Raw genomic sequence first — 54,947 nt, forward strand, 5'->3', positions numbered from 1 at the left:
GAACGGACGCTTCCTTTGTACTCACCCGAGATTCCCTCTCGCGGCTTTCCTCCGGGCGCTTCCCTTCGGTCTTGCGTTTCCGACTCTATCAGATCCTTTCGGCTCCGATTCCCCGTCGGCGGGGTTTGCCTTTCGGCCTCGCGGCCTTTCGACATTCACTACGTTAACCGATTCCCCCACCCGATTCATAATCGGGGCCGGCGGATTCGGATTCAGGCATGCGTACACACCGGAATCGACCCCGCTGAGGGGTGCTCGTTAGATAGTGGGTTGGCCGCTCCGGCTGCTGACGATCGCAGTACCCGGTTCAGCGGCTCGGGCCACATTACGCACCTTCCAGGGGCGCGTCAACTCCGGCGGCGCCTCGGGACGTGTGGCCGATACGGGCTCACCGTCGGGTCGTTGGCGATCCAGTAGCGCCAGGGGTGGACGCCTCCGTCGCCCCCGTCGCCGGCCACGCCCGTGCGAGGGCCGTCGCGTACCTGGTCAGAGGGGACAGAGGTACCGGTCAGTATGCGCAGGGGTGTGTCGCCGGAGGTGCAGGCGTCGGTGCCGTCCAGGGCCCCCTGGGATCTTGAGGACCTGGTGGACCTGGCTGAGTCGACCGGCGTCACGCTTGCCGCCGCACAAACTCAGGGAGTGCTCGACCTGTCCACCCCCTCCGGGCGTCTCGCTGCTCGCATCGGCGCTGTGGTGGCTCGCAACGAGACCGAGATGCGAGTAGTAGAGCGTCAGGTACTCGGACATCAGCGCCGTACGAGAGTCGGGCAGGCCCTTCCGGAGTACTCGCCCCTTCGGCTTCGAGCCCGACGGCAGGCACCGTGAGGCAGAGGCGGAAGCCCTACGGCAGGCGTACCGGGACGTCCTGACCGGTGTCTGCCTCTGGTCCATCGCGAAGGACTGGGACGCCCGTGGACTGTTCTCGCCGCACGGCAAGGAGTGGCGCAGCTCGAACCTTCGAGGTGTCCTCTTGAAGCCAAGGAACGCGGGAATCCAGACGTATTCGCAGTGGGTCGAGAAGCCGGACGGGAAGCGCGTGCGGCTGACCGATGAGACCGGCGCGGGCAACTGGGAGGCGATCGTCTCCGAGGGCATCTTCCGGGCCCTGGTCCGCTACCTGAGCGACCCGGAGCGCAACACGGGCGGCAGCAAGCGCAAGGCCCTGTTGTCCGGTGTCGTCCGCTGCTCGAAGTGTCAGGCCGTCGCCACTCAGGGGAGGCGCAAGGAGAACGCGGCAGGCGAGCGGTACCGCATCTACACCTGTTCAGGTGGCCGGTGCATCACCTGCCCGGCAGACGCTCTTGACTCCTTCGTGGTCCGGAAGGTCATGCCATCGACAAGGCCGAGGAGTGGAACGCGGCACCGGCCGCGGATAACGCAAACGAGGAGCGAGGGGCCGAACTGCTGGCCGAGGAGACTGCCGCATCCGAGAGGTGCACCGCCCTGGCGGAGATGTTCGCTGTGGGGACATCGACGGGTCGACCTTGCGGACGGGCATCGGCAGGTGTGACGCCGACCTGACCAAGATCCGGGCCGAGCTGGCAGACCTGGCGACGAAGCGGGTGCGCGTCGACCTGGGCGACGTCGAGTACCTGTGGGAGGAACTGGTCTACGAGGACCCCGACCGCATCGACTACGTGCGGACCGTCGTCATGCAGGTCTGCGAGCGAGTCGAGCTGATGCCGCGCGGTCGAGGGTCCGAGCCTTCAATGCCGAGCACTGCCGTATTACTTTCCGGAACCCCTGAGATCCGATCGCGGAGAGCCGAGCCGGCTGCCGGCGCGTCACGTCCGTGCATGGACGGCCGCGAGCGGCCCCGGTACACAACGGCTCAGGATCCGGCGGGCGGTTTGGCTCTCGGGCTCAGTCGGTACACCGAGACCGTTGGATCACCGGCGAGATAGAACCGGTGTTGCCAGTCGTGGGCCTTGCTCACGCCTACCCGAGGACCAACCTTGATGAGCGCGGTGGGTACCGGCTCACCCTCGGACAACATGACCGAGGTACCTGTCAGGAGGTCTGCGCCGTTGTGCTCTCCCGTGATACCGAGCGCCTGGCAGAAGTTCCCCGGACCTCGCGCAAGACGCGGGCTCTCGACCCCCTCCCCTCGCCGCTTGCGTGCCAGGTCTTCCCCCTCGATGACCCTGCCTGCCCGGATGAGGACAGCTGAGGCGATGCCATCCGTCCCGGTGACGATGTTGGCGCACCAGTGAAGACCGTGGGACCGGTAGACATACAGGTGTCCTGCGGGTCCGAACATGACGGCGTTACGGGGTGTCCGGCCTCGGTAGGCATGGGAAGCTGGGTCAGCCGTGCCGGAGTACGCCTCGGTCTCCGTAATCGCGATGCTCACGGTTCCCTCGGGGGTCTTGCAGCTGAGGACGCACCCGAGCAGCTTGGGGGCGACCTCTTCGGCAGGATGGGCGAGAAGGTCAACGTTCACGCTGACCGCCTTGACATTCCATGAGTGAAGTAGACGTACACACCGGGCGGACCGAACATCACGTCGTTGCGGGGTGTGCGGCCGCGGTAGGCGTGGGAGCCGGGGTCGTTCGGGCCGTCGTAGGCCTCGACCTCTGTCAGGCGGAGAGCGATCGGACCGTCCTGCGTCGTGCGTACGAGGATGCGGCCGAGGAGGTCGGGGGCCACTTCCAGTACGGGCCGGTCGAAGAAGTCCCGGGGCAGGGGCGTACGGTCGGAGGTCGCGATCATGCCGTCCGAGGGTAATGGAGACAGGCAGGGGCGGGCTGGGTGGCCACAGGACGTTCGTCTTGCCAGGGTGGGTCCCGGAACCGGCCCGGGCCGGATCGCGTTGGTAGTGGTCACAGACGTAGTGAACGAGGGAGAGACATGGCGTTCAAGAAGCTGCTCGCGAGTCTGGGGGCCGGCGGGGCCTCGGTCGAGACCGTACTGACCGAGGTCAACGTCGTTCCGGGCGGCGTCGTCCAGGGCGAGGTGCGTATCCAGGGCGGGTCCGTGAACCAGCAGATCGAGGCGCTGTCGGTCGGGCTGCAGGCCAAGGTGGAGGTCGAGGGCCAGGACACGGAGTACAAGCAGGACATCGAGTTCACGAAGGTGCGGCTCGGCGGTGCCTTCGAGCTCCAGGCGAACGCCGTGCACGCGGTCCCCTTCGGGCTGGACATCCCGTGGGAGACGCCGATCACGATGATCGACGGGCAGGCCCTGCGCGGGATGCACATCGGCGTGAACACCGAGCTGGAGATCGCGCGCGCGGTGGACTCCGGTGACCTGGACCCGATCAACGTGCACCCGCTGCCGGCGCAGAAGGCGATTCTCGACGCCTTCATCCAGCTGGGTTTCCGCTTCAAGAACGCGGACATGGAGCGCGGTCACATCCGGGGCACGCGCCAGAAGCTGCCCTTCTACCAGGAGATCGAGTTCCTGCCGCCGCAGCAGTACCGGGGGCTGAACCAGGTCGAGTTGAGCTTCGTGGCCGACGCGCAGGCGATGGACGTCGTGCTGGAGATGGACAAGAAGCCGGGCCTGTTCGGCGAGGGCAGTGACACCTTCCGCTCGTTCCAGGTGGGGCTGCACGACTACCAGGGCACCGACTGGGTGGCCTATCTCAACCGGTGGCTGTCCGAAGTCGGCAGCAAGCGCAACTGGTTCTAGGCTCGAGGTCACTGAACCATCCGATCAGGAGGTACCGAGGTGACCGAGCTCAAGAGGCGGCCGCTCCCCCACGACTTCCACCCGCCCGTGCCGTCGTTCACGGTGACGAGTGAGGACGTGCAGGAGGGTGCGACCCTCAAGGACGCTCAGGTCCACGCGGCCGGCAACACCTCACCGCAGCTGCGGTGGGAGGGCTTCCCGGCCGGGACCAGGAGTTTCGCCGTGACCTGCTACGACCCGGACGCTCCCACGGGGAGCGGGTTCTGGCACTGGGTCCTGTTCGACATCCCGGTCTCGGTGACGGAGCTGCCGGTGGGTGCGGGCAGCGGCAAGTTCGAGGGCCTGCCGGAGGGGGCGGTGCACGCGCGCAACGACTACGGCACGAAGGACTTCGGCGGTGCCGCGCCGCCGCCCGGGGACGGGCCGCACCGCTACGTGTTCACGGTGTACGCCGTGGACCAGGAGAAGCTCGGTCCGGACGCGGACGCCAGTCCGGCCGTCGTGGGCTTCAACCTGCGGTTCCACACGCTGGGTCGCGCCCAGCTCGTCGGTGAGTACGAGGTGCCCGCGGAAGCCTGACGTTCACCGAACGTTTGCCCGTCTCTGGTCTGGGAGTGATCGGAGGCGGGCATTTTTGTCGCCAGGGGGACACGGGGTCCTACCTCGTGGAGCAGCGGATATTGCGTTGTCCATCTCGGCGTGCCCGGCCAGAGTTGATCCCAGCCCGCCAGGGGGTGGGCCGGGTGCACACGGGAGGTGGGCTGGTATGCGGGACACGCTGGTGCTGAACGCGAGCTTCGAGCCGCTGTCGACGGTGACTTTGAACCGAGCCGTCGTTCTGGTGCTTCAGGACAAGGCCGTCGTCGAGCAGGCCCACCCCGAGCTGCGCATGCGTGGAGCCGCGGTCGACATACCGGCGCCCCGGGTCATCAGGTTGTGCAGGTATGTACGGGTGCCGTTCCGAAGACAAGCGCCGTGGTCGAGGCGGGGTGTGCTGGTGCGGGACCGGCACAGGTGCGCGTACTGCGGTCGTCGGGCGACGACCGTGGACCACGTGATGCCGCGGTCCCAGGGGGGTCAGGACACCTGGCTGAACACGGTGGCCTCGTGCGCGGAGGACAATCACCGCAAGGCGAACCGGACGCCGGAGGAGGCCGGTATGCCGCTGCTCCGGCAGCCGTTCGAGCCGACGCCGGCGGACGCGATGCTTCTGGCTCTGGCGCGGGACGACTACGAGTCGCTGCCTGAGTGGCTGGGGTCGGCTGCGGCTTGAGAGTGCGGAGGTTCGCCGGCTGACGGCCCGCGGGGCTGTCCGTGTGGTTCCCGGCGCCCCTGGAGTCAGGGGCGCCGGGGCGGAGCCAAGTACGCAACGAGCCGTCAGTCGATGCTCGGCCGCTCTCGGCGTTCCGTGCCCGAGGCGTTGCCGTTGTCCGACGAACCCGAACCGCCGGTCCTCGGGGCAAAGTTGCCCATGGCCCCGGAGAGGCCCTTGAGGGCGTCGCCGATTTCGCTGGGAACGATCCAGAGCTTGTTGGCGTCGCCTTCGGCGATCTTCGGCAGCATCTGGAGGTACTGGTAGCTGAGGAGCTTCTGGTCCGGGTCGCCGGCGTGGATCGCCTCGAAGACCGTACGGACGGCCTGGGCCTCGCCCTCGGCGCGCAGCGCGGCGGCCTTGGCCTCACCTTCGGCGCGCAGGATCTGGGACTGCTTCTCGCCCTCGGCGCGCAGGATCTCGGACTGCCGGACACCTTCGGCCTGGAGGATGGCGGCGCGCTTGTCGCGGTCGGCGCGCATCTGCTTCTCCATCGAGTCCTGGATGGAGGTGGGCGGCTCGATCGCCTTGAGTTCGACGCGGTTGACGCGGATGCCCCACTTGCCGGTGGCCTCGTCCAGGACGCCGCGCAGGGCGGCGTTGATCTCCTCGCGGGAGGTGAGGGTGCGCTCCAGGTCCATGCCGCCGATGATGTTGCGCAGGGTGGTGACGGTCAGCTGCTCGATGGCCTGGATGTAGCTGGCGACCTCGTAGGTCGCGGCCCGTGCGTCGGTGACCTGGTAGTAGATGACCGTGTCGATGTTGACGACCAGGTTGTCCTGGGTGATCACCGGCTGCGGCGGGAACGGCACGACCTGTTCACGCAGGTCGATGCGGTTGCGGATGGTGTCGATGAACGGGACGACGATGTTGAGGCCCGCGTTCAGTGTCCGCGTGTAGCGACCGAAGCGCTCCACGATGGCGGCGCTGGCCTGTGGGATGACCTGGATCGTCTTGATCAGGGCGATGAAGACCAACACCACCAGAATGATCAGGACGATGATGACCGGTTCCATCGTCGTTCCCCGTACCCTTCTCCGCCTCGGCGCGTTCGGTGGATCCGCGCTCGGCGGATCCTCTTGATGCAGATCTTATGGTTGTTGAAGATCTTGCTGGTCGAGTCTGACAGACCGTCGCACGGCAGGTGCGGTGTTCGGCCACCTTGGGGGGGCGAGGTCACATGACGATCGCCGTGGCGCCTTCGATGTCCACGACGTCGACCTCCTGGCCGACTTCGAAGACGTGGCCGCTGTCGAGGGCGCGGGCCGACCAGACCTCTCCGGCGAGCTTGATGCGTCCGCCGGACCCGTCGACGCGTTCCAGTACGACGGCTTGTCTGCCCTTCAAGGCATCGACACCGGTGGCGAGTTGGGGCCGCTGGGCGCGGTGCCGGTTGGCGATGGGGCGTACCACCGCGATGAGGGCGGTGGAGACGGCGGCGAAGACGACGACCTGGAAGACGGCGTCGCCGCCGAAGATGCCCGCGGTCACCGAGGCCGCGACGGCGCCCACCGCGAGCATGCCGAGTTCGGGCATCGCGGTGATCACGAGCCCGATGCCGAGCCCGGTCGCCGCGACCAACCACCATACCCACGCGTCGATTTCCACACGGTCATGGTAGGACCGCGGGACGTGCGCGGACAGGGCGCGATCTGGTTCGGGCGGGCTTCTTGCCCGTGCCTCGGCGGGACACCGGCTCAGGACATCGGCAGGCCCTGGGCGGTCCAGCGCTCGCCGACCTGCTCGACGACGAGCGGGAGGCCGAAGCACAGGGAGAGGTTGCGGGAGGTGAGTTCGAGCTCCAGCGGGCCGGCGGCGAGCACCTTGCCCTGGCGGATCATGAGTACGTGGGTGAAGCCGGGGGCGATCTCCTCGACATGGTGGGTCACCATGAGCATCGAGGGGGCGATCGGGTCGCGGGCGAGCCGGCCGAGACGGCGTACCAGGTCCTCACGGCCGCCGAGGTCGAGGCCGGCGGCGGGTTCGTCGAGCAGGAGCAGCTCGGGGTCGGTCATCAGGGCGCGGGCGATCAGGGTGCGCTTGCGCTCGCCCTCGGAGAGGGTGCCGAACCTGCGCTCCAGGTAGTCGGACATGCCGAGGCGGTCGAGGAAGGCGCGGGCGCGCTGCTCGTCGATCTCCTCGTACTCCTCCTGCCAGCCCGCCGTCATGCCGTACGCGGCCGTCAGCACGGTCTCGAGGACCGTCTGGCGCTTGGGGAGCTTGTCGGCCATGGCGATGCCGGCCATGCCGATGCGGGGGCGCAGCTCGAAGACGTCGGTGCCGGGGGTGCCGAGGGTCTCGCCGAGGATGGTGGCGGTGCCCTTGCTGGGGTAGAGGTAGCTGGACGCGACATTGAGGAGGGTGGTCTTGCCGGCGCCGTTGGGGCCGAGGATGACCCAGCGCTCGCCCTCCTTCACCGACCAGGAGACCTGGTCGACCAGAGCCCGGCCCTCACGGACCACGGATACGTCCTGAAGCTCCAGAACATCGCTCATGAGCGCGTTGTCTCCCCTTGCAGTGTGGCCGGTCTCGGCTGTCGCGTAGGCCTGTGGCTCGGTCCGCCGCGCCGGTGGGCGCAGCCCTCAAGGAAATCTACGCCACCGGTCCGCCGGTCCATTCCCTCGGCCCGGTACTTAGGGTGGGAGCATGCTCTCGGAACCGCGCTCCGGCCGCCTGGCCGCTTGGGGAAATGCCCTTTTTGCCGGACTCATTTCGCCGGACGAAGCCGTCCTCGCCATCGTCGGCGAGGACGCCGTGCACCGGGTGGAGGGGCTGCCCGGTGAGACGTCGCCGGTCGGGCTCACGCTGGCGCTGGGCCGGCTGCGGGCGCTCGGGGTGAGCGGCCTGCGGGTCGCGCTGCCCGCGCCAGGGCATCCGCTGGGGCTGAGCGGGCCGCCGGAGTTCAATGCGCGGGCGCTGGAGGCCGAGGAGGCGGTGATCTGCCACGGCGGCGCGCTGGGGCTCGTACCGGAGGTGTACGAGGCCGGGCCCGACGGTGATGTACATGTCGAGGTCGTGTGGCACTGCCTGCCCGTGCGGGAGGCGCCACCGGCCGATGTGCCGTCGCTCGGGGAGGCGGAGCGGGAGCTGGCCGAGGCTCTCAGGGAGGCGACCGAGGTGCTGACGCGGCTGGACATGGCCGCTTCGGGACCGGTGGCCGAGGCGGCGATCGACGCGTACCGGGCGCGGGCCGAGCGGGGGCGGGAGGTGCTCGCGCCCGGGTATCCGGGACGGGCCGTGCGGGTGCTGGAGCTGGCCCAGCGGATCGGGGTGCTGATCTCGGTGGCGTACGAGAACGGGCACGGGGCAGCGGTGAGCGCCTCGGAGATGGCGGCTCGGGCGGAGGTGCTGCGGCCGGTGGAGCGGACGGCCCGGCGGGCGCAGGTCGCGGCGTACAACTCCGTGGTGGAGGAGCGGGAGCGGCGGTGAGGCCGCCCCGGGCGACGGTGCCGGCGCCCGGGGAGCGGACGTCGCCGAGGGGCGTACGGCACAGGGCGCCGCGAGTCGTCCCATGACTCGCGGCGCCCTTCGGTGCCCGATCGGCGTCAGGCGGTGAGGACGTGGGTCGGGAGCTTGCCCACGTCCTTCGGGCCGACGGCCGGTACGGCAAAAGCTCAGCGGTTGATGCCGAGGTTGCCGAAGGCGGGGTTCAGCACGCCGACGACGTTCACGCTGTTGCCGACGGCGTTCACCGGGATGTGCACCGGGGCCTGGACGAGGTTGCCCGAGACGACACCCGGCGAGTGCTCGGCCTTGCCGGTGGCCAGCGATCCGTCGGTGGCGGAGGCCATACCGGCACCGGCGGCCACCAGACCACCGGCCACCATCGTCACGGCCGCTGCCTTCTTCAGGTTCTTCACTTCGTAAGCCCTTCTGATGCGATTGCCACGGCCAGTCGCCGTAGCACGCACTGAAGAACGCCGGCGCCCCGCGGAGGATGCGCCATCCGGGGGACATTCCCACGACGGTATGAATCTCAGCTCGGAGCGGAACCTTCCGTATTGCCGTACCGAGTGCTATTCGGCCTGTTTCAGCCGGTCACGCCATGGCGAACGGCCCACAGTGCGGCCTGGGTGCGATCCGCCAGGTCCAGCTTCATCAGGATGTTCGACACATGCGTCTTGACGGTCTTCTCGGAGAGCACCAGCGCGCGGGCGATCTCCCGGTTGGAGCGGCCGTCCGCTATCAGGCCCAGCACCTCGCGCTCCCGGTCGGTGAGCGCACCCGCCCTGCCCTGGCCGGAGTTGGCCTCCTCCTGGGAGAGCAGGGCGCCCGCCACCTCGGCCTGGAGCAGGATGTGCCCGGCGTGCACCGAGCGGATGGCGCCGGCGAGCGCGTCGGGGTCGACGTCCTTGTAGACGTACCCGGCGGCGCCGGCGCGCAGGGCCGGGACCACCGTGCGCTGCTCGGTGAAGCTGGTCACGATCAGCACACGCACGGGGTTGCCCAGCTCGCGCAGTCTGCGCAGCGCCTCGACGCCGTCCATGCCGGGCATCTTGACGTCCATCAGGACGACGTCGGGCTTCAGTTCCTCGGCCTGGGCGACGCCCTCGGCGCCGTCCGCCGCCTCGCCCACGACCTCGATGTCGTCCTGGACTTCGAGGAAGGTGCGCAGGCCACGGCGGACCACCTGGTGGTCGTCGACGAGCAGCACCCTGATTGCGTCAGCCACCGGGGACCTCCATCTCGATCGTGGTGCCCTTGCCGGGCGCCGACTCCACGGTGAGCCTGCCGCCCACTCCGCCGGCCCGGTCCCGCATGGAGACCAGGCCGAGGTGGCGTCCGGCACGGCGGATCGCCCGCGGGTCGAAGCCGCCGCCGTCGTCCGTGACCCGCAGCACCGCGCCGCCGTCGCACCTGGCCAGCGTCACGCCGACCCGCTCGGCCCCCGAGTGCCGCAGGGCGTTGTGCAGGGCTTCCTGGGCGACGCGCAGCAGGGCCTCCTCCTGGGCGGCCGGCAGGGCGCGCACGCCGTGGGCGGTGAAGGTCACGCGCGCGGTGTGCGCGCGGTCGAGGACCTGCACCTGGGTACGCAGGGTGGCCACGAGACCGTCCTCGTCGAGGGCCGCGGGGCGCAGCTCGACGACGGCGGCGCGCAGCTCGTCGGCGGCCTCGGCGGCGAGCGCGGCCACCTGTTGCAGTTCCCCCTTGGCGCGGGCAGGGTCCCGGTCGACCAGGGCGGTGGCGGCCTGGGCGGTCAGGCGCAGGGAGAAGAGTTTCTGGCTGACGGCGTCGTGCAGTTCGTGCGCCAGCCGGGAGCGCTCCTCGGCGATGGTGAGCTCGCGACTGCGCTCGTAGAGCCGGGCGTTGGTGAGTGCGATCGCGGCGTGCTGGGCGAGGATGGCCAGCAGTTCCTCGTCGTCCGCGGTGAAGCCGCAGGTGCCCTCCGCCTTGGGGCAGTTCTTGTTCGCGAGGAAGAGGGCACCGATCACCTCGTCGCCGTCGCGGATGGGCAGACCCAGGAAGTCGGCCAGGTCGGGGTGGGCGGAGGGCCAGCCTCCGAAGCGGGGGTCGGTGCGGACGTCGGCAAGGCGCTGCGGCTTGGCGTCGCGGAGCATCGCCGCGAGAACGCCGTGCTGGCGGGGCAGCGGGCCGATCTGCTTCCACTGCTCGTCGCTGACCCCGTCGACCACGAACTGGGCGAAGCCCCCGTGGTCGTCCGGGACGCCCAGCGCGGCGTACTGCGCGTCGAGCAGCTCGCGGGCCGAGGCCACGATCGTCTTGAGGACGTCGCGTACCTCCAGATGCCTGCTCATGGCCAGCAGCGCGGAACTCACCGCGGCGAGGCCGGACCGGGGACCTTGACTCATGACTCCACGCTACCGGCGGGGGGTGACAGTGCGGATCGGACCGCTGACGGCAGCCGCCTGGGCCGCTGGGCCTAGGCCCGAGGTCGCGGCCCCGTGGCCTAGGTCGAAGGGCCCCGCCGCTTTGCGGCCCGCGTCCGAGGCGGAGCGGGTCCCCCGGTTCCTACGTTGAGGGCACGCCGATCTCGCGGCGCCGAAGGACGAGGGGAAACGGTCATGCCGGTTGCGATCATCACAGGGGCGTCGAAAGGTCTGGGGCGGGCGCTCGCCGAGGCCCTGGCCACGCGCGGATGGGACCTGGTGCTCGACGCCAGGGGCGAGCGGGCGCTGAAGGAGACGGCGGCGGCGCTCGCGACGTACGGGACGCGGGTGGAGGCCCTGGCCGGGGACGTCACGGACGCCGGGCACCGGGCCGGGCTGGTGGCGGCGGCCTGGCAGCTGGGCGGCGTCGACCTGCTGGTGAACAACGCGAGCGCGCTGGGCGCCGAACCGCTGGTCCGGCTGGACCACCTGCCCCTGGAGGGGCTGCGGCGGGCGCTGGAGGTGAACGTGGTGGCCGCGCTGGGCCTGGTCCAGGAGGCGCTGCCCCTGTTGCGGGCCGCGCGGCAGGCCGCGGTGATCACGGTCAGCTCGGACGCGGCCGCCGAGGCGTACGAGACATGGGGCGGGTACGGGGCGTCGAAGGCGGCCCTGGACCACCTGGCGGCGGTGCTCGCCGCGGAGGAGCCCCGGCTGCGGGTCTGGGCGGTCGACCCCGGGGACATGGCGACGGAGCTGTACGCGGCGGCCGTACCGGAGGACGACGGTCCGCGGCCGGAGCCGGCGAGTGTGGTGCCGGCGTTCCTGCGACTGCTCGACGAGCGGCCGGCGAGCGGTCGCTACGGGGCGCCGGCCCTGCTGGAGGAGGCGCGATGACGGCGGCGCTGGGAATACCGCCGGCCGGGCCCGTCCGCGCGTGGGGCCGGGTGCCGCGGGAACTGTCCGCGCGCGTGCCTGCGGAGCAGCGGGGGCCGGGGCTGGACCGGGACGCCGTACGGCTGCTGGTGTCACGGGGGACGCAGGTGTCGCATCACGCGTTCGCGGAGCTGCCGCGGCTGCTGCGGGCCGGCGATCTGCTGGTCGTGAACACCTCTTCCACGCTGGCCGCGGCGGTGGACGGGTGGGCCGGGCACACGCGCGTGGTGGTGCACTTCTCGACGCTCGGCGACGACGGGCGATGGGCCGTGGAGCTGCGGGATCCGGACGGGCAGGGCACCACACGCGCGCGTGCGGGCGGTCCGCTGGGGACGGTGGTGCGGCTGCCCGGGGGCGTGCGGCTGGTGCTGGAGGAGCCGCTGAGCACGCGGGGCGAGCGGCTGTGGTGGGCGCGGGTGGACGGGGCGGAGGTGTGCGAGCTGCTCGGTGCGTACGGGCGGCCCATCCGTTACCGCTACACGGAGCGGGATCAGCCGCTGTCCGTCTACCAGACGGTGTTCGCGCTGCCCGATCCGCCGGCCGGTGGGCCGGGCAGCGCGGAGATGCCGAGTGCGGCGCGGCCCTTCACCCATCGGATGGTGGCCGAGCTGGTGAGCAGGGGTGTGCAGTTCGCGCCGATCACGCTGCACACGGGGGTGGCCTCGGCGGAGGCGCACGAGCCGCCCTATCCGGAGCGGTTCGCGGTGCCGGAGGCGTCGGCACGGCTGATCAACGCCGTGCGCGCGGGGGACGGCAGGGTCGTCGCGGTGGGCACGACCGCCGTGCGCGCCGTCGAGTCGGCCGCGGGGCCTGACGGGGTGGTCCGGGCGGCCGAGGGGTGGACGGATCTCGTGGTGACGCCGGAGCGCGGTGTGCGGGTGGTGGACGGGCTGCTGACCGGGCTGCACGAGCCGGAGGCCTCGCATCTGCTGATGCTGGAGGCGGTGGCCGGCGCCGCGGCGATCGACCGGGGGTACCAGGAGGCGCTGCGCCATCGCTACCTGTGGCACGAGTTCGGGGACGTCCATCTCCTCCTTCCGGACGAGGGCACGTCACTGTGAGCATTGCGCCAGCAACGCAAGGTGAAATCATCCCACCTTGTATGTGAGGCCGCACATAGGGCCTAAGTCACGTACGAAGGTCAATAGGAGATAAATACACCCAGAGCGAGCGGGAAGGACGTTCTGGTCTGTCCGGATTTGCCCTCACCTGATCCACTACCCGGGATCGTAGGTCACAGCTTTGCCAGTGGTTTTTGCGGCCGCTAAGAATGGCTGGCGTCGCTCAGCGCCGTGGGTTGTCTGACCCGCGGCGTCCATGCGGGAAGCACCAGGCCCCGCCCTGAAGTGAGCGACCTCCGCGCTATTCGAAGAGGTCCATCCGCCATGCCCAAGAACACCCTTCGCGACCGCAGTCGCACCCTGACGAAGACGAACAAGATCGCCATCGCCGGAGTAGCCACCCTTGGCGCCGCTGCCCTCGCGTTCACCGCGGTGCCCTCGGGCGGGCAGACCACCACCGACGCTTCCGCACCGGACAAGGTCGCCTACAGCGCCGAGCCGGTGAAGGGCGTCAAGGCAAGCGTCACCGACCAGCTCACCGGTGCCGCCCTGAAGGTCCAGGCCGTCGAGGCGAAGAAGAAGGCCGCCGCCGAGGCCGCCGCCACGAAGAAGGCCGCCGCCACGAAGAAGGCCGCCGCCACGAAGAAGGCGGAGCGTCAGCGCGAGGCGCAGGCAGCCGCGAGCCGGTCCGTCGAGCGCATCGCGTTCCAGCCCGTCGCCGCGAAGAAGGCCGCCTACGGCAACAACCTCGACGGCTGGATCCGTGAGGCGCTGTCGATCATGAAGTCCAAGGGCATCCCGGGCTCCTACCACGGCCTGCACAAGAACATCATGCGGGAGTCCTCGGGCAACCCGAACGCGATCAACAACTGGGACATCAACGCCCAGAACGGCATCCCGTCCAAGGGCCTGCTCCAGGTGATCCCGCCGACGTTCAAGGCCTACCACGTGCCGGGCACCTCCTGGAACATCTACGACCCGGTCGCCAACATCACCGCCGCCGCCAACTACGCGGCCGACCGGTACGGCTCGATCGACAACGTCAACAGCGCGTACTGACCGACGCACGGCGCGTGCTGAGGCGAGCGCGGGCCTCTGCCCGCCGTAGGACGCCGGCCATACGACGCCGAAGGGCGGCACCCTCCTGACGGGGTGCCGCCCTTCGGGGCGTTTTGAGGGCACCGACTACTTGCGCATGACCTCGGGCTCGTGGCGGCGCAGGAAGCGGGCCACGAAGAAGCCGCAGATCACACCGAGCGCGATCAGCGCGACCATGTCCAGCGTCCACGCACCGACGGTGTGCTCCCACAGCGGGTCGTTGCCGGCACCCTCCTCGGGCGGGCTGATCTTGTTGAAGTCCAGCGTGGCGCCCGCGGCGGCGACCGCCCAGCGGGACGGCATCAGGTACGAGAACTGGTTGACGCCGACCGCGCCGTTCAGGGCGAACAGGCAGCCCGTGAAGACGACCTGGATGATCGCGAACATGACCAGCAGCGGCATGGTCTTCTCGGCCGTCTTCACCAGCGACGAGATGATCAGACCGAACATCATCGAGGTGAAGCCCAGCGCCATGATCGGCAGGGACAGCTCGACCATCGTCGCGCTGCCCAGGATCAGGCCCTCCTCCGGCAGCTCACGGCTGGAGAAGCCGATCACGCCGACCAGCAGGCCCTGGAACACGGTGATCATGCCGAGCACGAACACCTTGGACATCAGGTACGCCGAGCGGGACAGGCCGGTGGCGCGCTCCCGCTCGTAGATGACGCGTTCCTTGATCAGCTCGCGGACCGAGTTGGCGGCGCCGGCGAAGCAGGCACCGACCGCGAGGATCAGCAGCACCGTGGTGGCCGTGCCGTTCGGGATGATCCGGCCCGTCTGGTTGGGCTCGTTGGGCAGCAGGCCGTTGTCCGGCTCGATGAGCAGGCTGACCGCGCCGAGGACGGCGGGCAGGATCACCATCAGGGCGAGGAAGCCCTTGTCGGAGGCGATCACCGACACATAGCGGCGCACCAGCGTGACGAACTGCGACATCCAGCCCTGCGGCTTGGGCGGCTTCATCGCCTGCATGGCCGGCATCTGTACGGCCTGCGGGGCGACGGCGTCGATGTCCGCGGCGTACATCTGGTAGTGCTGCGAGCCCTTCCAGCGGCCCGCCCAGTCGTAGTCGCGGTAGTTCTCGAAGGCGGAGAAGACGTCGGCCCAGGTGTCGTAGCCGAAGAAGTTCAGCGCCTCCTCGGGCGGGCCGAAGTAGGCGACCGATCCGCCGGGCGCCATCACCAGGAGTTTGTCGCACAGTGCCAGTTCGGCCACGGAGTGGGTGACGACGAGGACGGTGCGGCCGTCGTCGGCGAGGCCGCGCAGCAGCTGCATCACATCGCGGTCCATGCCCGGGTCGAGTCCGGAGGTCGGCTCGTCCAGGAAGATCAGCGACGGCTTGGTCAGCAGCTCCAGGGCGACGGAGACGCGCTTGCGCTGGCCGCCGGAGAGGGAGGTGACCTTCTTGTCCTTGTGGATGTCGAGCTTGAGCTCGCGCAGCACCTCGTCGATGCGGGCCTCGCGCTCGGCGCCGGTGGTGTCGGCCGGGAAGCGCAGCTTGGCCGCGTACTTGAGGGCCTTGTTGACGGTCAGCTCCTTGTGCAGGATGTCGTCCTGCGGGACCAGACCGATGCGCTGGCGCAGCTCGGCGAACTGCTTGTACAGGTTCCGGTTGTCGTACAGCACCTCGCCCTGGTTGGCGGGCCGGTAGCCGGTCAGCGCCTTCAGCAGCGTCGACTTTCCGGAGCCGGACGGGCCGATGACCGCGATCAGCGACTTCTCCGGGACGCCGAAGGAGACGTCCTTGAGGATCTGCTTGCCGCCGTCGACCGTGACGGTCAGGTGGCGGGCGGAGAAGGACACCTCACCGGTGTCGACGAACTCCTCGAGACGGTCGCCCACGATCCGGAACGTCGAGTGACCGACACCCACGACGTCGGTCGGGCCCAGCAGCTGGGAGCCGCCCTTGGGGATCGGCAGACCGTTGACGTACGTGCCGTTGTGCGAGCCGAGGTCGCGGATCTCCATGCGCCCGTCGGGCGTGGAGTGGAACTCGGCGTGGTTGCGCGAGACCTGGAGGTCGGAGACCACCAGGTCGTTCTCCAGGGCACGGCCGATGCGCATCACCCGGCCGAGCGAGAACTGGTGGAACGTGGTCGGGCTGCGATCGCCGTAGACCGGCGGCGCCCCCGCCGCGCCGCCGGGCACCTGCTGCGCGTGCTGCTCCGCCGGGCCCTGCTGCTGCGGGAACGGCTGTGCGGGCTGCTGCCGGCCCGCCTGCGGCGCCTGCTGCTGCGGCGCCTGCGGGGACCAGCCCGCGTTCGCGCCCTGCGCGGCGAACGGCTGCTGCTGCGGCTGCGCCTGGGGCGCGACCGCGGCCGCGGCGCCGGACAGGCTCAGCTGCGGTCCGTCGGTCGCGTTGCCGAGGTGGACGGCCGAGCCTGGGCCGATCTCCAACTGGTGGATTCTTCGGCCCTGTACGAATGTGCCGTTGGTGCTGCCGTGGTCCTCGATGGCCCAACTACGGCCGTTGAAACTGACCGTGGCGTGCCGCCAGGAGACTCTGGCGTCGTCGAACACGATGTCGCCCTGCGGATCGCGTCCGAGTGTGTAAGCCCTGGACGGGTCGAGCGTCCAGGTCCGTCCATTGGTTTGCAGTACGAGTTCCGGCACTCCATGCCCCACTGAGTTGTCCCCCGAATTACCCCCGTCGCGGGGAGTCTAGGGATGTCGAACATCGGGGGGAACTATTTCAGTAGCGGCCCCCTGACCGAAAGTCGGGCCTTGTGAAGACCGCGTACGGGCGCGTCACCGTGCGCCGTTGACGCGGTGGAAACCGGCCCGGAGAGTGGTAATCCCACGCGAGGGGGACATGCGCGGCGCCGGCGCCGTGCCGCGGATCGGGGGGCTGCCGTGGGGGTCGACAGGGGTGGGTCCGGCACGAGGCTGCCGTGGGTGGACATCCTGCTGTCCGCGATCGCGTCCGTGAGCTGGGCACTGATCGGGATGGCCGGCACGGCCGCGCTCGGGCTGCGGCTGCTCCAGGCGGACTCGGCCGGTTCGCTGGGGCCGATGACCGCGGCGGTGGTGGCCCTGGGAGCGGGTGGTTCGGTCACGCCGTCCGGTGACGTGTCCGCCTACGGGCTGACCGGCGCGGAGGCCACCACGGCCATCGAGATCACGCCATTGGGAGTGAGCCTGGTCGGCGCGCTCCTTCTGTCATATTTCTTCCTACGGTCCCTGCGCGCGGCCGGAGTTGTGATCCGCGCGTCCGAACTCCTCGCGCGCGCGGGCGCGGTGGTCGTGCTCTTCGTGGCGGCACTGGGCGGGCCGGCCTGGGCCGGGCACGACGTCGTCACGATCGACGGCGGCGCGCTCGGCCTCGACGACCTGCCCGGCGGCCCGGGGTCCGGGGGCATCGAGATTCCCGGGCTCGGTGACGTGGGGGACGTCGGCGGGCTGCTGCCCGAGCGGGTGGGCGATCTGAACGACGCCGAGGCGGCCGTGGGATTCGGCGTCGACACGGCGCCGACCCTGCTCGGCGGGCTGGTCTGGTCCGCCGGCGTGCTGCTCGTCGCGCTGCTGGCCTCCCGCCGCACTCCCTTGCCGCGCGGCTGGGACGTGGTGCACCGGGTCGTACGGCCGGCCGTGTCCGCGCTCGTCACGGTGCTGCTGGTGGCCGTGGCGGCGGGGCTCGCCGCCACGGCCTACGCGGCGATCGGCGACGACCGTCCCGGGCGGATCGCCGGGGCGGCGCTGCTGGGCGCGCCGAACGGGGCGTGGCTGGGCATCCCCGTCGGCCTGTTCGTGCCGTGGCACGGGGAGGCGTCGGGCGCGCTCACCCGGTTCCTGCCGGATCCGCTGGACGACCTGCTGGTCGGCTCGGACCAGCCGGTCACCCTCGGGCGGCTGGCGGAGCTGGACGGCCGGGTGTGGCTGCTGGGCGTGGCCGCGGCCGTCATGATGCTGCTGGCGGGGGTCCTGGTGGGGGTGCGGACACCGCTGCGGACAGCCGCGGGAGCGGGAACGCCGGCAGGGGGCGTACGGGCTGTCGGTGCGCTCGGGTTCGCCGCGCGGTGCGCACTGCGGCTCGGGTGCGTGACCGCGGTGGCCCTGCCGTTGCTGGGGCGGCTGACGGAGGTGTCCGTGGACGCCTCGCTTTCCGTGCTCGGCTTCGACGCGTTCGGGGCGGGAGCGGAGCTGCGCGGCGATCCGGGGATGGCGCTGCTGCTGGGGGCGCTGTGGGGTGCCGCGGCCGGGGCGGCCGGAGCGCTGTCGGCGTACGCGAGCGGGGCCGCGGGGCGGCGGGCGGCGCCGATGGCACGCGGTGACGTGACGGCCGGGGCACGTGGGTACGGGGCGGCCTCGGGGCCGTACGCCGCCAGTACGCCGTACCGGCCGCCGAACCCCGACACGAACCCCTACCTGCGACTGCCGGAGGAGCTGCGGGAGCCCAGGGACGCGCGGCCGCCGGGTCGGGTGGAGGGCGACGGCGAGGCGCCGGGGGGCGGCGACGGGTACGGAGAGGACATGTTCGGGGCGCCTACAGTGACGCGGCCCTTCGAGCCGCCGTCGCCGCGGGTACCCCGGGGGGCGCCGGAGGTGCCGGGGCATCCGGGAGCGCGGGGGGTGCCACCGCCCGGAAGGGGCATTCCGGGGCCGCCTTCAGGGTCGTCCTCCGGGGCGTCCTCCAAGGAGGACAGCTCGCCGCCGCCCGGACCGCCGCCGCCTGGCACTCCACGGCCTGGCACTCCGCCGCGGGGAGCTCCACCGCCCGGTCCCCCGCCGCAGGAGAGGCCACCTCCTGCTCCCCCGCCTCCGGGGCCGCCGAGGCGGGGCAGGTAAAACGGGGCCGGTGAGACGGGCGATCACGACGCCGGCCATGCACGTGTGATCAGGGCGCTGCTGAGGCGGTCGTCAGGCGGCGCCCGTGAAGCGGTCGTGAGGCCCGCACCGGTGACGCTGTCGGCAGGCGGGCGCCAGTGACGCAGTCGGCAGGCGGGCGCAGGTGACGCAGTCGTCAGCAGGCACCGCTGAGGCAGTCGTCCGGCGGCGCCCGTGAAGCGGTCGTGCGGCCCGCACCGGTGACGCAGTCGGCAGGCGGGCGCCGGTGAGGCGGTCGGCAGGCGGGCGCCGCTGAGGCGGGCGGCAGGCGGGCGCCGGTGACGTGATGTGACTGGGCCGGCCGCGGATGCGCGTCCGCCGATGTGCCGCAGGCGGGGCGGGGCGACGGATGTCCCTTGCGAGGGCGCCGGTGGTGAGGCGCGCGGCGGTGACGTGGTGCGTGAGGGCGGGCGTGGGCGGTCTGTCAGGCGTTCGCCACCGGAGCGCCATCCAGGGTTATCGAGTGTTACGTGTCCGTCAGACGGACCTCGCGGGCGATCGGCACTCCGTGCCGGTTACCTTGGGAACACCATGAGCGCTTCGCAGACCTCTGACGTCCCGACTCTCCTTGTCAAGATCTTCGGCAGGGACAGGCCGGGCATCACGGCCGGACTCTTCGACACCCTCGCCGCCTTCTCCGTCGACGTGGTCGACATCGAGCAGGTCGTGACGCGAGGCCGGATGGTGCTGTGCGCGCTCGTGACCGAGCCGCCCAAGGGCCTGGAAGGCGAGCTGCGGGCGACCGTCCACAGCTGGGCGGAGTCGATGAAGATTCAGGCCGAGATCATCTCCGGCCACGGCGACAACCGGCCGCGCGGCCATGGCCGGTCCCTGGTCACCGTGCTCGGGCATCCGCTCACCGCCGAGGCCACGGCCGCGATCACCGCGCGGATCACCAAGGCCGGCGGCAACATCGACCGCATCTTCCGGCTCGCCAAGTACCCGGTGACGGCCGTCGAGTTCGCGATTTCCGGCGTCGAGACCGAGCCGCTGCGCACCGCCCTGGCGGTCGAGGCGGCGGCTCTCGGTGTGGACGTGGCGGTCGTGGCGGCGGGTCTGCACCGGCGTGCTCAGCGGCTGGTCGTGATGGACGTGGACTCGACACTCATCCAGGACGAGGTGATCGAGCTCTTCGCCGCGCACGCCGGCTGTGAGGCCGAGGTCGCCGAGGTGACGGCGGCCGCGATGCGCGGGGAGCTGGACTTCGAGCAGTCGCTCCACGCGCGCGTGGCGCTGCTGAAGGGGCTCGACGCGTCGGTGGTGGACAAGGTGCGCAGCGAGGTGCGGCTGACCCCGGGCGCGCGCACGCTGATCCGCACGCTGAAGCGGCTCGGCTATCAAGTGGGCGTCGTCTCGGGCGGGTTCACCCAGGTCACCGACGATCTCCAGGAGCGGCTGGGCCTCGACTTCGCGCAGGCCAACACGCTGGAGATCGTCGACGGCAGGCTGACCGGCCGGGTCACCGGCGAGATCGTGGACCGGGCGGGCAAGGCGCGGCTGCTGCGCCGGTTCGCCGCGGAGGCGGGCGTACCGCTGGCGCAGACGGTGGCGATCGGTGACGGCGCCAACGACCTCGACATGCTGAATTCGGCCGGCCTCGGGGTCGCCTTCAACGCCAAGCCGGTGGTGCGCGAGGCCGCGCACACCGCGGTGAACGTGCCCTTCCTGGACACGGTCCTCTATCTGCTCGGAGTCACCCGCGAGGAGGTGGAGGCGGCGGACGCCCACGAGGGGGACTGAGGCCTCCTCCCACCGTCCCCTCCCCCTCGTCCCCTCCCCCTGTCTTCGCTGTGCTCGCCTTCGTGGGGCCCGGTGCCGTGCGGCGCCGGGCCCCGGGGTGCGCGGAGGGTCACTCGGACGGAGCCCAGTAGTCCACCAGGGTGGCCACCCCCGGTTCCAGGGACTTCCAGGACCCGGTGAAGGACAGCACGGCGAAGGCGGCGGCCGGAAAGCCGCGGCGGCTCATTCGCTCGCGGGCGTCGCTGTCCGCCGAGCCGGACAGCACCTCGGCGAGGCCCTGCACGCCCGGGTTGTGGCCGATCAGCAGGACGTTCTGCGCGTCGTCGGGGGTCTCGTTGAGCACGGCGATCAGCTCGCCGGGCGAGGCCTCGTAGATCCGCTCCTCGTAGACGGTCCTCGGCCGGTGCGGGAACTCGTGGACGGCGAGTTTCCAGGTCTCGCGGGTCCGGGTCGCCGTGGAGCAGAGGGCCAGGTCGAAGGAGATACCGGAGTCGGCCAGCTTGCGGCCGGCGACAGGGGCGTCCTTGCGGCCCCGCTCGGCGAGCGGCCGCTCGTGATCGTTCACCTGTGGCCAGTCGGCTTTCGCATGCCGGAAGAGGACAATCCTGCGGGGTTCAGCGACGCTCATGAGGTCCAGCTTCGCATGAAACAGGCCATGGGGCGCAGGGAGTTGACGGGCGTCCTGGGGCGTGCTCAGCGCGATATCAGCTGATGAGCGCGCTCGACGAGGTGGGCGATCGCCGGCTCGCCGGTCGCGGCGTGGGCGTCGGCGGGGTTCAGGATCAGTGCCAGCAGGGCGACGAAGGCGAGCGCCGGCAGGGCGAGGGCCCACCAGGGCAGCCGGATGTCGGCACGGCCCGTGGTCGCCGAGCGGGGCCGGGTGTGCGTGCTGGCCGGCATGCTGCCTCCGTGGTCCGTCCTCGATGGGCGGTGGCCCGGATCCCCCGGCCACCCTTCGAAGCTACGGAAACCGCAGCCGCCAACCCATCCGGTGATCCACCCACTTGACCCTGGTCCTCACCCCCTAGGGGATGGGGGGCCAAGCCCACCCTCCCGGCCCGCGGGGCCGGGGAAGGCGTCATGGTGAGGCGATCCTCACGGTGAGGCGATCGTCGCGATGACGGCGATGATCACGAAGATGGCGAGGAACGAGCCGAAGACGAGCAGCATCTTCTTCTGGCCGTTGCGGGGATTCGGGTCGAGCACTGGCATACGGCAAGTCTCGCACCCCGCTCCCCGGCGGGACCCGCGGGGGTCAGCGAGCCGCCTCGTCCTCCACGGTGCGGTCCCGCCCCGCGAGGATGCCCACCGCCATCTGCGGGACCATCAGCGCGGCCATCAGCGCGAGCGGCAGGCCCCAGCCCCCGCTGTGCTCGTACAGGACGCCCACCAGGAGCGGCCCGGGGATGGAGATCAGATAGCCGGTGCTCTGCGCGAAGGCCGACAGCTGGGCGACGCCCGCGCCCGTGCGGGCACGCATCCCGACCATGGTGAGAGCCAGCGGGAAGGCACAGTTGGAGACGCCGAGCAGCAGCGCCCAGGCCCAGGCGCCCCCGGCGGGCGCGAGGTACAGCCCGGCGTATCCGGCGAGGCCGCAGATGCCCAGCGCGACGGCGATCGGGCCCTGCCGCGGGAACCGGGTGGCGAGCCGCGGGATGACGAAGGCCAGCGGTACGCCCATCACCATCGTGACGGCGAGGAGCACTCCGGCAGTGCCCGCGGCGACGCCCGCGTCGCGGAAGATCTGCGCCATCCAGCCCATCGTGATGTACGCGGCGGTGGCCTGGAGCCCGAAGAAGACGGCCAGCGCCCAGGCGGTACGGCTCCGGGTGACGCGCAGGGCGGGTGCCGGGGTGGTCTCCTCGCGTGTGTGCGGCGCGCGTCCGGGCGCCTCGGCGGCGGGCGCCGGCCCCCCGGCGCGTACGCCGCCCCCATCCCGTACGAAGGGAATCCACGGCACCACGGCGGCGGCCGCCAGTGCCGCCCACACCGCGAGCCCCGACTGCCAGCCGCCGCCCATGGCCGCGGTCACCGGCACGGTCACCGCGGCCGCGAGGGAGGTGCCGAGGGCCAGCGCCATCGAGTACAGGCCGGTCATGGAGCCGACCCGGTCCGGGAACCAGCGCTTGACGATGACCGGCATCAGCACGTTGCTGACCGCGATGCCCATCAGGGCGAGGGCGCTGGCGGCCAGGAACCCGGCCGTGCCGCCCGCGTACGGCCGGACGAGCAGGCCGGCGGCGATGGCCGCCATACCGGCGCACACGACGGCGCCCAGCCCGAAGCGGCGGGCCAGCCGGGGGGCCATGACGCCGAAGACGGCGAAGCAGAGCGGCGGCACGGAGGTGAGCAGACCGGCCACGCCGCCGCTCATGCCGAGCCCGTCGCGGACCTCCTCCAGGAGAGCGCCGAGGCTGGTGATGGCGGGGCGGAGGTTCAGCGCGGACAGCACGATGGCGACGACGACCAGGCGCATGGTCCACGCGCGCGCGGGAGGCGCCCCGGCCGCCGTTCCGCTCCCCGCGCGCGCGGGTGAGGCTTGCGCCGCGCCCTGCGGCCCGTCCGTGGCCGTAGTGCGTATGCCGGGGTGGGTCTGTGTCCGGGTTTCCTCGCCTGCCATGCCGCCCATCATAGAATCATGGGATGATTGGTTGTCCATCCCGGTGCGGTCCGCGGCCGCCGTTCCCGTGCGAAGGTGTGCCATGCCTCTGACCCATCCCCGGCGTTCGGCGCTGTCCGAGCAGGTCATCGCCGAACTGCGCAACCAGATCGCGTCGGGAGAGTGGCCGGTCGGCTCGCGCATCCCGACGGAGCCCGAGCTGGTCGAACAGCTCGGGGTCGCCCGCAACACGGTCCGCGAGGCCGTCCGGGCGCTGGCGCACAACGGGCTGCTGGACATCCGCCAGGGCTCCGGCACGTACGTGGTGGCCACCAGTGAGCTCGCCGGCGTGATGCACCGCCGTTTCGCCGGCGCCGATCCGCGGCACATCGCCGAAGTGCGCTCCACTCTGGAGTCGGCCGCCGCGAGGCTGGCCGCCGAGCGCCGCACGGAGAAGGACCTCAAGCAGCTCGACGCGCTGCTGCTGCGGCGCGAGGAGGCCTGGCAGTCGGGCGACGCGGAGGCGTTCGTCTCCGCGGACGCCACCTTCCATCTGGCCGTGGTGGCCGCCTCCCACAACGACGTGATGACCGCGATGTACGCCGACCTGGGCGAGGTGATGCGGGACTGGCTGCGCGAGGACGTCGGCGAGGAGCTGACGCCGGAGACGTACATGGACCACGGCCGGCTGCTGGACGCCATCCGCGCGGGCGACGCCGGGACGGCGGCCTCCGAGGCGGCGGGCTACCCCTTCCAGTGCCGCCCGGGCCGGGTCAGCTCCCCCGGTTCTGGTGGCTGACCCACGCCGAGCGGACCTCCATCCAGCAGCGGCCGGTCAGCCGCACGGTCATGGCGGGCTCGGCGTCCACGGGGGCGCTGTCGGTGTCGAGGTCCCACCATCGGTCGCACTCGATGTGCAGCCGGACCCGGTCGATGTCCACATAGGGGTTGTGGCAGTGGGCGACCACGTGGGAGCCCTCGACGCTGGTACGGCACGTGGCCCCGAACGGCGTCGGCTCCCGCGATTCCCCGCCCGCCACGCGCGGGTGCGGCACCGCGTCGTACGGCGTGAACAGGACAAGGGCCGCGGCGGCGGTCACTGAGGCCAGGCTGCGGTACAGGCGCACAAGGGAAACCTCCTCGGCCGGGCTGGGGAGGGTGCGTGGTGAACGCCTCTCCAGAGTGCCTGGCAGCCCCAGGCTCCCGCCCGGCCGGATGGGCCGAACGGGGGACATGCCAAGAGCCCGCACCCGGGCCGGATGCGGGCCCTCGATCAGCGATGACCGGCGATGACCGGCGGATCGCCAGGCGGTCGAGCCGTCAGGCGCCGGTGGTGATCGCTCAGGCGCCGATGGCGTGCAGACCGCCGTCCACGTGGATGATCTCGCCGGTGGTCTTCGGGAACCAGTCGCTCAGCAGCGCGACGACGCCGCGGCCGGCCGGCTCCGGGTCCTTGAGGTCCCACTCCAGCGGGGAGCGGTTGTCCCACACGGACGCCAGCTCGCTGAAGCCCGGGATGGACTTGGCGGCCATGGAGCCGAGCGGGCCCGCCGAGACGAGGTTGCAGCGGATGTTCTGTTTGCCGAGGTCGCGGGCCATGTAGCGGCTGGTGGCCTCCAGGGCGGCCTTGGCGGGGCCCATCCAGTCGTACTGCGGCCAGGCGAACTGGGCGTCGAAGGTGAGGCCGACGACCGAGCCGCCGTTCTGCATCAGCGGCAGGCAGGCCATGGTCAGCGACTTCAGGGAGTACGCCGAGACGTGCATGGCCGTGGCGACGGACTCGAACGGCGTGTTGAGGAAGTTGCCGCCGAGCGCGTCCTGCGGCGCGAAGCCGATGGAGTGCACGACGCCGTCCAGGCCGCCCAGCTCCTCACCGACGACGTCGGCGAGGCGGTTCAGGTGCTCGTCGTTGGTCACGTCGAGCTCGATGACCTTGGTGGGCTCGGGCAGCTTCCTGGCGATGCGCTCGGTCAGCGTGGGCCGCGGGAACGCGGTGAGGATGACCTCGGCGCCCTGCTCCTGGGCCAGCTTCGCGGTGTGGAAGGCGATGGAGGCCTCCGTCAGCACACCGGTGATCAGGACACGCTTGCCCTCGAGAATTCCGCTCATGGTGATCAGTGACCCATTCCCAGTCCGCCGTCTACGGGGATGACGGCTCCAGTGATGTACGAGGCGTCGTCCGAGGCGAGGAACCGCACCGCCGTGGCGATCTCCTCCGGCTGCGCGTACCGCCGCAGCGGCACCTGCGCCACGTACTCGGCGCGCTGCTCGTCGGACAGCACCCGGGTCATGTCGGTGTCGACGAAACCAGGTGCGACGACGTTGAAGGTGATGTTGCGCGAACCCAGCTCACGTGCGAGCGACCGCGCGAAGCCGACCAGCGCGGCCTTGGAGGCGGCGTAGTTCGCCTGGCCCGCCGAGCCGAGCAGCCCGACCACCGACGAGATCAGGACGACGCGGCCCTTCTTGGCGCGCAGCATGCCGCGGTTGGCGCGCTTGACGACCCGGAAGGTGCCGGTGAGGTTGGTGTCGATGACCGAGGTGAAGTCCTCCTCGGACATCCGCATCAGGAGCTGGTCCCTGGTGACGCCGGCGTTGGCGACCAGGACCTCCACGTGGCCGTGCTCGGCCTCGATCTCCTTGTAGGCCTGCTCCACCTGTTCGGGGTCGGTGATGTCGCACTTGACGGCGAGGAAACCGGCCGGCGGCTCACCCGAGCGGTATGTGATCGCGACCTTGTCGCCGGCGTCGGCGAATGCGCGGGCGATGGCGAGGCCGATGCCCCGGTTGCCTCCGGTGACGAGAACCGAGCGGCTCAACGGATCACCCTTTCGATAGCGGTCTGGTACCCCCGCCCGAACACCTGGATGGCAGGCGGCTACACCGAAAACCTATCGGTCGGCAAGGGTCGCGGGACATTCGGGCACCGACAGTGGCTGTGGTGACTCACTGTCGAATCCCTACAGAAAGTTGCGTTCGCCGGACGGAAACGTGTGGTCCGCGGGACCGCTCCCGCGACATGATCGGACCCGACCGGCGACGACATCGGACCCGACCGGCGACGACAGCAGGGAGAACCTCGGTGCCCCATACCATCGACGAAGCCTTCACGGCGCTTCCGCTACGCGCTCTGGCGGACGCCGCGCTCGCACGCGCGCGTGCGCTGGGGGCGGAGCATGCCGACTTCCGGCTGGAGCGGGTACGCAGCGCCTCCTGGCGGCTGCGGGACGGCAAGCCGTCCGGATCGTCGGACACCACCGACCTCGGGTACGCGGTACGGGTCGTGCACGGCGGGACGTGGGGGTTCGCGTCCGGTGTGGACCTGACCATGGACGCCGCCGCGAGGGTGGCGGGGCAGGCCGTCGCGATGGCGAAGTTGTCCGCGCAGGTGATCAGGGCCGCCGGGTCGGACGAGAGGGTGGAGCTCGCCGCGGAGCCCGTGCACGCGGACCGGACGTGGATCTCGTCGTACGAGATCGACCCGTTCACCGTGCCCGGCGAGGAGAAGTCGGGGCTGCTGGCCGAGTGGAGCGGACGGCTGCTCGCCGCCGACGGGGTCGACCATGTCGACGCCTCACTGCTCACGGTGCGCGAGAACAAGTTCTACGCCGACACGGCCGGGACCGTGACCACCCAGCAGCGGGTACGGCTGCACCCGCAGCTGACGGCCGTGTCGGTCGACGAGTCGACCGGCGAGTTCGACTCCATGCGTACCGTCGCGCCACCCGTCGGACGCGGCTGGGAGTACCTCACGGGCACCGGCTGGGACTGGGACGGCGAACTCGCCGAGCTGCCCGGACTGCTGGCCGAGAAGATGCGCGCGCCGAGCGTGGAGCCGGGCCCGTACGACCTCGTCGTCGACCCGTCCAACCTGTGGCTGACCATCCACGAGTCGATCGGGCACGCCACCGAACTGGACCGCGCACTCGGCTACGAGGCCGCCTACGCCGGCACCTCCTTCGCCACCTTCGACCAGCTCGGCAAGCTGAGGTACGGCTCCGAGCTGATGAACGTCACCGGTGACCGCACCGCCGAGCACGGGCTGGCCACCGTCGGCTACGACGACGAGGGTGTCGAGGCGCAGTCCTGGGACCTCGTCAAGGACGGCACCCTCGTCGGCTACCAGCTCGACCGCAGGATCGCCCGCCTGACCGGGTTCGACCGGTCCAACGGATGCGCCTACGCCGACTCCCCCGCGCACGTGCCGGTGCAGCGAATGGCCAACGTGTCGTTGCGGCCGGATCCGGCCGGGATGTCGACCGAGGACCTCATCGGGGGTGTGGAGCGGGGCATCTACGTCGTCGGTGACCGGTCCTGGTCGATCGACATGCAGCGCTACAACTTCCAGTTCACCGGCCAGCGCTTCTTCCGGATCGAGAACGGACGGCTCGCGGGACAGCTGCGGGACGTCGCCTACCAGGCGACGACGACCGACTTCTGGGCCTCCATGGCGGCCGTCGGCGGTCCCCAGACGTATGTCCTGGGCGGCGCCTTCAACTGCGGCAAGGCCCAGCCCGGCCAGATCGCGGCCGTGTCGCACGGCTGTCCCTCCGCCCTCTTCAGGGGCGTCGACATTCTGAACACCACGCAGGAGGCCGGTCGATGAGCGCCCCGACGAAGAAGCCGCACGAGATCGTCGAGCGCGCCCTGGAGCTGTCCAGGGCCGACGGCTGTGTCGTGATCGCCGACGAGCACTCGACCGCCAACCTGCGCTGGGCGGGCAACGCGCTGACCACGAACGGCGTCACGCGCGGACGGACGCTCACCGTCGTCGCGACCGTCGACGGCAAGGAGGGCACGGCGTCCGCAGTGGTGTCCCGGTCGGCGGTGACCGCGGACGAGCTGGAGCCGCTGGTGCGGGCCGCGGAGGCCGCCGCGCGCGGCGCCGGACCGGCCGAGGACGCGCAGCCGCTGGTGACGGGCGTGCCTCGGTCGCCCGACTTCTCGGACCCGCCCGCCGAGACGTCGTCCGCCGTGTTCGCCGGCTTCGCACCGGCGCTGGGCGAGGCCTTCGCACGCGCGCGTGCGGGCGGCCGCGAGCTGTACGGCTTCGCCAACCACGAGCTGACCTCCAGCTATCTGGGCACCTCGGCGGGCCTGCGACTGCGGCACGACCAGCCGAACGGCACGCTGGAGCTGAACGCGAAGTCCCCGGACCGTTCCCGCTCGGCGTGGGCCGGGCGGTCGACCCGGGACTTCAAGGACGTCGACCCGGCGGCGCTTGACGCCGAGCTGGCCGTACGCCTGGGCTGGGCCGAGCGGCGCGTGGAGCTGCCCGCCGGGCGGTACGAGACGCTGCTGCCGCCGACCGCGGTCGCGGACCTGCTGATCTACCTGATGTGGTCGGCGTCGGGCCGGGACGCGGTGGAGGGCCGGACCGTGTTCTCCAAGCCGGGCGGCGGCACGCGCGTGGGCGAGCGCCTCACCGGCCTGCCGCTGACCCTGCGCAGTGACCCGAACGAGCCGGGCCTGGAGTCCGCCCCCTTCGTGCTCGCGCACTCCTCCGGGGGCGACTCGTCGGTGTTCGACAACGGTCTGCCGCTGACGCCCACCGAGTGGGTCGCCGAGGGCGAGCTGAGGCATCTGCTCACCAGCCGGCACAGCGCGGGGACGACCGGGCTCCCGCTGGCGCCGGGCATCGACAACCTGATCCTCGAGAACGGGGGCGAGGGCCGCTCCCTGGACGAGATGGTCGCGGCCACCGGGCGCGGGCTGCTGCTGACCTGCCTGTGGTACATCCGCGAGGTCGACCCGGCGACCCTGCTGCTGACCGGCCTGACCCGCGACGGCGTCTACCTCGTCGAGAACGGCGAGGTGACCGGCGAGGTGAACAACTTCCGGTTCAACGAGTCGCCGGTGGGGCTGCTCGGCCGGGCCGTCGAGGCCGGGCGCACGGAGAAGACGCTGCCGCGCGAGTGGAGCGACTGGTACACCAGGGCCGCGATGCCGCCGCTGCGGATCCCCGATTTCAACATGAGCTCGGTCAGCCGGGGCGTATAACCTCGTAGGCGGCGGTCACCCGACTGCCCCGAGATCATCCGAGGAGACACGAGAACCGTGACGGACATCGTCGACGAGCTCAAGTGGCGCGGGCTGTTCGCCCTCTCCACCGACGAGGAAGCACTGCGCAAGGCGCTCGCGGACGGTCCCGTCACGTTCTATTGCGGCTTCGACCCGACCGCGCCGTCCCTGCACGTCGGGCACCTGGTGCAGGTGCTCACCGTGCGCCGGCTCCAGCAGGCCGGTCACCGGCCGCTGGCGCTGGTCGGCGGCGCGACGGGCCTGATCGGCGACCCGCGCCCCACGGCGGAGCGCACGCTGAACGATCCGGAGACGGTCGCCGGCTGGGTGCGGAAGCTGCGCCGCCAGATCGAGCCGTTCCTGTCCTTCGAGGGCGAGAACGCGGCCGTGATGGTCAACAACCTCGACTGGACGGAGAACCTCTCCGCGATCGAGTTCCTGCGGGACATCGGCAAGCACTTCCGTGTCAACAAGATGCTGACGAAGGACTCGGTGGCCCGGCGTCTGGAGTCCGACCAGGGCATCAGCTACACCGAGTTCAGCTACCAGATCCTGCAGGGCATGGACTACCTCCAGCTCCACCGGCGGTACGGCTGCACGCTCCAGCAGGGCGGCAGCGACCAGTGGGGCAACCTCACGGCCGGCCTGGACCTGATCCACCGGCTGGAGCCGCACGCCAACGTGCACGCGCTGGCGACGCCGCTGATGACCAAGGCGGACGGCACCAAGTTCGGCAAGACCGAGGGCGGCGCCGTCTGGCTCGACCCGGAGATGACGACGCCGTACGCGTTCTACCAGTTCTGGCTGAACGTGGACGACCGGGACATCACGACGTACCTGCGGATCCTGTCCTTCAAGTCCCGTGCGGAGCTCGAGGAGCTGGAGCAGCAGACGCAGGTGCGTCCGCAGGCGCGGGCGGCGCAGCGCGCGCTGGCCGAGGAGCTGACGACGCTGGTGCACGGCGCCGACCAGACGGCCGCGGTGATCGCCGCGTCCAAGGCCCTGTTCGGGCAGGGCGAGCTGGCGGATCTGGACGAGCGGACGCTGGAGGCGGCGCTGTCGGAGCTGCCGTACGTCCAGGTCGCCGAACCGGCGCCGGTGGTGGACCTGTTCGCCGTGGTCGGCCTGGTGCCCAGCAAGTCGGCCGCGCGCCGCACGGTCAAGGAGGGCGGCGCCTACGTGAACAACACGAAGGTCGACTCCGAGGACGCGGTCGTGGCCAAGGAGGACCTCCTGCACGGGCGCTGGCTGGTGCTGCGCCGGGGCAAGAAGAACCTCGCGGCGGTCGAGGTCGCGGGCGCCTGAGCGGACCGCGTGCCGGGCGGGGCGGCCTTCGGCCGGCGCAGGCCGCCCCGCCCGCCGCACGTCGTCTCAGGCGCGTCGTTTGCCGCCCCTGAGCTGCATGTACGCCATGTCGCCCAGGAAGACGAGGACGATGGCGGCCACGAGCTGGAAGATATGGCGGCTCCAGTCGATGCCGGGAGTCTCGGCGACGCCGAAGCCCCGGGCGATGGCGTTGCCCGCGATGGCGCCCAGCATGCCCAGGATGGTGGTCAGCCAGAGCGGAATGTGCTGCTTGCCAGGAATGATCGCCTTGGCGATCAGGCCCAGCACGAATCCCACGATGATCGCCCACAACCAGCCCATGGCTGCCTCCTCGTACGGCTCGACGTGAGCATTACGCCCAGTCTCGGGCCGTACTCCGTACGGCGCATGTCGGGTACGGCCGTACGCGCTACGTCCGACGGCGTTCGCCCAGGCAGGAGAGGGACCCGGTCTCGTGGGCGGCGCGGTGGCGGCGTACCGTGGATGCTGTCCGGCCCCGGTACAGCCGGGTGTGGAGCCGGGACGGTCCGGGGAGAGTCCCGAGGCGGGCGGATGGTGGAATGTCATGCGGAACAGGCATGGTGACGGCAACAGCCAGGTTTTCCGGATCACCGGAGCCCGGCAGGGCCTCCAGGACGACGTGCGCGGCAGGCAGCGGCGGTACGTCATCTCGATGTCGGTCCGCACGCTCTCGGTGATCCTCGCGGCGACCCTGTGGAACGTGGAGCGTCATGTCGCGATCGTGGCGCTGGTGCTGGGCGCGCTGCTCCCCTATGTGGCGGTGGTGATCGCCAACGCCGGCCGGGAGAACGTGCCGTCGCTGCCGTCGACGTTCGTCGCCGTACCGCCCCGGCCGATGATCGCGCCACCGCGCGCCGAGGACGACCGGTTCACGGAACCCGAACCGGAGGACGCGGTGGGCGATTCCGCGAAGACGCGGCCCGAATAGGACGCGTGGCCTCCGCATCGGGGCCCTGTGCCGGGCTTCGGAAAAGCCCGGGTCAATCATGTTGTTCAGGTGCCCGGCGACCGGTTACCCGTGACATACTTCGTACGCGCTCCGCATCCCCCGTCGGAGCGACAGACCGACGCCGGGCAGCTCCCCCCGTGGCTGCTCGGCGTCGCCTTTTCCCCGCAGTGGTGAGACGAACCTGTGAGTGACGAGACCCCGATCTGTTCCGCCAAGGGCTGCCGCACCGACGCCGTGTGGGTGCTGGCCTGGAACAACCCGAAGATCCACACGCCGGAGCGGCGCAAGACGTGGCTCGCGTGCGAGGAGCACCGGGAGCACCTGTCGCAGTTTCTCGGGGTGCGCGGGTTCCTGAAGGACGTGGTCCTGCTCAAGGAGTGGCAGCAGCGGGAAGGCTGACGCGGCGGGCCCGGATCCTTTGCCGGTGCCGGTCAGCCCCCGATGGCGGACATCGGGCGGTCCGGCTGCACGAATGCCGGGTCGTCCAGTCCCGCGCCCGCCTTCTTGCCCCACATCGCCAGGCGCCAGATCCGGGCGATCTCCTCGTCGTCGGCACCGGAGCGCAGGGCGGCGCGCAGGTCGGTCTCCTCGGTGGCGAACAGGCAGGTGCGCACCTGGCCGTCGGCCGTGAGGCGGGTGCGGTCGCAGGCCGCGCAGAACGGGCGGGTGACCGAGGCGATGACGCCGACGCGGTGCGGGCCGCCGTCGACCAGCCAGCGCTCGGCGGGGGCCGAGCCGCGGGCCTCGTCACCCTCGGGGGTGAGCTCGAAGCGGGTGCGCAGGGAGGCCAGGATGTCGCCCGCGGTGATCATGCCGTCGCGCTTCCAGCCGTGCTGGGCGTCGAGGGGCATCTGCTCGATGAAACGCAGTTCGTAGTCGTGCTCGACGGCCCAGGCCAGCAGGTCGGGGGCCTCGTCGGCGTTCAGTCCCGGCATCAGGACCGAGTTGACCTTGACCGGGGTCAGGTCTGCCTCGCGGGCGGCGTCCAGGCCCGCCAGGACGTCCTTATGACGGTCGCGCCGGGTGAGGGTCTTGAAGACGTCGGGGCGGAGGGTGTCCAGCGAGACGTTCACCCTGTCCAGGCCCGCGGCCTTCAGGGCCGCCGCCGTGCGCTTGAGGCCGATGCCGTTGGTGGTGAGGGACATCTGCGGGCGCGGCTGAAGGGCGGCGACGCGCTCCACGATGCCGACCAGGCCGGGGCGCAGCAGGGGCTCGCCGCCGGTGAACCGGACCTCCTCGATCCCCAGGGAGGTGACCGCGATGTCGATCAGCCGCACGATCTCGTCGTCCGTGAGCAGGTCAGGCTTGGCAAGCCACTGCAGGCCCTCTTCGGGCATGCAGTAGGTGCAGCGCAGATTGCAGCGGTCGGTCAGCGAGACCCTCAGGTCGGTGGCCACCCGGCCGTAGGTGTCGATGAGCACGTGGCCCCCTCCCTCGTGGTGGATCACACGCAGCGGAGCACAATTTCCTCCGACACCTGCGAGCCTACGTGACCTGACTGACATCGGCTAAGGCCTGATCCCACGAGGTGGGACGCGGCCGCGTCGTAGGGACCCACAGGAGTCCTGCGGCGCGGCCGCTTCAGGGGGCCGGCTCAGTGGGCGCCGGTGCCGGTCAGTGACCTGACCTCCAGCTCGGCGTACTTGCCGGCGTCCGGCTCCTCCTTCGACAGGACGGTGCCGAGCCAGCCCATGAGGAAGCCGAACGGGATGGAGATGATGCCCGGGTTCTTCAGCGGGAACCAGGCGAAGTCGACGCCGGGGAACATCGCCTTGGGGTCGCCGGAGACCACGGGCGAGAACAGCACCAGGCCGACGGCGACGATGAGGCCGCCGTAGATCGACCACAGCGCGCCCTGGGTGGTGAACCGCTTCCAGAACAGGCTGTAGAGGATGGTCGGCAGGTTGGCCGAGGCGGCGACCGCGAACGCCAGGGCGACCAGGCCGGCCACGTTGAGGTCGCGGGCCAGGGCGCCGAGGCCGATGGAGACGATGCCGATGAAGACGGTCGCCCAGCGGGCCGCGCGGACCTCCTCGGCGCCGGTGGCCTTCCCCTTGCGGATGACGTTGGCGTAGATGTCGTGCGCGAAGGACGACGACGAGGCGAGGGTGAGTCCGGCGACGACGGCGAGGATGGTCGCGAAGGCCACCGCCGAGATCGTGGCGAGCAGGATCGCGCCCCAGGCCGAGTCGACGCCGCCCAGGTGCAGGGCGAGCAGCGGGGCCGCCGTGTTGCCGGACGGGTTGGACTCGATGATCTCGTCCTGCGAGATGAGTGCCGCGGCGCCGAAGCCGAGCGCGATGGTCATCAGGTAGAAGCCGCCGATGATGCCGATGGCCCAGTTCACGGACTTACGGGCGGCCTTGGCGTTCGGGACCGTGTAGAAGCGGATCAGGATGTGCGGCAGACCGGCCGTGCCCAGGACCAGCGCGACACCGAGCGAGATGAAGTCCAGCTTGGAGGTGCTGCTGGCGCCGTACTGCAGGCCGGGCTCCAGGAAGGCGGCGCCCTTGCCGCTGTTCTCGGCGGCGGTGCCGAGCAGGTCGGAGAGGTTGAAGTCGAACTTCAGCAGCACCAGGAAGGTGATCAGGAGTGTGCCGCCGATCAGCAGCACGGCTTTGATCATCTGCACCCAGGTGGTGCCCTTCATGCCGCCGATGGAGACGTAGACGATCATGAGCACGCCGACGAGCGCCACGATCCCGATCTTGCCCGCGTCCGAGGTGATGCCGAGCAGCAGCGAGACGAGGACGCCGGCGCCCGCCATCTGGGCCAGCAGGTAGAAGATCGACACGACGATCGTGGAGGTGCCGGCGGCGGTGCGCACCGGACGCTGGCGCATGCGGTACGCGAGAACGTCACCCATGGTGTAGCGGCCGGAGTTCCGCAGCGGCTCGGCCACCAGGAGCAGGGCGACCAGCCAGGCGACCAGGAAGCCGATCGAGTACAGGAAGCCGTCGTAACCGAAGAGGGCGATCGCGCCGGCGATGCCGAGGAACGACGCGGCCGACATGTAGTCGCCGGAGACCGCGAGGCCGTTCTGGAAGGCGCTGAACTGGCGGCCGCCGGCGTAGAAGTCGGCCGCGTCCTTGGTCTGGCGGCCCGCCCAGATGGTGATGACGAGGGTCGCGACGACGAACAGCGCGAACAGCGTGATGATGAGCGGGCGGTGCTCGCTCGCCTCGTTGGCCGCGAGAACGGTGTGCTGAACGGGGCTCATGCGCCGGCCTCCATCCGGGACTTGATGGCCTCGGCCCTGGGGTCGAGCTTCGCGGCGGCGTGCCGCGAGTACCACCAGGCGATCAGGAACGTGGTGGCGAACTGGGCGACGCCGAGGACGAAGGCGACGTTGATGTTGCCGAACAGCTCGGTGCCCATGAAGCCGCCCGCGTAGTTGGACAGCAGGACGTACAGCAGGTACCAGGCGATGAAGCCGACGGTCAGCGGGAAGGCGAAGGAACGGTAGGAGCGGCGCAGTTCACCGAACTCCGCGCTGTTCTGCACCTCGACGAACTCCTCGGTCGAGGGGAGCCGGTGTTCTGTTGCCTTCGAGGGGGGCGGTGCTTCGGTAGACACGGAGTCTCCTCGTGTTGCGGCTGCTGTGCGGTTTCCAGTGATCTGGATCACGTGATCCGGGCGGCGATGTCGGTGGCCGGGTGCGTGATCCGCCAGGGGGCCGCCTCGATCGTGCTCGGGCTCCCTGCTCAACGTCACGGCGCCACGCGAGAACCGGTTCAACCGCCGTGCGTTCTTTCGGAAGTCATCGCCGGAAAACTCCGAAGTCATCGTCGGAAGTGATTGCTGGCCAGCGAGGTCGGGAGATAGCTTCACCCTGCACCACCCGTCATGTACCTGCCCGAGCACCACCTGTGCCTCGGGCAGGTTTTGTTTCCGGATGATGTGGAGACCCCATGGCTCATCTGCGTTCCAGAAGCCGCCTCGCCCTCGCCGTACCCGTCGTGCTGTCGCTGACCGCCTCGCTCGGCTTCCTGCCGGCGGCCGCCACGGCCGCCCCGCGCGCGGAGTCCGCGGCCCGGACCGCGGACTCGCCCAAACTGGCGTACGTCGTCAACACCAGGACGGACCGTCACACGATCGCTTCGGTGGAGAAGGCAATCGCCGCGGCCGGCGGGACCGTGGTCACCACCTACGACAGGATCGGCGTGATCGTCGCGCACTCGGCGAACCCGGACTTCGGCGCGCAGATACGCAAGGCCCGCGGCGTGCAGTCGGCCGGTGCCACCCGCACCGCCCCGCTGGTCGCCGCGGGCACGACGGACCAGGGCGCCGCCGACTACCTGACCGCCACGGAGGCCGCGAAGGTCGAGGCGGCCGCGACGGCCGGGAGCGAGCCCCTCGAGGCCGACCAGTGGGACCTGCGCGCGATCGGCGCCGACAAGGCCGCGCAGATCAACCCGGGCAGCCACCGGGTCACCGTCGCCGTCATCGACACCGGCGTCGACGACACCCACCCCGACCTCGCCCCCAACTTCTCGGCGAGCCAGTCCGCCAACTGTGTCGGTGGCGTGGCGGACACCAGCGAGGGCGCCTGGCGGCCGTACACCCCGGACGACTACCACGGCACGCATGTCGCCGGTGAGATCGCGGCGGCCCGCAACGGCATCGGCGTCGCCGGTGTGGCGCCGGGTGTGAAGGTCGCCAGCATCAAGGTGAGCGACCCGCACAACGGGCTCTTCTACCCGGAGAACGTCGTCTGCGCCTTCGTGTTCGCCGCCGACCACGGCGTCGAGATCACGAACAACAGCTACTACGTCGACCCGTGGCTGTACAACTGCATGGACGACCCGGACCAGCGCGCGATCGTCGACGCGGTCAACCGGGCCCAGCTGTACGCCCAGAAGAAGGGCACCCTGCACCTGGCGTCGGCGGGCAACTCCAACCACGACCTGGACGCGGACGCCATCGTCGACGACTCCAGTCCCGACGACTCCACCCCGGTCGAGCGCACCATCGACCCGCACGAGTGCTTCGACGTACCGACGCAGCTCCCGGGGATCGTCACGGTCAGCGCCACGGGCGTGCAGAACCTCAAGTCGTACTACTCCTCGTACGGCAAGGGCGTCGTCGACGTCGCGGCGCCGGGCGGCGACCGGCTCTACCAGATCCCGGACACGCCGTCGAAGAACGGCCGCATCCTGTCGACCATGCCGAACAACCAGTACGCCTTCCTCCAGGGCACCTCGATGGCCTCGCCGCACGCCGCGGGCGTCGCCGCGCTGCTCAAGTCAAAGCACCCGTGGGCGAGCCCGGCGCAGTTGCAGTGGCTGCTGAAGGCGCAGGCGAAGGACACGGCCTGCCCCGCGTCGTACGACCAGGACGGTGACGGCACGCAGGACGCGGTGTGCGAGGGCGGCGCGCGCGTCAACGGTTTCTACGGACACGGCATCGTCGACGCGCTGCGCGCGGTCGAGTAGTCGCCCGGGCGGGGGGGGGGGGGGGGGGGGCGGGCGCGCCCCCCCCCCCCCCCCCCCCCCCCCCCCCCCCCCCCCCCCCCCCCCCCCCGCCCCGCGCACCTCCCGCACGGTCCGCCCGCACCGCGAACGAAGTGGAGACCCGACACCATGACAGTGCCTCACCCCCGCTACCGCCGTGCCCTGGTGATCCCGGTCGGGATGGCCATGGCGACCTCTCTCGCCTTCCTGCCGGGCGCCACCGCGTCCGCGGCGCCCGCCCCCGCGCCGGTCACGACCGGCACGACCTCGTTCAGCCATGTCGTCAACGTCCGTCCCGGAAGCGACACGGGGCAGGTGAAGAAGGCGATCGCCAGGGCCGGCGGCACGATCGTCATGTCGTACCACCAGATCGGTGTGATCGTCGTGCACTCGGCGAACGCCGACTTCGCCCGGACGATCAGGAAGGTGCGGGGCGTGGAGTCGGCCGGCGCCACCCGGACGGCGCCGCTGCCCGCGCAGTCGACCACCGACGTCGGCACGCCGAAGGTGCTCACGGCCGGCGACCTGGCCGATGTGGAGGCCGTCGAGGGCCAGGACCCGCTCCAGCCGCTCCAGTGGGACCTGCCGGCGATCAAGGCGGACAAGGCGCACGAGAAGTCGCTCGGCAGCGACAAGGTGACCGTCGCCGTGATCGACACCGGCGTGGACGACACCCACCCGGACATCGCGCCGAACTTCGACCGCGAGGCGTCCGTCAACTGCGTCACGGGCAAGCCGGACACCACCGACGGCGCCTGGCGGCCCGGCGCGGCGGAGAGCCCGCACGGCACCCACGTGGCCGGGGAGATCGCGGCCGCCAAGAACGGCGTCGGCATGACGGGCGTGGCCCCGGGCGTGAAGGTGTCCGGCATCAAGGTGTCCACCCCGGCCGGCTTCTTCTACACCGAGGCCGTCGTCTGCGGCTTCGTCTGGGCCGCCGAGCACGGCGTGGACGTCACGAACAACAGCTATTACACCGACCCCTGGTACTTCAACTGCAAGAACGACCCGGACCAGAAGGCACTCGTCGAGGCCATCACCCGGGCGTCGAGGTACGCGGAGCGCAAGGGCGCGGTCAACGTCGCCGCGGCCGGCAACGAGAACTACGACCTCGCGGCCGACGAGATCACCGACCCGGTCTCCCCCAACGACTCCACGCCCACCGACCGGGTGATCGACCCGTCCGAGTGCTACGACATACCGACCCAGCTGCCGGGCATCGTGACGGTCGCGTCCACCGGTGCCAAGGGCCTGAAGTCGTCCTTCTCCAACCACGGTCTCGGCGTCATCGACATCGCCGCGCCCGGCGGCGACTCGACGGCTTACCAGACGCCGGCGCCGCCCGCGACCAGCGGCCTGATCCTGGGCACGCTGCCGGGCGGCAGGTGGGGCTACATGGCCGGTACGTCGATGGCCTCGCCGCATGTCGCGGGCGTCGCCGCCCTGATCAAGTCGACGCACCCGTACGCCCCGCCGGCGCTCGTCAAGGCGCTGCTGTACGCCGAGGCGGACGGCACGGCGTGCACGGACCCGTACGACATCGACGGCGACGGCAAGGTCGACGCGGTGTGCGAGGGGCCGAAGAACTACAACGGCTTCTACGGCTGGGGCACCGCGGACGCGCTGGACGCGGTGACCAGGTAGCGCCGACGCGCGGGCGTCCCGCTGAGGCGCCCGCTGCGACCGGCCGGGCCGGACGGGTCACCCGTCCGGCCCGGCCGCCGTTCACCGCGGCGGTGCCGCGCCGGGCCGTTCCTGTGCACCGTCGGGCCGCACGTCCGCCGCCACCACCGGCGTGCGGGGTGCGGGGTGCGTCCCCCGGGGGCCGGGCAGATCGGGCCGGAGCAGGGTGACGGTGCCGGTGAGAGCGGCGGCGTGGCCGAGGGCGGCAAGGCCCGCACGCGCGCGTGGCGCGGTGCTCCGCCGGCCGTGTGCCCGGAAGCGGGCGAGCTGGTGCCGCGGCAGGCAACGTTCGCCCGGGCGAACGTTGCCTGTTGCGGCACTGGCACACGTGCCCCAGCCGGCGATCTCCGGCAAGGGCACCCCCGAGCCGTGGGCCCACGCCTGACCGGCCGTCACACCCACCGATCTCCGCCTCTCGAACAGACGGACGGGACAGGGGTCCTGACGGACGGCGATGTCGGTCCCGGCCCGTATCCTCAATGACCATGCTCGAAGACCGAACGACCGCAGCGTCCTCGCCGGCAGTCTGGCCGGCCGCGTATCCCCAGGGATACGCGGTCGTTGACGTGGAGACCACCGGCCTGGCCCGGGACGACCGGATAATCTCCGCGGCCGTCTACCGGCTGGACGGACGCGGTGAGGTCCAGGACCACTGGTACACGCTGGTCAATCCGGAGCGGGACCCGGGCCCCGTGTGGATCCACGGTCTGACGAGCGAGGCGCTCGCAGGCGCGCCGCTCTTCGGTGACGTCGCCGAGGAGTTCGCGAGCCGGCTTCAGGGCCGGGTGCTCGTCGCGCACAACGCCGTGTTCGACTGGCAGATGATCGCCCGCGAGTACGCGCGCGTGCGGAGTGAGGCGCCGGTGCGTCAGCGGCTGTGCACCATCGCCCTGTCCAAGGCGCTGGAGCTTCCGCTGCCCAACCACAAGCTGGAGTCACTGGCCGCGCACTTCGGTGTCGTCCAGCAGCGCGCGCACCACGCGCTCGACGACGCGCGCGTGCTCGCGGAGGCATTCCGGCCGAGCCTGCGGGCCGCGGCGGAGGGGCGGCTGCGGCTCCCGTTGCACGAGTGCCGGCCACTGACCGAGTGGGTGGAGCGGCCCGCGGCGCGCATCGGGCAGCAGGCGGGTGCATACGGCTACGGCGGCTACCGGCCCGGCGGTTGGCGCCCGTCCCGGAAGCGGCCCGCGTGCCCGTATCCCAACCCCGGGCGGTACGAGGAGGGCAAGCGCCTCAAGCAGGGCATGCGGATCGCCTTCTCCGGGGACACCTCGGTCGAACGTGAGCTTCTGGAGGACCGCGCCGTCGAGGCCGGGCTGCATGTCGCCACGAGCCTGTCCCGGCTGACGAGCCTGCTCGTCACCAACGACCCGGACTCGGGCACGTCGAAGGTCGTCAAGGCCCGGCAGTACGGCACGCCGGTGGTCGACGAGGCGGCGTTCGGCCAACTCCTGGCCGATGTGGAACCGGCGTCCGGGGCGTGACCGTACGGACGGGTGATTGGTGCGCGACTCGCCCGCCGCCCGCTCGCCCGCGCCTCGGGGACGGCTCACCCTGTGGCGCATGGCGACTTGCGAGGTTTGCGGCAACAACTACGGAATGTCCTTCGAGGTCCACGCACAGGGCGCGGTGCACGTCTTCGACTGCTTCGCCTGCGCGATCCACCGCATGGCTCCCATCTGCGAGCACTGCCGGGTCCAGATCATCGGGCAGGGGGTCGAGGTCGAGGGCCACTGGTACTGCGGGGCGCACTGCGCCCGCGCGGAGGGGAGGGTGGGCATCGTCGACCGCGTCTGAGCCCCGGCGGCCCTCCCGCACCCCCACGCACCGCGCCCCACGGCCCCAGATGTACGGTCGTGGGGTGTACCGCTTCCTGTTGTCCCGGCAGTGGGTGATCCTCACCCTTGTCGCCCTCGCCCTCGTCCCGACGATGATCGAGCTGGGCTTCTGGCAGCTGCACCGGCATGAGCGCAGGGTCGCGCTGAACACCGTGATCGCCGACTCGCTGGCCGCCGAGCCGGTCCCCGTCGAGTCGCTGACCTCGCCCGGAGCCGAGGTCGACGGCGCCAACCTGTACCGGCGCGTGAGCGCGCAGGGCCGTTTCGACACCGCCCACGAGGTCGTCGTACGCCGCCGCACCAACGCGGACGACGAGGTCGGCTACCACGTGCTGACCCCCTTCGTCCTCGAGGACGGAAAGGTCCTGCTGGTCAACCGCGGCTGGGTGCCCTCCGGCGGGCTGAGCCAGACCGAGTTCCCGAGGATCCCGGCGCCCCCGCGGGGTGAGACCACCGTCACCGGACGGCTGATGCCCGACCAGACCACCGCCGAGAGCGGCATCAAGGACGTCCAGGGCCTGCCGGACCGCCAGATCATGCTGATCGACAGCGCGCAGGAGGCCGAGCGCCTCGGCCGGCAGGTCCTCGGCGGATACGTCGAGCTGACCGAGCCCGGGCCGAAGGGCGACACGCCCGAGCTGATCCCCGCCCCGGACCACGACGGCATCGGCAACCACATGGCTTACGCCATACAGTGGTGGCTGTTCGCGGCGGGCGTCCCCGTCGGCTGGATGGTCCTGGCCCGCCGCGAGGCCCGGGACCGGGCAGCGGCGACGGCGCAGAAGCAGCAGCGGGAGACGGCCCCGGCACCGGTGTAGCCCGCGTCCGCCCTCCCCTCGGCCGAGGAGAGCCGGATTGCCCGGCCGGTCACCCGGGAACCCGCACTCCGTGCACCCGCCCACGAGGAACTCCGCCCAGGCCATCGCCACCAGCCGTATCGAGGACTACGCCCTCGTCGGCGACGAGCAGACCGCCGCTCTCGTCGGCAGGGACGGCTCCGTCGACTGGCTGTGCCTGCCCCGCTTCGACTCGGCCGCCTGCTTCGCCAGGCTGCTCGGCGACGAGGACAACGGCCACTGGCGCATCGCCCCCAAGGACAGCGGGGGCGCCGAAGCCTCCGACGGCACCCCGCACACCTGCACGCGGCGTGCGTACCGCCCCGGGACCCTGGTCCTGGACACCGAGTGGGACACGCCCGAGGGCTCGATCCGCGTCACCGACCTGATGCCGCAGCGCGACCGCGCCCCCGACCTCGTCCGCATCGTCGAGGGCCTCAGCGGCCGCGTCACCGTCCGCAGCACCCTCCGGCTGCGCTTCGACTACGGCTCGATCGTGCCGTGGATGCGCAGGTCCGACGGGCACCGGGTGGCCGTCGCGGGCCCGGACTCCACGTGGCTGCGCAGCGAGCCGCCGGTGCCCACCTGGGGCGAGGACTTCGGCACGCACTCGGAGTTCACCGTCGGCGCCGGCGAGAAGGTCGCGTTCGTCCTCACCTGGCACCCCTCGCACGAGCCGCGCCCACCCCTCGTCGACCCGTACGAGTCGCTGCGCCACAGCCTCTCGGACTGGCGGGCCTGGTCGGCGCGCTGCCGCTACGACGGCCCGTACCGGGACGCCGTGCTGCGCTCACTGATCACCCTCAAGGCCCTCACCTACGCCCCGACCGGCGGCATCGTCGCCGCCCCGACGACCTCCCTTCCGGAGGAGATCGGCGGCGTGCGCAACTGGGACTACCGCTACTGCTGGCTGCGCGACTCCACCCTCACCCTGGGCGCGCTGCTGTCGGCCGGCTACCACGAGGAGGCGGAGGCCTGGCGTGACTGGCTGGTGCGCGCGGTCGCGGGCTCCCCGGCGGACATGCAGATCATGTACGGGCTGGCCGGCGAGCGACGGCTGCCCGAGGCCGAGCTGCCCTGGCTGGCCGGGTTCGCCGGTTCCCCTCCGGTCCGGATCGGCAACGACGCCGTACGCCAGCTCCAGCTGGACGTGTACGGCCAGGTGATGGACTCGCTGTCGCTGGCGCGGATCTCGGGGATGGCCGTCAAACCGCATATGTGGCAGATGGAGTGCGCCCTGATGGAGTTCCTGCGGTCCGCGTGGCGGCAGCCGGACGAGGGGCTGTGGGAGGTGCGCGGCGGCCGCAAGCAGTTCGTGCACTCCAAGGTGATGGTGTGGGTGGCCGCCGACCGCGCCGTGCGCACCATGGAGCGCAAACCGGAGCTGAAGGGCGACTTGGAAGGCTGGCGGGAGTTCCGTGCGGAGGTGCACCGGGAGGTGTGCGAGCAGGGCTACGACCCGGAGCGCAACACCTTCACGCAGTACTACGGCTCCCGCGAACTGGACGCGGCGACATTGCTCATCCCGCGCGTGGGGTTCCTGCCGCCCGGCGACCCGCGGGTGACGGGCACCATCGAGGCGGTCCGCGCCGAGCTCTGCCAGGGCGGCTTCCTGCACCGCTACAGCGCCGACCGCACGGCCGTCGACGGGCTGCCCGGCGGTGAGGGCACGTTCCTGGTCTGCTCGTTCTGGCTGGCGGACGCGCTGCACATGACGGGCCGCACGGAGGAGGCCCGCGAGTTGTTCGAGAAGCTGGTGGGGCTGGCGAACGACGTGGGACTGCTGGCCGAGGAGTACGACCCGGTGGCCGGCCGCCAGCTCGGCAACTTCCCGCAGGCGTTCAGCCACATCGGTCTGGTGAACACGGCCCTCGCCCTGTTCGGGGACGAGGGGGCAGGATAGGGCGCATGGATCTTGGACTGAAGGACCGGGTGTACGTCGTCACCGGGGCCACCCGGGGGCTGGGCAACGCCTGCGCGCACGAGCTGGTCGCCGACGGTGCGAGAGTCGTCGTCACGGGGCGCGACGAGGAGCGGGTCGCCGAGGCGGCGGCCGAGCTGGGGCCGAACGCGTACGGCGTGGCCGTGGACAACGCCGATCCGCAGGCGCCGGCGCGTCTGATCGCCGCGGCGCGGGAGCGGTTCGGCCGCTTCGATGGGATTCTCGTCAGTGTGGGCGGCCCGCCCGCGGGGTTCGTCGCCGACAACACCGACGAGCAGTGGCGGGCCGCGTTCGAGTCGGTGTTCCTGGGCGCGGTGCGGCTGGCCCGCGCCGCGGCCGCGGAGCTGGAGGCCGGAGGAGTGATCGGGTTCGTGCTGTCGGGGTCGGTGTACGAGCCGATTCCGGCACTGACGATCTCCAACGGCCTGCGGCCGGGACTGGCCGGGTTCGCCAAGTCGCTGTCGGACGAGCTGGGTCCGCGGGGTGTGCGCGTGGTCGGCGTCCTGCCGGGGCGGATCGACACGGACCGGGTGCGGCAGCTGGACGGCCTGTCGGCGGATCCGGAGGCGACCCGGGCGGCCAGTGAGTCGCGGATCCCGCTGCGGCGGTACGGGACGCCGCAGGAGTTCGGGCGTACGGCGGCCTTCCTGCTGTCCCCGGCCGCGTCCTACCTGACCGGGGTCATGGTGCCGGTGGACGGCGGCGCGCGGCACGGCTTCTGAGGCCGTCAGCTGACCCTTCCCGCGCGGTGCCTGGCGCCCTTCAGCCGCACCCTGGCCGGCAGCGACGCCAGCCCCGCCGAGTTGCGGGCGTGGGCGAGCGCCCGGGTCGTCAGATGGTTCAGCGCCTCCCCGGGGCCGACGTCGGGTTCCAGCAGGAGCCGGGCGCGGGCCTCGGGGGCGGTGCGACGGCCCCTGAGGCGGACGTGGGCGCGGGAGACGCCTTCCAGGGCGCTCGCCTCGCAGGAGAGCACGTCCTCCAGGGCCCGGCCCCGCAGCAGCGCGCCCTCGCCGTCGCCGGTGTCGACCAGCACCACGGCGAGCCGGCGCCGGCGCACCACCGCGACCAGCCACCACAGGGCGAGCAGGACCAGCACCGCGAGGGCCGCGAGAACGGCCGGCCACCACCAGCCGGCGTCCCGCCACCGGGTCCGTTCCGGGTCGGCGAGCAGTACGTCGTCGGGGCCGGCGTGGATCCACCAGGACGGCGCCTGCACCCCGAGCCCCACGGCCAGCACCGCACCGCCCAGCACGAGCAGCACGACTCCCGCGACACCCAGCAGTACCCGGTTGACGGTCCTGAGCACCGCACTCACCCCTTCCGGCCGGGCCGCCGGACGTGCACCGACAGCGCGGGGCGGCGGGACAGGCCCAGCGCCCGGATCGCGTCGGCGAGCACGTCGTCCAGGTCGGCGCGTACGTCGTCGAGTTCACGGAAGTGCGACACCGCCCGTACGTCGGCGCGCCGACGGCGCATCCGTACCCGTGCGGACTGCACGCCGGACACCTCCATGGCCCGGTCGCGCAGGTATGTCGCGGCGGCGCTCCGGTCGAGTCCGGCGCGGACCTCGGGGTGCGTGCGCCGCATGGGCAGGACGGCCCGCAGGCCGGGCGTGGCGGCGAGCACCACCAGCCACAGACCGAGGGCGGCGGCGACGCCCGCGCCGAGCAGGACCCAGAGGTCGTCGAGGGGGCGTTCGGCGAGTTGGCGGGACAGTTCCCGGCGCCAGTACATGGCGGTCCGGCCGGCGCGTACGGCCGCGATGTCGTAGAGGAGGACGCCCGCCGCGACCAGCAGCAGCGTGGCGACGACCGCCGCGGGGACGCGGCGGGCCGACCAGAAGCGGCGCGTCCTGCCGTCCTCGCCGTCGAGGCCGGGCCGCGGCTCGTAGGCGGCCGCCGAGGCGGACTGGCCCAGCTCCGGTTCGGCCTTCTCGATCACCGGCAGTCTCTGTGTGGTGCCCTCGGAGCCCTGGGGCTCGCTCATCGGGTCCTCCCCTGCGCCGCGTGCGCCGCCGCCAGGTGCAGCCGCTCCACCTGGACCGCGACCTCCGGAACCTCCATTCCCACCAACGCGCCTACCCGCTCGACGACATGACGACGCACCCGCGCGCACCGGGAGCCGATGTCGCTGGGGTAGTCGAGTTCGAGATGGACCCGGACCCGGGCGGCGTCGACCGGCATCCCGGCAGGCCCGGCGCGGTCGGGGGCCTGCGGACGGACGACGACCGTGGCCTGCGGCCTGGCCGCTTCCGGAGGAAGCCGCCCGAGCGCCTCGTGAGCGGCCTGCGCGGCGATCTTCGCGACCACCCGGTCGGCGATCGTGGTCTGACCGCGCGCGCCCGCCGCGACGATGTCGCCCGTCCCGCGGGGCTCGTCCGGCCCGCAGCTCACGGGCGTCACCGACGCCGGTCGCGGGTGCGGAAGAAGTCACCGGCTTCGAGATCCCCTTCCAGGAACCTGCCGACGACGAACCCGACGGCGCCCAGCGCCGCCACCAGCACGAACGCGCCGAACCCGCCGAAGTACCCGGCGAAGCCCAGCGCCATTCCGGCGATCATGCCGACCACGGCCCTGCTCATCGTGCGCTCCTCAGCTCGTAGCCGTGCGGGTCTTTGGGGCCCGTATGGATGCGTTCCCTGCCATTGTGGTGCATTTCAGCCTTCGGGTGACGGTATGTCACTGGATGCGGGGTTCCGGCTCCTCGTCCTCCTCGTCCGGAAGCTTGACGTCGCTCACCGCGATGTTGACCTCGACGACGTCCAGGCCCGTCATCCGCTCCACGGCCGCGACCACGTTCTCCCGGACGGCCCGCGCGACGTCGGCGATCGACACGCCGTACTCGACGACGATCTCCAGGTCGAGCGCGGTCTGCACCTCACCGACCTCGGCCTTCACACCGCGCGTCACGGACTTCGACCCGCCGGGCACCCGGTCCCGCACGGCCCCCAAGGTGCGGCTCAGGCCGCTGCCCATCGCGTGGACGCCCATGACGTCACGGGCGGCGAGCCCGGCGATCTTCTCCACGACGCCGTCGGCGATCGTGGTCCTGCCCCGGGACCCGGGGTCCCCGCCGCCCCGCCTGACGGGTTTGCGGGTGGGCACCGCCGGCTCTGCCCCTCCTTCGGAGGTCTGCGTCCGCTCCCGGTCCGTCTCGGTCATCGCAGTGCGTCCTTCCGTAGTCCTGCGACCACGTTAGGTGACGTTGCACGGCACCGCGCCATGAATGGGGCAGGCTGGAGCAATGACGGCGGACCGATGGACGCAGGCAGTTAGACAGCAGCTGAACCTCGGCAGGCTGCTCCCGCTCGGCGACCCGGGAGACGGGGCGTGGATCGCGGAGGACGCGGCCGGGACGGTCCTGCGGCACGCGGCGAACGCGGTGCCGGGGGTGCGCCTGGACGCACTCCGGATCACCGTGGCCGACCCGGACGCCGCTCGCTCCCCCGCAGTGCCCCCGCCGCCGAGCGCCCTGCCGCCGGGCCCCCTCCGGGTGACGGCCGAGTTCGCGGCCACGGCGGCCGAGCCGCTGCCGGCGACGGCCGGCCGGTTGCGTACGGCGCTGTCGGCGGCAGCGGCGCGGCGGCTGGGGCTGACGGTGGCGGAGGTCGACCTGCGGGTGACGGCCCTGCTGGACGAGGCGACGGGACCCGAGGCCGTACGGCCGTCCGAGCCGGCCCGGGCGCGGCAGCCCGCGGGCGGCGAGGCTGCCGCGGTGGCCGCCGCGGCCCTGGGGGTGCCGGGTGTGTCGTGCCTGACCGGCGTGCTGGGCGGGCTGGGCAGGGCGGTGCACATCGAGAGCGGCCCGGGCGACGCCACACTGCCGCGCCGGCATGTCCGCGTGGAACTGGCCGTCGACGCGGACCACCGGGCCGTGGAGGTGGCCAGGAAGGTCCGCACGCGGGTGGGTATCGCGCTACCGGATCACCCGACGGTGGCCGTACTGATCACGGCGATCGGCTGACGGCGTCACTCGCCCAGGCCCGCGAGGTCCCGCAACCTCCGCGCCTGGGCCGCGCGTTCGGCGACACGCTGGTCCTCGTACGTCCGCCCGCCCGCGCCGCGCAGCAGCGCCTTGGTCTCGATCACGGCGTCGCGCGGCGCGGCAAGGAGCGCCGCCGCCAGATCGCGGACGGCGCCGTCGAGCTCGGCCGGCGGCACGGCGACGTTCGCCAGTCCGGTGTGCACGGCCTCGTCCGCCGTCACGTAGCGTCCCGTGGCACAGATCTCCAGCGCGCGGGCATAGCCGACGAGCCCGACCAGCGGATGCGTGCCGGTCAGGTCCGGGACCAGGCCCAGGCTGGTCTCGCGCATGGCGAACTGCACATCGTCGGCGACGACACGCAGGTCACAGGCGAGGGCGAGCTGGAATCCCGCGCCGATGGCGTGCCCCTGCACGGCGGCGACGGAGACGATGTCGCTGCGCCGCCACCAGGTGAACGCCTCCTGGTACTCGGCGATGGTCGCGTCCAACTCCGCGTCGCTGCCGCGCGCGAGGTCGATGAAGGACGGCTCGCCGTCGAAGCCCTCGGGAGTGAAGGCCTGCCGGTCGAGGCCCGCCGAGAAGGACTTGCCCTCGGCGCGCAGCACGACCACGCGGACGGTGCCCGGCAGTTGCCGACCGGCCTCGGCCAACGCCCGCCACAGAGCGGGGCTCTGCGCGTTGCGCTTGGCCGGGTTGGTCAGCGTCACCGTGGCGATCGCGTCGTCGACGGTGAGCCGTACGCCGTCCTTGTCGAGTACCGGGTCGAGCGAAGCCATTGGGCGCCTCCGATGGGTGCGGTCATCGTGAGTGCCGTACCGAGGCACTCTCAAGTGACTGCACAGTAACCACCCAGCCGATCACCGGACCGACCGGGTGGTCACCATCGAGGTCGAGGTGAACGCCCGGGCGTCAGGCCGAAGCGGCCTTCTTGCCCCGCGTCGCCCCGCCACGCCCACGGAGCGTGACGCCCGACTCGCTGAGCATGCGGTGCACGAAGCCATACGAGCGGCCGGTCTCCTCGGCCAACGCCCGGATGCTCGCACCGGCGTCGTACTTCTTCTTCAGGTCTGCCGCGAGCTTGTCGCGCGCGGCGCCGGTCACCCGGCTGCCCTTCTTCAGAGTCTCGGCCACCCGTGCCTCCTCATGGGAAGTGCGCTCTGGTCCCCTCATGATCACCCCTCCGGGCCTTCATGGCCACCCATTCGGCAAGGTCCGTGGAGGAGGGTTTTGACGACAGGAGCACATCCCCACAAGGGGAATCCCTCGTTCCGCAGCGTGGCACGCATACGGCCGAACGAGTTGTTCCCCGAAGTGCCAGGTCAGGACCATGGCGTCATCAAGGCCTTGTCGACAAAGGGATTCGGCGGGAAGTGGGTGTACGACACACCCGGGTACGAGGAGATCTCACACAGATGATGGATCACGGCTGGGCCGAATGATCCATACGCAGTGGATCAACCATTCGATCAAGCAGAACTGACCGATCGATCATGTGACCGACCGGCAGCCGGCGTGCGAACGATCGCGTGCGAACGGTCACCCACGAGCGGTCGCCTACGGGCGATCAGGCGAGGGCGACCAGGTCCGCGTAGTCCGAGCCCCACAGGTCCTCGACGCCGTCCGGCAGCAGGATGATCCGCTCCGGCTGGAGCGCCTCGACGGCGCCCTCGTCGTGGGTGACCAGAACGACCGCGCCCTTGTAGGTCCGCAGGGCGCCGAGGATCTCCTCACGGCTGGCCGGGTCGAGGTTGTTGGTCGGCTCGTCGAGCAGCAGCACGTTCGCCGCGGACACCACCAGCGTGGCGAGGGCGAGCCTGGTCTTCTCACCGCCGGAGAGGACACCGGCCGGCTTGTCGACGTCGTCGCCGGAGAACAGGAACGAGCCGAGCACCTTGCGGACCTCGACCAGGTCCATGTCGGGCGCTGCGGAGCGCATGTTCTCCAGGACCGTGCGGCCGGGGTCGAGGGTCTCGTGCTCCTGCGCGTAGTAGCCCAGCTTCATGCCGTGGCCGGGGGTGACCTGGCCCGTGTCGGGTTTCTCCACACCGGCGAGGAGACGCAGCAGGGTGGTCTTGCCCGCGCCGTTGAGGCCGAGGATGACCACGCGGGAGCCCTTGTCGATGGCGAGGTCGACGTCGGTGAAGATCTCCAGCGAGCCGTACGACTTGGACAGCCCCTCGGCGGTCAGCGGGGTCTTGCCGCAGGGCGCGGGCTCGGGGAAGCGGAGCTTGGCGACCTTGTCCGACTGCCGGACGGCCTCCAGGCCGCTGAGCAGCTTGTCCGCGCGCCGGGCCATGTTCTGCGCGGCGACCGTCTTGGTGGCCTTGGCGCGCATCTTGTCGGCCTGCGAGTGCAGCGCCGCGGCCTTCTTCTCGGCGTTGGCGCGCTCGCGCCTGCGGCGTTTCTCGTCGGCCTCGCGCTGCTGCTGGTAGAGCTTCCAGCCCATGTTGTAGATGTCGATCTGGGCCCGGTTGGCGTCCAGGTAGAACACCTTGTTGACGACCGTCTCGACCAGGTCCACGTCGTGCGAGATGACGATGAAGCCGCCACGGTAGGTCTTCAGGTAGTCGCGCAGCCAGATGACCGAGTCCGCGTCGAGGTGGTTCGTGGGCTCGTCGAGCAGCAGCGTGTCCGCGTCCGAGAACAGGATCCGGGCCAGCTCGACACGGCGGCGCTGACCGCCGGAGAGCGTGTGCAGGGGCTGGCCGAGCACCCGGTCGGGCAGGTTCAGCGCGGCGGCGATGGTGGCGGCCTCGGCCTCCGCGGCGTACCCGCCCTTGGTGAGGAACTCGGTCTCCTGCCGCTCGTACTGCTTCATCGCCTTGTCGCGGGTGGCGCCCTTGCCGGTGGCGATGCGCTGCTCGTTGTCGCGCATCTTGCGGATCAGTACGTCCAGGCCGCGCGCGGAGAGGACGCGGTCACGGGCGAGTATGTCGAGGTCGCCGGTGCGGGGGTCCTGCGGGAGGTAGCCGACCTCGCCGGAACGGGTGACCGCGCCGGCGGCGGGGATGCCCTCGCCGGCCAGCACCTTGGTGAGGGTGGTCTTGCCGGCGCCGTTGCGGCCGACCAGGCCGATGCGGTCGCCCTTGGCGACACGGAAGGTGGCGGACTCGATGAGGACGCGGGCACCGGCGCGCAGCTCGATACCGGAGGCGGAGATCACGGACAGACTCCAGGGCGGGTTGGTGGCGGGACAGGCGGCTGAGGGCGTTCCCGCCGTCTAATGCGCGAGGAGAATGGCCATGGGGCCAGTCTAACGGGGAGGTGCAAGCAGTTTTCGCCGCCGCCCTGAGGCGTCGTTGCCGAGTGGCGCGCGGTGCGGGGTGATCCGGCCCAGGTCGTCGACGGCGGCGAGCTGGGTGGTCCAGGCGGCGCGTGCGCAGGGCTGGGCGACGAGCAGGGCTCCGCTCCTGCGCAGCGCGCGTTCGGGCCGGAACGCGCAGCCCTTGCGGGCAGGCAGCACCCAGCGCAGGTCGCCGTCGGAGGTGCGGTAGGCCGCGATGCGGTCCGGGGTGACCACGGCCAGGATGCCCCGGCCCAGGGGGCGCATGACGCCTCTTCCGCCGTGTGCCGCGAGCCAGCCGGCGGCGGCCGGGAGCGCGCGGTGCCAGCGCACGGTGGTGCCGTCGGTGTCGGTGACGAGCCCGTCGTCCCAGAGCGTGATCGCCTCCCCGCGCGCGGGGAGCACGGTGAGGGGGCGGCGCCCTTCGCGGGTGTGGTGCCAGCGGGCCGCGCCGGTGGCCCGGTCGTACGCCTCGACGGCCGCCCCGCGGATGCGCAGGTCCGGGGTGGGGTGCTGCACGCGCGTGTGCACGGTGAGGCGGTCTCCGTAGGGGGCGGGCCGGGCGTGGTGGGCGGCGGCCAGGAGGGGGACGGTGAGCAGCAGGGCGGTGACGGCGGCCGGAAGACGGCGGGGTGCCCGGGGGGCGGCGGGGCTCGCGTCCGGGGCGAGGGGATCGGCCGGCTTCGCCTCGGTCGGCGGAACGACCACCGGACTCCTTCCACAGCCGTGCTCGCGGACAGGCGCAGAGCGTAACCAGGGGCGCGGGGTGGCGCCGGGATGTGGCGGGCCCGCGGTGGGCAGGTCGCCCGTTCGGACGACCTGCCCGTCGCCGGGAGGCGGGGCGACCGTGAGGATGGCGCCAGGGGGCTGTTCGGCGGAGGGCGGTGCCTTCATGCGGAGTTGCAGGCGGACCGCTGCGCCGGGGTCTGGGCGCACCACGCCACGACGACGCCGGACGAGTCGGCCGGACGCCCGCTGATCACCGATCTCGCCGAGGCCGGCATCCGCGACGGCATGGACGCGGCGCCGGCCGTGGGCGACGACCGGATCCAGGAGCGGTTCCAGGGGCGGGTGACGCCGGAGACGTGGACGCACGGGTCGGCGGCGCGGCGGCGGGCGTGGTTCCAGCAGGGTTGCCCCACCGGGGACATGGCCCGGTGCGACACGTTCGCCTGCGGCGCGCCCGCGTCCAGAACGGCTCGTTCGCGCCGGGGCTTTCGGGCGTATCGGGCGGCGTTGACGGTGGCGGATGTCAGGATGAATCTCACCGGGCGGATCGCCCGTACGGCGATTCGGCCCGGCGCACAGCCCCGGCGCACGAAGGAGTGATCGGCATGGCAGGGACGAGCGGTGGCGGTCCGAGCATCTACCCGACGCTGCTGTACGCCGACGCGAAGGCGGCGATCAGGCAGCTCACGGAGGCCCTCGGCTTCACCGAGCTGGCGGTGTACGAGGGCGAGGGCGGCACGGTGACGCACGCCGAGCTGGTGCAGGGCAACGGTGGGGTGATGATCGGCTCGAAGGGCCGCGGCGGTCTCTTCGACACGGTGATGAAGGACGCGGGACCGGCCGGGGTGTACGTCGTGGTGGACGACGTCGACGCACACCACCAGCATGCCGCGGACCACGGCGTGGAGATCCTGATGCCCCCGACGGACCAGGACTACGGATCGCGGGACTACATGGCCCGGGACGCCGAGGGCAATGTCTGGAGCTTCGGCACGTACGCGCCCCGCACCGGCGACTGACCTCGCCCCGGCGGCGCCTCAGCTGCCTCCGGTGTGCACCTGGAAGGCCGCGCGGCGGACGGCCTTGGCCAGGGCGGGGTCGGGGTGCGCGGCGGCCAGTGCGACCAGGACCTGCACGGTGCGCGGATGGCCCACGGCTCGCACCTCGTCGAGCAGGGCGGGCACGGTCGGCTGCACGGCGGACTCCAGATGCCGCACCAGGAGCGGCGCCTCACCGTGGTCGGCGACGGCGGCGGCCGTGTCGACCCACAGCCAGGTGGCCTCCTGCCGGGTCAGCACCTCGTGGGCGTCCTCGGGGTCGTTGCCGTCGTGCTCCGCGAGCCACAGCAGGGCGTACGGCCGCAGGGTCGGCTCGGCGAGCACGGCGCGCACGTCGTGCTCGGCGGGGGCGCCGACGACGCGCAGCGCCTCGAAGGCCAGGCCGCGCAGCAGGGCGTCCTCGCCACGGGCGGCGTCGAGGAGTTCGGCGACGGCGCTGCCCACGGGCCGGGCCGCGAGCCAGGCGCGGTACTCGGCGCGGGCGGCGTTGGGCCGCAGCTGGGCGCAGCCGCGCAGCATGTCCTCGGCGACGGCCTCGATGTTGCCCGCGGGGCTCTGCGCGGCGACGCAGATCTGCTCCAGCTTGACCCAGACCGCCCAGCTGCCCAGCGGGGTGAGGGTGGCCTGTCCGGCGCCGCAGGTGAGGGCGCCGACCGAGGCGAGGGCGTGCAGGGCCCAGTCGAGGAGAGGGGCGAGTTCGGCTTCCCCGGGCTCGGCGGCGACAGGGGGCGCGGTGCCGGGGGCCGGGGGGCCAGCGGGTTCGCGCTGCGGGCCGTAGGGCACTTCGCAGCGTTCGGTGCGCAGCTCCCCGACCCGCTGCTGGAGGAGGTCGAGCAGCTGCTCGACGGGGACCGGGCCGGCCGACAGCTGGAGGAAGGAGAGCACCTGCGGCATCGCCGAGACGACCTCGGCGACGGCGGCGGGCTCGTGGTCGGCGGGTTCCGGGTGCGCGAGCGACCAGGCGTCGAAGAAGGCCACCCAGCCGCGCAGGACGGCGGTGTCGTCGCGGTCCCAGGCGCGCAGCCGCCAGCCGGGGCGGGCGCTGTCGCCGTGCACCTCGACGAGCCCGGCGAGGCGGGCGGTGTCCCAGTCGGCGCGGATCTGGGCCGGAGTCAGGCCCAGGTCGGCGGCGGCCCGTTCGGTGGTCGCGTCCGCGAGGGTGGCCTTGCCGTCGGAGGTCGCGTTGCCCCTGCCGGGGCGCAGGGCGGCGTCGGCCCAGCGGGCCAGGCGGGCCGCGCCGGCCAGCCTGGAGCGCGCCATTCCGGCCAGCTCCGCGGGGGCCGGTGTGCCCTCCGGCGGGCGGGGGGCGGGGCGGCGCGAGCGCCGCTGGTTCATCGCTCGGGGGGCGGCGGCCAGGGGTCGCGGGCGGACGAGTCGGAGCCTGGAGTCGCGCGGGATACGGGACGTCACGGGTGCAGTCTTCCGGTTGACGGTCCGAAAACCCAAACGGAATGTCACGTGAGGCGACGGGAGTGGCCAAGGCACGGGCCGTGCGAGGGGTTGCGGGCCGGAATCCGGACAGTGGCACGGCGTCAAACGGAACCGTGGGGCAGGGCCGGCCGGGGGCGCGCGCGGCGGGACCGTGAGGGGGCCCGGGACTCACATCAACGGCGTCAGGAAGCGGCGCACGGCTTCCTCGTAGCTGGTCGGGTCTGCGTTCCACATGGCGTTGTGCGGGGCCTGCCGGACGGTGTGGAGGGCGACCAGGTCGGGGCGGCGGTCGGCGAGGCGCCGGGAGAAGTCCCAGGGTGCCACCAGGTCGTCGGGGCCGTGCAGGAGCAGGGCCGGCACCGTCAGCCGCTCGGGGTGCGCGGCTTCGTCGACGCGGTCGCCGTACAGTCCTGTGCGGCCCTGGGCGGCGCGGACGGCGAGCGACAGCAGCGGGCCCGGGGTGCGCCGGGCGGCGGCGAGCGCGCGCAGCGTCGCTTCCCAGTTGAGCACCGGGGAGTCGAGGACGAGCCCGCTGATGCGGTCCCGTACCGAGGAGTGGGCGGCAGTGCGCAGAGCCATGGTGGCGCCCGTGGACCAGCCGTACAGGACCACACGTGCCGCGCCCTGGGCCGTGGCGTGCCGGACCGCCGCGTCCAGGTCGCGCCACTCGGTCTCGCCGAGGTGGTTCAGGCCGTCCGGGGAGCGGGGCGCGCCGGGGTCGCCCCGGTAGGCGAGGTCGAGCACGGGCAAGCGCAGGCCGTGCAGGAACGTCATGAGGTTCATGGGGTGTTCCCGGCCGGTGCCCAGGCCGTGCGCCATGACGACCCAGGTGTCCCGGGCACCGGGCACGAACCAGGCGGGCAGGGGCCCGAGTTCGCCGGGGATCTCGACGTCGGTGTGGTCCAGGCCCAGTGCGGTGCCGGGGTCCCCGATGTGCAGTCCCGGGGTGAGCCAGACCTTGTCGCCGGGCTCCAGGGTGCCGTGGGTGACGCGTTCCAGGCGGCGTACGACGGAGTCGGGCGGATGCGGGGCGGAGTCCAGGACGGGGCCGACGACCGCGTGGGAGCCGTTGCCCGCGAGGCCGTAGCTGCCGGGATGCAGGGAGGCGAGAGCGCGGGTGAGGGTGACGCGGCCCGCGGCCGTGCCGTGCACGGTGAGCCGGGGTTCGGTGGGCAGTGGCCGGCCGGGCGGCGCCTTCAGCGCGGCGTCGCTGGCGAACCGGCCGGCGGCCACCGCTGCGGCGCCGGCCACCGTCATGGCGGTGACGGCAGCGGCCGTCGCTTTGACAGTGCGCACGGCTCCAGTGTCCTGTCCGGCCCGTCCGGCGGCCAGCGGAACGGCCGGACGGGGGGATGCGACGGGCGCATG

The 54,947-nt window shown here is 71.7% G+C and carries 56 protein-coding genes and 3 pseudogenes; 27 read left to right on the top strand and 32 right to left on the bottom strand.

Going from position 1 to position 54,947, the window contains the following annotated elements; translation table 11 throughout:
* Positions 1–347: 347 nt before the first annotated feature.
* Positions 348–563: pseudogene (locus ACGF8A_RS23735) on the bottom strand (3-methyladenine DNA glycosylase); the annotation flags it as partial.
* 302 nt (positions 564–865) lie between these two features.
* Here ACGF8A_RS23735 and ACGF8A_RS23740 point away from each other — a divergent pair.
* Positions 866–1,510 carry a recombinase family protein gene (locus ACGF8A_RS23740; RefSeq protein ID WP_393111571.1) on the top strand — a complete coding sequence of 215 codons (645 nt, stop codon included), beginning with the start codon at positions 866–868 and terminating at the stop codon, positions 1,508–1,510.
* Positions 1,485–1,904, top strand: coding sequence for a hypothetical protein (locus tag ACGF8A_RS23745; RefSeq protein ID WP_393111582.1), 420 nt, complete (start codon positions 1,485–1,487; stop codon positions 1,902–1,904). The genes ACGF8A_RS23740 and ACGF8A_RS23745 overlap by 26 nt, the downstream gene beginning before the upstream one ends.
* Here the strand turns inward: ACGF8A_RS23745 and ACGF8A_RS23750 are convergent.
* Together ACGF8A_RS23750 and ACGF8A_RS23755 are read right to left on the bottom strand one after the other, a co-directional pair.
* Positions 1,832–2,443 carry a DNA-3-methyladenine glycosylase gene (locus ACGF8A_RS23750; RefSeq protein ID WP_393111572.1) on the bottom strand — a complete coding sequence of 204 codons (612 nt, stop codon included), beginning with the start codon at positions 2,441–2,443 and terminating at the stop codon, positions 1,832–1,834. The genes ACGF8A_RS23745 and ACGF8A_RS23750 overlap by 73 nt on opposite strands.
* 12 nt (positions 2,444–2,455) lie before the next feature.
* Positions 2,456–2,712: pseudogene (locus tag ACGF8A_RS23755) on the bottom strand (DNA-3-methyladenine glycosylase); the annotation flags it as partial.
* Positions 2,713–2,850: 138 nt separating this feature from the next.
* Between ACGF8A_RS23755 and ACGF8A_RS23760 the strand changes: the two are divergent.
* From ACGF8A_RS23760 to ACGF8A_RS23770, 3 genes are all read left to right on the top strand, one after another.
* The gene (locus ACGF8A_RS23760) at positions 2,851–3,633 is read left to right on the top strand and encodes a sporulation protein (RefSeq protein WP_393111300.1); all 783 of its coding nucleotides are present in this window, start codon (positions 2,851–2,853) and stop codon (positions 3,631–3,633) included.
* A 39-nt stretch (positions 3,634–3,672) separates the two neighbouring features.
* Positions 3,673–4,212, top strand: a complete 540-nt coding sequence (locus tag ACGF8A_RS23765) for a YbhB/YbcL family Raf kinase inhibitor-like protein (protein ID WP_393111302.1) — start codon at positions 3,673–3,675, stop codon at positions 4,210–4,212.
* A 187-nt stretch (positions 4,213–4,399) separates the two neighbouring features.
* Positions 4,400–4,906, top strand: coding sequence for an HNH endonuclease (locus tag ACGF8A_RS23770; protein ID WP_393111304.1), 507 nt, complete (start codon positions 4,400–4,402; stop codon positions 4,904–4,906).
* 104 nt (positions 4,907–5,010) lie between these two features.
* Here the strand turns inward: ACGF8A_RS23770 and ACGF8A_RS23775 are convergent, their stop codons facing one another.
* The 3 genes from ACGF8A_RS23775 to ACGF8A_RS23785 form a co-directional block, all read right to left on the bottom strand.
* Positions 5,011–5,961 (bottom strand): SPFH domain-containing protein, encoded by a 951-nt coding sequence (locus ACGF8A_RS23775; RefSeq protein WP_393111306.1) that lies wholly within the window; start codon positions 5,959–5,961, stop codon positions 5,011–5,013.
* Between the two features lie 160 nt (positions 5,962–6,121).
* Complete coding sequence (locus ACGF8A_RS23780) at positions 6,122–6,553, bottom strand: NfeD family protein (RefSeq protein WP_393111308.1); 432 nt, start codon at positions 6,551–6,553, stop codon at positions 6,122–6,124.
* Between the two features lie 89 nt (positions 6,554–6,642).
* The gene (locus tag ACGF8A_RS23785) at positions 6,643–7,440 is read right to left on the bottom strand and encodes an ABC transporter ATP-binding protein (protein WP_393111310.1); all 798 of its coding nucleotides are present in this window, start codon (positions 7,438–7,440) and stop codon (positions 6,643–6,645) included.
* Positions 7,441–7,591: 151 nt separating this feature from the next.
* On the opposite strand from ACGF8A_RS23785, the gene ACGF8A_RS23790 reads away from it, so the two are divergent.
* The gene (locus ACGF8A_RS23790) at positions 7,592–8,374 is read left to right on the top strand and encodes a hypothetical protein (RefSeq protein WP_393111312.1); all 783 of its coding nucleotides are present in this window, start codon (positions 7,592–7,594) and stop codon (positions 8,372–8,374) included.
* 185 nt (positions 8,375–8,559) lie between these two features.
* Here ACGF8A_RS23790 and chpE read toward each other — a convergent pair whose 3' ends face one another.
* The 3 genes from chpE to ACGF8A_RS23805 all read right to left on the bottom strand — a co-directional run bounded on the left by chpE (position 8,560) and on the right by ACGF8A_RS23805 (position 10,755).
* Complete coding sequence (gene chpE, locus ACGF8A_RS23795; RefSeq protein ID WP_393111314.1) at positions 8,560–8,805, bottom strand: chaplin ChpE; 246 nt, start codon at positions 8,803–8,805, stop codon at positions 8,560–8,562.
* A 170-nt stretch (positions 8,806–8,975) separates the two neighbouring features.
* Positions 8,976–9,617, bottom strand: a complete 642-nt coding sequence (locus tag ACGF8A_RS23800) for a response regulator (RefSeq protein ID WP_393111316.1) — start codon at positions 9,615–9,617, stop codon at positions 8,976–8,978.
* On the bottom strand, positions 9,610–10,755 hold the full coding sequence (locus ACGF8A_RS23805) for a GAF domain-containing sensor histidine kinase (protein WP_393111318.1): 1,146 nt from the start codon (positions 10,753–10,755) through the stop codon (positions 9,610–9,612). The genes ACGF8A_RS23800 and ACGF8A_RS23805 overlap by 8 nt, the downstream gene beginning before the upstream one ends.
* Before the next feature lie 213 nt (positions 10,756–10,968).
* On the opposite strand from ACGF8A_RS23805, the gene ACGF8A_RS23810 reads away from it, so the two are divergent.
* The 3 genes from ACGF8A_RS23810 to ACGF8A_RS23820 all read left to right on the top strand — a co-directional run bounded on the left by ACGF8A_RS23810 (position 10,969) and on the right by ACGF8A_RS23820 (position 13,826).
* The gene (locus tag ACGF8A_RS23810; protein WP_393111321.1) at positions 10,969–11,667 is read left to right on the top strand and encodes an SDR family NAD(P)-dependent oxidoreductase; all 699 of its coding nucleotides are present in this window, start codon (positions 10,969–10,971) and stop codon (positions 11,665–11,667) included.
* Positions 11,664–12,767 (top strand): S-adenosylmethionine:tRNA ribosyltransferase-isomerase, encoded by a 1,104-nt coding sequence (locus ACGF8A_RS23815; protein WP_393111323.1) that lies wholly within the window; start codon positions 11,664–11,666, stop codon positions 12,765–12,767. The genes ACGF8A_RS23810 and ACGF8A_RS23815 overlap by 4 nt, the downstream gene beginning before the upstream one ends.
* Before the next feature lie 324 nt (positions 12,768–13,091).
* Positions 13,092–13,826, top strand: coding sequence for a transglycosylase SLT domain-containing protein (locus tag ACGF8A_RS23820; protein WP_393111325.1), 735 nt, complete (start codon positions 13,092–13,094; stop codon positions 13,824–13,826).
* 126 nt (positions 13,827–13,952) lie between these two features.
* Here the strand turns inward: ACGF8A_RS23820 and ACGF8A_RS23825 are convergent, their stop codons facing one another.
* Positions 13,953–16,475 (bottom strand): FHA domain-containing protein, encoded by a 2,523-nt coding sequence (locus ACGF8A_RS23825; protein ID WP_393111327.1) that lies wholly within the window; start codon positions 16,473–16,475, stop codon positions 13,953–13,955.
* Positions 16,476–16,748: 273 nt separating this feature from the next.
* On the opposite strand from ACGF8A_RS23825, the gene ACGF8A_RS23830 reads away from it, so the two are divergent.
* Both ACGF8A_RS23830 and serB read left to right on the top strand, forming a co-directional pair.
* Positions 16,749–18,647 (top strand): streptophobe family protein, encoded by a 1,899-nt coding sequence (locus ACGF8A_RS23830; RefSeq protein WP_393111574.1) that lies wholly within the window; start codon positions 16,749–16,751, stop codon positions 18,645–18,647.
* A 570-nt stretch (positions 18,648–19,217) separates the two neighbouring features.
* Positions 19,218–20,426, top strand: coding sequence for a phosphoserine phosphatase SerB (serB, locus tag ACGF8A_RS23835; RefSeq protein WP_393111329.1), 1,209 nt, complete (start codon positions 19,218–19,220; stop codon positions 20,424–20,426).
* 109 nt (positions 20,427–20,535) lie between these two features.
* Here serB and ACGF8A_RS23840 read toward each other — a convergent pair whose 3' ends face one another.
* The 4 genes from ACGF8A_RS23840 to ACGF8A_RS23855 all read right to left on the bottom strand — a co-directional run bounded on the left by ACGF8A_RS23840 (position 20,536) and on the right by ACGF8A_RS23855 (position 23,046).
* The gene (locus ACGF8A_RS23840; RefSeq protein ID WP_393111331.1) at positions 20,536–21,054 is read right to left on the bottom strand and encodes a SixA phosphatase family protein; all 519 of its coding nucleotides are present in this window, start codon (positions 21,052–21,054) and stop codon (positions 20,536–20,538) included.
* 65 nt (positions 21,055–21,119) lie between these two features.
* The gene (locus ACGF8A_RS23845; RefSeq protein WP_393111333.1) at positions 21,120–21,326 is read right to left on the bottom strand and encodes a hypothetical protein; all 207 of its coding nucleotides are present in this window, start codon (positions 21,324–21,326) and stop codon (positions 21,120–21,122) included.
* A 195-nt stretch (positions 21,327–21,521) separates the two neighbouring features.
* A complete protein-coding gene (locus ACGF8A_RS23850; RefSeq protein WP_266726844.1) occupies positions 21,522–21,638 on the bottom strand; it encodes an SGM_5486 family transporter-associated protein in 117 nt (38 codons plus the stop codon).
* A 43-nt stretch (positions 21,639–21,681) separates the two neighbouring features.
* The gene (locus tag ACGF8A_RS23855; RefSeq protein ID WP_393111335.1) at positions 21,682–23,046 is read right to left on the bottom strand and encodes a CynX/NimT family MFS transporter; all 1,365 of its coding nucleotides are present in this window, start codon (positions 23,044–23,046) and stop codon (positions 21,682–21,684) included.
* 82 nt (positions 23,047–23,128) lie between these two features.
* Here ACGF8A_RS23855 and ACGF8A_RS23860 point away from each other — a divergent pair, with 82 nt between their 5' ends.
* Positions 23,129–23,824 carry a FadR/GntR family transcriptional regulator gene (locus tag ACGF8A_RS23860; protein ID WP_393111337.1) on the top strand — a complete coding sequence of 232 codons (696 nt, stop codon included), beginning with the start codon at positions 23,129–23,131 and terminating at the stop codon, positions 23,822–23,824.
* Here the strand turns inward: ACGF8A_RS23860 and ACGF8A_RS23865 are convergent.
* From ACGF8A_RS23865 to fabG, 3 genes are all read right to left on the bottom strand, one after another.
* Positions 23,799–24,152, bottom strand: a complete 354-nt coding sequence (locus tag ACGF8A_RS23865) for a hypothetical protein (protein WP_393111339.1) — start codon at positions 24,150–24,152, stop codon at positions 23,799–23,801. The genes ACGF8A_RS23860 and ACGF8A_RS23865 overlap by 26 nt on opposite strands.
* A 214-nt stretch (positions 24,153–24,366) precedes the next feature.
* Positions 24,367–25,134 carry an enoyl-ACP reductase FabI gene (gene fabI, locus ACGF8A_RS23870; protein WP_393111341.1) on the bottom strand — a complete coding sequence of 256 codons (768 nt, stop codon included), beginning with the start codon at positions 25,132–25,134 and terminating at the stop codon, positions 24,367–24,369.
* A 5-nt stretch (positions 25,135–25,139) separates the two neighbouring features.
* Positions 25,140–25,844: a 3-oxoacyl-[acyl-carrier-protein] reductase gene (gene fabG, locus ACGF8A_RS23875; RefSeq protein ID WP_393111343.1), complete on the bottom strand. Its 705-nt coding sequence runs from the start codon at positions 25,842–25,844 to the stop codon at positions 25,140–25,142.
* Positions 25,845–26,107: 263 nt separating this feature from the next.
* Here fabG and ACGF8A_RS23880 point away from each other — a divergent pair, with 263 nt between their 5' ends.
* From ACGF8A_RS23880 to tyrS, 3 genes are read left to right on the top strand one after another with little or no spacing between them, the layout of a single operon-like run.
* Positions 26,108–27,631, top strand: coding sequence for a TldD/PmbA family protein (locus tag ACGF8A_RS23880; protein WP_393111345.1), 1,524 nt, complete (start codon positions 26,108–26,110; stop codon positions 27,629–27,631).
* Positions 27,628–29,025 carry a metallopeptidase TldD-related protein gene (locus tag ACGF8A_RS23885; RefSeq protein ID WP_393111347.1) on the top strand — a complete coding sequence of 466 codons (1,398 nt, stop codon included), beginning with the start codon at positions 27,628–27,630 and terminating at the stop codon, positions 29,023–29,025. The genes ACGF8A_RS23880 and ACGF8A_RS23885 overlap by 4 nt, the downstream gene beginning before the upstream one ends.
* Before the next feature lie 57 nt (positions 29,026–29,082).
* Positions 29,083–30,351, top strand: a complete 1,269-nt coding sequence (tyrS, locus tag ACGF8A_RS23890; RefSeq protein ID WP_393111349.1) for a tyrosine--tRNA ligase — start codon at positions 29,083–29,085, stop codon at positions 30,349–30,351.
* A gap of 66 nt (positions 30,352–30,417) precedes the next feature.
* Here the strand turns inward: tyrS and ACGF8A_RS23895 are convergent, their stop codons facing one another.
* Positions 30,418–30,693: a GlsB/YeaQ/YmgE family stress response membrane protein gene (locus ACGF8A_RS23895; protein WP_393111351.1), complete on the bottom strand. Its 276-nt coding sequence runs from the start codon at positions 30,691–30,693 to the stop codon at positions 30,418–30,420.
* Positions 30,694–30,937: 244 nt separating this feature from the next.
* Between ACGF8A_RS23895 and ACGF8A_RS23900 the strand changes: the two genes are divergently transcribed.
* Together ACGF8A_RS23900 and ACGF8A_RS23905 are read left to right on the top strand one after the other, a co-directional pair.
* A complete protein-coding gene (locus ACGF8A_RS23900) occupies positions 30,938–31,321 on the top strand; it encodes a DUF3099 domain-containing protein (protein ID WP_393111353.1) in 384 nt (127 codons plus the stop codon).
* A gap of 204 nt (positions 31,322–31,525) precedes the next feature.
* The gene (locus ACGF8A_RS23905; RefSeq protein WP_393111355.1) at positions 31,526–31,741 is read left to right on the top strand and encodes a hypothetical protein; all 216 of its coding nucleotides are present in this window, start codon (positions 31,526–31,528) and stop codon (positions 31,739–31,741) included.
* A 32-nt stretch (positions 31,742–31,773) separates the two neighbouring features.
* On the opposite strand, the gene moaA is transcribed toward ACGF8A_RS23905, so the two are convergent.
* From moaA to ACGF8A_RS23920, 3 genes are all read right to left on the bottom strand, one after another.
* Positions 31,774–32,763, bottom strand: coding sequence for a GTP 3',8-cyclase MoaA (gene moaA, locus ACGF8A_RS23910; RefSeq protein WP_393111357.1), 990 nt, complete (start codon positions 32,761–32,763; stop codon positions 31,774–31,776).
* A gap of 173 nt (positions 32,764–32,936) precedes the next feature.
* Positions 32,937–34,562, bottom strand: coding sequence for a cation acetate symporter (locus ACGF8A_RS23915; protein WP_393111359.1), 1,626 nt, complete (start codon positions 34,560–34,562; stop codon positions 32,937–32,939).
* The gene (locus ACGF8A_RS23920) at positions 34,559–34,918 is read right to left on the bottom strand and encodes a DUF485 domain-containing protein (RefSeq protein WP_393111361.1); all 360 of its coding nucleotides are present in this window, start codon (positions 34,916–34,918) and stop codon (positions 34,559–34,561) included. Before ACGF8A_RS23920 ends, ACGF8A_RS23915 begins: the two co-directional genes overlap by 4 nt.
* A gap of 335 nt (positions 34,919–35,253) precedes the next feature.
* Here ACGF8A_RS23920 and ACGF8A_RS23925 point away from each other — a divergent pair, with 335 nt between their 5' ends.
* The 7 genes from ACGF8A_RS23925 to ACGF8A_RS23955 all read left to right on the top strand — a co-directional run bounded on the left by ACGF8A_RS23925 (position 35,254) and on the right by ACGF8A_RS23955 (position 43,816).
* Positions 35,254–36,777, top strand: coding sequence for a S8 family serine peptidase (locus tag ACGF8A_RS23925; protein WP_393111363.1), 1,524 nt, complete (start codon positions 35,254–35,256; stop codon positions 36,775–36,777).
* A 147-nt stretch (positions 36,778–36,924) separates the two neighbouring features.
* A complete protein-coding gene (locus ACGF8A_RS23930) occupies positions 36,925–38,439 on the top strand; it encodes a S8 family serine peptidase (RefSeq protein ID WP_393111365.1) in 1,515 nt (504 codons plus the stop codon).
* Positions 38,440–38,963: 524 nt separating this feature from the next.
* The gene (locus ACGF8A_RS23935; RefSeq protein WP_393111367.1) at positions 38,964–39,962 is read left to right on the top strand and encodes a DEDDh family exonuclease; all 999 of its coding nucleotides are present in this window, start codon (positions 38,964–38,966) and stop codon (positions 39,960–39,962) included.
* Between the two features lie 79 nt (positions 39,963–40,041).
* A complete protein-coding gene (locus ACGF8A_RS23940; RefSeq protein ID WP_381348773.1) occupies positions 40,042–40,275 on the top strand; it encodes a hypothetical protein in 234 nt (77 codons plus the stop codon).
* Positions 40,276–40,339: 64 nt separating this feature from the next.
* Positions 40,340–41,134: an SURF1 family protein gene (locus ACGF8A_RS23945; protein WP_393111369.1), complete on the top strand. Its 795-nt coding sequence runs from the start codon at positions 40,340–40,342 to the stop codon at positions 41,132–41,134.
* 70 nt (positions 41,135–41,204) lie between these two features.
* On the top strand, positions 41,205–43,055 hold the full coding sequence (locus tag ACGF8A_RS23950; RefSeq protein WP_393111371.1) for a glycoside hydrolase family 15 protein: 1,851 nt from the start codon (positions 41,205–41,207) through the stop codon (positions 43,053–43,055).
* A gap of 5 nt (positions 43,056–43,060) precedes the next feature.
* Positions 43,061–43,816, top strand: coding sequence for an SDR family oxidoreductase (locus ACGF8A_RS23955; RefSeq protein WP_393111373.1), 756 nt, complete (start codon positions 43,061–43,063; stop codon positions 43,814–43,816).
* A 5-nt stretch (positions 43,817–43,821) separates the two neighbouring features.
* Here the strand turns inward: ACGF8A_RS23955 and amaP are convergent, their stop codons facing one another.
* The 5 genes from amaP to ACGF8A_RS23980 form a co-directional block, all read right to left on the bottom strand.
* The gene (gene amaP, locus ACGF8A_RS23960; protein ID WP_393111375.1) at positions 43,822–44,409 is read right to left on the bottom strand and encodes an alkaline shock response membrane anchor protein AmaP; all 588 of its coding nucleotides are present in this window, start codon (positions 44,407–44,409) and stop codon (positions 43,822–43,824) included.
* Positions 44,406–45,080 (bottom strand): DUF6286 domain-containing protein, encoded by a 675-nt coding sequence (locus ACGF8A_RS23965; protein WP_393111377.1) that lies wholly within the window; start codon positions 45,078–45,080, stop codon positions 44,406–44,408. Before ACGF8A_RS23965 ends, amaP begins: the two co-directional genes overlap by 4 nt.
* Entirely contained in the window at positions 45,077–45,496 is a 420-nt protein-coding gene (locus tag ACGF8A_RS23970; protein WP_393111379.1) for an Asp23/Gls24 family envelope stress response protein, read from the bottom strand. Before ACGF8A_RS23970 ends, ACGF8A_RS23965 begins: the two co-directional genes overlap by 4 nt.
* On the bottom strand, positions 45,493–45,675 hold the full coding sequence (locus tag ACGF8A_RS23975) for a hypothetical protein (protein WP_393111381.1): 183 nt from the start codon (positions 45,673–45,675) through the stop codon (positions 45,493–45,495). Before ACGF8A_RS23975 ends, ACGF8A_RS23970 begins: the two co-directional genes overlap by 4 nt.
* A gap of 97 nt (positions 45,676–45,772) precedes the next feature.
* A complete protein-coding gene (locus ACGF8A_RS23980; RefSeq protein ID WP_393111383.1) occupies positions 45,773–46,255 on the bottom strand; it encodes an Asp23/Gls24 family envelope stress response protein in 483 nt (160 codons plus the stop codon).
* 82 nt (positions 46,256–46,337) lie between these two features.
* On the opposite strand from ACGF8A_RS23980, the gene ACGF8A_RS23985 reads away from it, so the two are divergent.
* Positions 46,338–47,057, top strand: coding sequence for a nucleopolyhedrovirus P10 family protein (locus tag ACGF8A_RS23985; protein WP_393111385.1), 720 nt, complete (start codon positions 46,338–46,340; stop codon positions 47,055–47,057).
* A gap of 5 nt (positions 47,058–47,062) precedes the next feature.
* Here ACGF8A_RS23985 and ACGF8A_RS23990 read toward each other — a convergent pair whose 3' ends face one another.
* The 4 genes from ACGF8A_RS23990 to ACGF8A_RS24005 form a co-directional block, all read right to left on the bottom strand.
* Positions 47,063–47,854, bottom strand: coding sequence for an enoyl-CoA hydratase/isomerase family protein (locus tag ACGF8A_RS23990; protein WP_393111387.1), 792 nt, complete (start codon positions 47,852–47,854; stop codon positions 47,063–47,065).
* 133 nt (positions 47,855–47,987) lie between these two features.
* Positions 47,988–48,209 carry a helix-turn-helix domain-containing protein gene (locus tag ACGF8A_RS23995; protein ID WP_018567695.1) on the bottom strand — a complete coding sequence of 74 codons (222 nt, stop codon included), beginning with the start codon at positions 48,207–48,209 and terminating at the stop codon, positions 47,988–47,990.
* A 433-nt stretch (positions 48,210–48,642) separates the two neighbouring features.
* On the bottom strand, positions 48,643–50,241 hold the full coding sequence (locus ACGF8A_RS24000; RefSeq protein ID WP_393111389.1) for an ABC-F family ATP-binding cassette domain-containing protein: 1,599 nt from the start codon (positions 50,239–50,241) through the stop codon (positions 48,643–48,645).
* Positions 50,242–50,331: 90 nt separating this feature from the next.
* Positions 50,332–51,069: a hypothetical protein gene (locus ACGF8A_RS24005; RefSeq protein WP_393111391.1), complete on the bottom strand. Its 738-nt coding sequence runs from the start codon at positions 51,067–51,069 to the stop codon at positions 50,332–50,334.
* Between the two features lie 186 nt (positions 51,070–51,255).
* Between ACGF8A_RS24005 and ACGF8A_RS24010 the strand changes: the two are divergent.
* Together ACGF8A_RS24010 and ACGF8A_RS24015 are read left to right on the top strand one after the other, a co-directional pair.
* Positions 51,256–51,534 (top strand): annotated as a pseudogene (locus tag ACGF8A_RS24010) (neutral zinc metallopeptidase); the annotation flags it as partial.
* Positions 51,535–51,695: 161 nt separating this feature from the next.
* Complete coding sequence (locus ACGF8A_RS24015) at positions 51,696–52,109, top strand: VOC family protein (protein WP_393111393.1); 414 nt, start codon at positions 51,696–51,698, stop codon at positions 52,107–52,109.
* Positions 52,110–52,127: 18 nt separating this feature from the next.
* Here ACGF8A_RS24015 and ACGF8A_RS24020 read toward each other — a convergent pair whose 3' ends face one another.
* Positions 52,128–53,558, bottom strand: coding sequence for a hypothetical protein (locus ACGF8A_RS24020; RefSeq protein ID WP_393111395.1), 1,431 nt, complete (start codon positions 53,556–53,558; stop codon positions 52,128–52,130).
* Between the two features lie 189 nt (positions 53,559–53,747).
* The gene (locus ACGF8A_RS24025; RefSeq protein WP_393111397.1) at positions 53,748–54,875 is read right to left on the bottom strand and encodes an alpha/beta hydrolase; all 1,128 of its coding nucleotides are present in this window, start codon (positions 54,873–54,875) and stop codon (positions 53,748–53,750) included.
* Between the last annotated feature and the right edge of the window lie 72 nt (positions 54,876–54,947).

This window comes from Streptomyces sp. NPDC047706 (genome assembly GCF_043204795.1).
In the GTDB taxonomy this organism is placed as follows: domain Bacteria; phylum Actinomycetota; class Actinomycetes; order Streptomycetales; family Streptomycetaceae; genus Streptomyces.

Coding starts and splice junctions, on each gene's coding strand:
- ACGF8A_RS23760 (WP_393111300.1), top strand. CDS start 2,851: ATGGCGTTCAAGAAGCTGCTCGCGAGTCTGGGGGCCGGCGGGGCCTCG.
- ACGF8A_RS23770 (WP_393111304.1), top strand. CDS start 4,400: ATGCGGGACACGCTGGTGCTGAACGCGAGCTTCGAGCCGCTGTCGACG.
- ACGF8A_RS23775 (WP_393111306.1), bottom strand. CDS start 5,961: ATGGAACCGGTCATCATCGTCCTGATCATTCTGGTGGTGTTGGTCTTC.
- ACGF8A_RS23785 (WP_393111310.1), bottom strand. CDS start 7,440: ATGAGCGATGTTCTGGAGCTTCAGGACGTATCCGTGGTCCGTGAGGGC.
- ACGF8A_RS23790 (WP_393111312.1), top strand. CDS start 7,592: ATGCTCTCGGAACCGCGCTCCGGCCGCCTGGCCGCTTGGGGAAATGCC.
- ACGF8A_RS23805 (WP_393111318.1), bottom strand. CDS start 10,755: ATGAGTCAAGGTCCCCGGTCCGGCCTCGCCGCGGTGAGTTCCGCGCTG.
- ACGF8A_RS23810 (WP_393111321.1), top strand. CDS start 10,969: ATGCCGGTTGCGATCATCACAGGGGCGTCGAAAGGTCTGGGGCGGGCG.
- ACGF8A_RS23815 (WP_393111323.1), top strand. CDS start 11,664: ATGACGGCGGCGCTGGGAATACCGCCGGCCGGGCCCGTCCGCGCGTGG.
- ACGF8A_RS23820 (WP_393111325.1), top strand. CDS start 13,092: ATGCCCAAGAACACCCTTCGCGACCGCAGTCGCACCCTGACGAAGACG.
- serB (WP_393111329.1), top strand. CDS start 19,218: ATGAGCGCTTCGCAGACCTCTGACGTCCCGACTCTCCTTGTCAAGATC.
- ACGF8A_RS23840 (WP_393111331.1), bottom strand. CDS start 21,054: ATGAGCGTCGCTGAACCCCGCAGGATTGTCCTCTTCCGGCATGCGAAA.
- ACGF8A_RS23845 (WP_393111333.1), bottom strand. CDS start 21,326: ATGCCGGCCAGCACGCACACCCGGCCCCGCTCGGCGACCACGGGCCGT.
- ACGF8A_RS23850 (WP_266726844.1), bottom strand. CDS start 21,638: ATGCCAGTGCTCGACCCGAATCCCCGCAACGGCCAGAAGAAGATGCTG.
- ACGF8A_RS23855 (WP_393111335.1), bottom strand. CDS start 23,046: ATGGCAGGCGAGGAAACCCGGACACAGACCCACCCCGGCATACGCACT.
- ACGF8A_RS23860 (WP_393111337.1), top strand. CDS start 23,129: ATGCCTCTGACCCATCCCCGGCGTTCGGCGCTGTCCGAGCAGGTCATC.
- fabI (WP_393111341.1), bottom strand. CDS start 25,134: ATGAGCGGAATTCTCGAGGGCAAGCGTGTCCTGATCACCGGTGTGCTG.
- ACGF8A_RS23885 (WP_393111347.1), top strand. CDS start 27,628: ATGAGCGCCCCGACGAAGAAGCCGCACGAGATCGTCGAGCGCGCCCTG.
- ACGF8A_RS23895 (WP_393111351.1), bottom strand. CDS start 30,693: ATGGGCTGGTTGTGGGCGATCATCGTGGGATTCGTGCTGGGCCTGATC.
- ACGF8A_RS23900 (WP_393111353.1), top strand. CDS start 30,938: ATGCGGAACAGGCATGGTGACGGCAACAGCCAGGTTTTCCGGATCACC.
- ACGF8A_RS23915 (WP_393111359.1), bottom strand. CDS start 34,562: ATGAGCCCCGTTCAGCACACCGTTCTCGCGGCCAACGAGGCGAGCGAG.
- ACGF8A_RS23925 (WP_393111363.1), top strand. CDS start 35,254: ATGGCTCATCTGCGTTCCAGAAGCCGCCTCGCCCTCGCCGTACCCGTC.
- ACGF8A_RS23930 (WP_393111365.1), top strand. CDS start 36,925: ATGACAGTGCCTCACCCCCGCTACCGCCGTGCCCTGGTGATCCCGGTC.
- ACGF8A_RS23935 (WP_393111367.1), top strand. CDS start 38,964: ATGCTCGAAGACCGAACGACCGCAGCGTCCTCGCCGGCAGTCTGGCCG.
- ACGF8A_RS23940 (WP_381348773.1), top strand. CDS start 40,042: ATGGCGACTTGCGAGGTTTGCGGCAACAACTACGGAATGTCCTTCGAG.
- ACGF8A_RS23955 (WP_393111373.1), top strand. CDS start 43,061: ATGGATCTTGGACTGAAGGACCGGGTGTACGTCGTCACCGGGGCCACC.
- ACGF8A_RS23965 (WP_393111377.1), bottom strand. CDS start 45,080: ATGAGCGAGCCCCAGGGCTCCGAGGGCACCACACAGAGACTGCCGGTG.
- ACGF8A_RS23975 (WP_393111381.1), bottom strand. CDS start 45,675: ATGAGCAGGGCCGTGGTCGGCATGATCGCCGGAATGGCGCTGGGCTTC.
- ACGF8A_RS23980 (WP_393111383.1), bottom strand. CDS start 46,255: ATGACCGAGACGGACCGGGAGCGGACGCAGACCTCCGAAGGAGGGGCA.
- ACGF8A_RS23985 (WP_393111385.1), top strand. CDS start 46,338: ATGACGGCGGACCGATGGACGCAGGCAGTTAGACAGCAGCTGAACCTC.
- ACGF8A_RS23990 (WP_393111387.1), bottom strand. CDS start 47,854: ATGGCTTCGCTCGACCCGGTACTCGACAAGGACGGCGTACGGCTCACC.
- ACGF8A_RS24015 (WP_393111393.1), top strand. CDS start 51,696: ATGGCAGGGACGAGCGGTGGCGGTCCGAGCATCTACCCGACGCTGCTG.